Origin of the sequence: Methanovulcanius yangii (assembly GCF_018687785.1) — an archaeon.
GTDB lineage: Archaea > Halobacteriota > Methanomicrobia > Methanomicrobiales > Methanomicrobiaceae > Methanovulcanius > Methanovulcanius yangii.
The window spans coordinates 1,604,877-1,661,870 of record NZ_LTBL01000001.1 but is presented as its reverse complement, the minus strand read 5'-3'; the positions used below and the strand labels follow the sequence as shown (position 1 = coordinate 1,661,870).

General features: G+C 58.2%; 55 protein-coding genes and 1 tRNA gene (2 of these 56 running past the window's edge). 15 read left to right on the top strand and 41 right to left on the bottom strand.

The features are described 5' to 3' along the window. The 3 genes from AZH53_RS08425 to AZH53_RS08415 form a co-directional block, all read right to left on the bottom strand. On the bottom strand, window positions 1-615 hold the beginning of the coding sequence (locus AZH53_RS08425) for an HAD family hydrolase (RefSeq protein ID WP_319643070.1). The gene continues 792 nt to the left of window position 1, outside the view; the window shows 615 of its 1,407 coding nt (coding positions 1-615); it begins with the start codon at window positions 613-615; its stop codon lies beyond the left edge, outside the window. A gap of 69 nt (window positions 616-684) precedes the next feature. Then, the gene (locus AZH53_RS08420; protein WP_319643069.1) at window positions 685-3,984 is read right to left on the bottom strand and encodes an AAA family ATPase; all 3,300 of its coding nucleotides are present in this window, start codon (window positions 3,982-3,984) and stop codon (window positions 685-687) included. Further along, complete coding sequence (locus AZH53_RS08415; protein WP_319643068.1) at window positions 3,981-5,219, bottom strand: exonuclease SbcCD subunit D C-terminal domain-containing protein; 1,239 nt, start codon at window positions 5,217-5,219, stop codon at window positions 3,981-3,983. The genes AZH53_RS08420 and AZH53_RS08415 overlap by 4 nt, the downstream gene beginning before the upstream one ends. Before the next feature lie 369 nt (window positions 5,220-5,588). Here AZH53_RS08415 and arsM point away from each other — a divergent pair, with 369 nt between their 5' ends. Next, the gene (gene arsM / locus AZH53_RS08410) at window positions 5,589-6,428 is read left to right on the top strand and encodes an arsenite methyltransferase (protein ID WP_319643067.1); all 840 of its coding nucleotides are present in this window, start codon (window positions 5,589-5,591) and stop codon (window positions 6,426-6,428) included. 75 nt (window positions 6,429-6,503) lie between these two features. Here arsM and AZH53_RS08405 read toward each other — a convergent pair whose 3' ends face one another. The 4 genes from AZH53_RS08405 to AZH53_RS08390 form a co-directional block, all read right to left on the bottom strand. After that, a complete protein-coding gene (locus AZH53_RS08405; RefSeq protein WP_319643066.1) occupies window positions 6,504-6,728 on the bottom strand; it encodes a helix-turn-helix transcriptional regulator in 225 nt (74 codons plus the stop codon). Between the two features lie 23 nt (window positions 6,729-6,751). Next, complete coding sequence (locus tag AZH53_RS08400) at window positions 6,752-7,144, bottom strand: hypothetical protein (RefSeq protein WP_319643065.1); 393 nt, start codon at window positions 7,142-7,144, stop codon at window positions 6,752-6,754. 218 nt (window positions 7,145-7,362) lie between these two features. After that, window positions 7,363-8,772, bottom strand: coding sequence for an MFS transporter (locus AZH53_RS08395; RefSeq protein ID WP_319643064.1), 1,410 nt, complete (start codon window positions 8,770-8,772; stop codon window positions 7,363-7,365). Between the two features lie 47 nt (window positions 8,773-8,819). Continuing rightward, complete coding sequence (locus tag AZH53_RS08390) at window positions 8,820-8,954, bottom strand: hypothetical protein (protein ID WP_319643063.1); 135 nt, start codon at window positions 8,952-8,954, stop codon at window positions 8,820-8,822. 237 nt (window positions 8,955-9,191) lie between these two features. On the opposite strand from AZH53_RS08390, the gene AZH53_RS08385 reads away from it, so the two are divergent. Next, window positions 9,192-11,447, top strand: coding sequence for an efflux RND transporter permease subunit (locus tag AZH53_RS08385; RefSeq protein WP_319643062.1), 2,256 nt, complete (start codon window positions 9,192-9,194; stop codon window positions 11,445-11,447). Window positions 11,448-11,724: 277 nt separating this feature from the next. Here the strand turns inward: AZH53_RS08385 and AZH53_RS08380 are convergent, their stop codons facing one another. Both AZH53_RS08380 and AZH53_RS08375 read right to left on the bottom strand, forming a co-directional pair. Beyond that, complete coding sequence (locus AZH53_RS08380) at window positions 11,725-12,903, bottom strand: hypothetical protein (RefSeq protein ID WP_319643061.1); 1,179 nt, start codon at window positions 12,901-12,903, stop codon at window positions 11,725-11,727. Between the two features lie 115 nt (window positions 12,904-13,018). After that, window positions 13,019-16,240, bottom strand: a complete 3,222-nt coding sequence (locus AZH53_RS08375; protein WP_319643060.1) for a vWA domain-containing protein — start codon at window positions 16,238-16,240, stop codon at window positions 13,019-13,021. Between the two features lie 474 nt (window positions 16,241-16,714). Between AZH53_RS08375 and AZH53_RS08370 the strand changes: the two genes are divergently transcribed. Then, window positions 16,715-16,936, top strand: coding sequence for a YwbE family protein (locus AZH53_RS08370; RefSeq protein ID WP_319643059.1), 222 nt, complete (start codon window positions 16,715-16,717; stop codon window positions 16,934-16,936). A 91-nt stretch (window positions 16,937-17,027) separates the two neighbouring features. Here the strand turns inward: AZH53_RS08370 and AZH53_RS08365 are convergent, their stop codons facing one another. The 12 genes from AZH53_RS08365 to AZH53_RS08310 form a co-directional block, all read right to left on the bottom strand. Further along, entirely contained in the window at window positions 17,028-20,204 is a 3,177-nt protein-coding gene (locus AZH53_RS08365) for a vWA domain-containing protein (RefSeq protein WP_319643058.1), read from the bottom strand. A gap of 173 nt (window positions 20,205-20,377) precedes the next feature. After that, window positions 20,378-20,650 (bottom strand): hypothetical protein, encoded by a 273-nt coding sequence (locus AZH53_RS08360; protein WP_319643057.1) that lies wholly within the window; start codon window positions 20,648-20,650, stop codon window positions 20,378-20,380. Between the two features lie 140 nt (window positions 20,651-20,790). Further along, on the bottom strand, window positions 20,791-23,979 hold the full coding sequence (locus AZH53_RS08355) for a hypothetical protein (RefSeq protein WP_319643056.1): 3,189 nt from the start codon (window positions 23,977-23,979) through the stop codon (window positions 20,791-20,793). 356 nt (window positions 23,980-24,335) lie between these two features. Continuing rightward, window positions 24,336-24,944 (bottom strand): flavodoxin family protein, encoded by a 609-nt coding sequence (locus AZH53_RS08350; RefSeq protein ID WP_319643055.1) that lies wholly within the window; start codon window positions 24,942-24,944, stop codon window positions 24,336-24,338. Further along, entirely contained in the window at window positions 24,941-25,579 is a 639-nt protein-coding gene (locus AZH53_RS08345; RefSeq protein ID WP_319643054.1) for a flavodoxin family protein, read from the bottom strand. The genes AZH53_RS08350 and AZH53_RS08345 overlap by 4 nt, the downstream gene beginning before the upstream one ends. Window positions 25,580-25,883: 304 nt before the next feature. After that, complete coding sequence (locus AZH53_RS08340; RefSeq protein ID WP_319643053.1) at window positions 25,884-26,147, bottom strand: MarR family transcriptional regulator; 264 nt, start codon at window positions 26,145-26,147, stop codon at window positions 25,884-25,886. A gap of 651 nt (window positions 26,148-26,798) precedes the next feature. Further along, entirely contained in the window at window positions 26,799-27,062 is a 264-nt protein-coding gene (locus tag AZH53_RS08335) for a hypothetical protein (RefSeq protein ID WP_319643052.1), read from the bottom strand. Further along, window positions 27,043-27,633, bottom strand: coding sequence for a DUF1670 domain-containing protein (locus AZH53_RS08330; protein ID WP_319643051.1), 591 nt, complete (start codon window positions 27,631-27,633; stop codon window positions 27,043-27,045). The genes AZH53_RS08335 and AZH53_RS08330 overlap by 20 nt, the downstream gene beginning before the upstream one ends. Before the next feature lie 114 nt (window positions 27,634-27,747). Further along, entirely contained in the window at window positions 27,748-28,416 is a 669-nt protein-coding gene (locus tag AZH53_RS08325; RefSeq protein ID WP_319643050.1) for a peroxiredoxin, read from the bottom strand. Between the two features lie 173 nt (window positions 28,417-28,589). Further along, window positions 28,590-28,931, bottom strand: coding sequence for a carboxymuconolactone decarboxylase family protein (locus AZH53_RS08320; protein WP_319643049.1), 342 nt, complete (start codon window positions 28,929-28,931; stop codon window positions 28,590-28,592). A gap of 5 nt (window positions 28,932-28,936) precedes the next feature. Next, entirely contained in the window at window positions 28,937-29,062 is a 126-nt protein-coding gene (locus tag AZH53_RS08315; RefSeq protein ID WP_319643048.1) for a desulfoferrodoxin FeS4 iron-binding domain-containing protein, read from the bottom strand. 70 nt (window positions 29,063-29,132) lie between these two features. Next, on the bottom strand, window positions 29,133-29,351 hold the full coding sequence (locus tag AZH53_RS08310; RefSeq protein WP_319643047.1) for a zinc ribbon-containing protein: 219 nt from the start codon (window positions 29,349-29,351) through the stop codon (window positions 29,133-29,135). A 182-nt stretch (window positions 29,352-29,533) separates the two neighbouring features. On the opposite strand from AZH53_RS08310, the gene AZH53_RS08305 reads away from it, so the two are divergent. Continuing rightward, a complete protein-coding gene (locus AZH53_RS08305) occupies window positions 29,534-30,142 on the top strand; it encodes a flavodoxin family protein (RefSeq protein ID WP_319643046.1) in 609 nt (202 codons plus the stop codon). A 204-nt stretch (window positions 30,143-30,346) separates the two neighbouring features. On the opposite strand, the gene AZH53_RS08300 is transcribed toward AZH53_RS08305, so the two are convergent. Beyond that, on the bottom strand, window positions 30,347-30,808 hold the full coding sequence (locus AZH53_RS08300) for a hypothetical protein (RefSeq protein WP_319643045.1): 462 nt from the start codon (window positions 30,806-30,808) through the stop codon (window positions 30,347-30,349). A gap of 84 nt (window positions 30,809-30,892) precedes the next feature. Between AZH53_RS08300 and AZH53_RS08295 the strand changes: the two genes are divergently transcribed. After that, window positions 30,893-31,672 carry a TrmB family transcriptional regulator gene (locus AZH53_RS08295; protein WP_319643044.1) on the top strand — a complete coding sequence of 260 codons (780 nt, stop codon included), beginning with the start codon at window positions 30,893-30,895 and terminating at the stop codon, window positions 31,670-31,672. A 55-nt stretch (window positions 31,673-31,727) separates the two neighbouring features. Here AZH53_RS08295 and radC read toward each other — a convergent pair whose 3' ends face one another. After that, window positions 31,728-32,393: a RadC family protein gene (gene radC, locus AZH53_RS08290; protein WP_319643043.1), complete on the bottom strand. Its 666-nt coding sequence runs from the start codon at window positions 32,391-32,393 to the stop codon at window positions 31,728-31,730. A gap of 140 nt (window positions 32,394-32,533) precedes the next feature. Here radC and AZH53_RS08285 point away from each other — a divergent pair, with 140 nt between their 5' ends. From AZH53_RS08285 to AZH53_RS08275, 3 genes are all read left to right on the top strand, one after another. Then, window positions 32,534-33,034: a rubrerythrin family protein gene (locus tag AZH53_RS08285; protein WP_319643042.1), complete on the top strand. Its 501-nt coding sequence runs from the start codon at window positions 32,534-32,536 to the stop codon at window positions 33,032-33,034. A gap of 62 nt (window positions 33,035-33,096) precedes the next feature. After that, complete coding sequence (locus tag AZH53_RS08280) at window positions 33,097-34,254, top strand: FAD-dependent oxidoreductase (RefSeq protein ID WP_319643041.1); 1,158 nt, start codon at window positions 33,097-33,099, stop codon at window positions 34,252-34,254. A 146-nt stretch (window positions 34,255-34,400) separates the two neighbouring features. Continuing rightward, window positions 34,401-35,003, top strand: a complete 603-nt coding sequence (locus AZH53_RS08275; protein WP_319643040.1) for a HEAT repeat domain-containing protein — start codon at window positions 34,401-34,403, stop codon at window positions 35,001-35,003. 91 nt (window positions 35,004-35,094) lie between these two features. On the opposite strand, the gene tfrB is transcribed toward AZH53_RS08275, so the two are convergent. After that, complete coding sequence (gene tfrB, locus AZH53_RS08270; RefSeq protein WP_319643039.1) at window positions 35,095-36,558, bottom strand: fumarate reductase (CoM/CoB) subunit TfrB; 1,464 nt, start codon at window positions 36,556-36,558, stop codon at window positions 35,095-35,097. Further along, a complete protein-coding gene (gene tfrA, locus AZH53_RS08265) occupies window positions 36,555-38,183 on the bottom strand; it encodes a fumarate reductase (CoM/CoB) subunit TfrA (RefSeq protein ID WP_319643038.1) in 1,629 nt (542 codons plus the stop codon). The genes tfrB and tfrA overlap by 4 nt, the downstream gene beginning before the upstream one ends. 58 nt (window positions 38,184-38,241) lie before the next feature. On the opposite strand from tfrA, the gene AZH53_RS08260 reads away from it, so the two are divergent. Continuing rightward, window positions 38,242-39,639, top strand: coding sequence for an aspartate kinase (locus tag AZH53_RS08260; protein ID WP_454557336.1), 1,398 nt, complete (start codon window positions 38,242-38,244; stop codon window positions 39,637-39,639). Then, the gene (gene purM / locus AZH53_RS08255) at window positions 39,636-40,637 is read left to right on the top strand and encodes a phosphoribosylformylglycinamidine cyclo-ligase (protein ID WP_319643037.1); all 1,002 of its coding nucleotides are present in this window, start codon (window positions 39,636-39,638) and stop codon (window positions 40,635-40,637) included. Before AZH53_RS08260 ends, purM begins: the two co-directional genes overlap by 4 nt. 273 nt (window positions 40,638-40,910) lie before the next feature. Here purM and AZH53_RS08250 read toward each other — a convergent pair whose 3' ends face one another. The 5 genes from AZH53_RS08250 to AZH53_RS08230 form a co-directional block, all read right to left on the bottom strand. Further along, complete coding sequence (locus AZH53_RS08250) at window positions 40,911-41,117, bottom strand: hypothetical protein (RefSeq protein WP_319643036.1); 207 nt, start codon at window positions 41,115-41,117, stop codon at window positions 40,911-40,913. 301 nt (window positions 41,118-41,418) lie between these two features. Beyond that, a complete protein-coding gene (locus AZH53_RS08245; RefSeq protein ID WP_319643035.1) occupies window positions 41,419-42,129 on the bottom strand; it encodes a 2'-5' RNA ligase family protein in 711 nt (236 codons plus the stop codon). A gap of 73 nt (window positions 42,130-42,202) precedes the next feature. Then, the gene (locus AZH53_RS08240) at window positions 42,203-42,736 is read right to left on the bottom strand and encodes a ZPR1 zinc finger domain-containing protein (RefSeq protein WP_319643034.1); all 534 of its coding nucleotides are present in this window, start codon (window positions 42,734-42,736) and stop codon (window positions 42,203-42,205) included. A 2-nt stretch (window positions 42,737-42,738) separates the two neighbouring features. Further along, entirely contained in the window at window positions 42,739-43,113 is a 375-nt protein-coding gene (locus tag AZH53_RS08235) for a cell division protein SepF (RefSeq protein ID WP_319643033.1), read from the bottom strand. A 61-nt stretch (window positions 43,114-43,174) separates the two neighbouring features. Next, entirely contained in the window at window positions 43,175-43,672 is a 498-nt protein-coding gene (locus AZH53_RS08230; RefSeq protein WP_319643032.1) for an RNA-binding protein, read from the bottom strand. A 130-nt stretch (window positions 43,673-43,802) separates the two neighbouring features. Between AZH53_RS08230 and AZH53_RS08225 the strand changes: the two genes are divergently transcribed. The 3 genes from AZH53_RS08225 to purF are packed head-to-tail and all read left to right on the top strand — an operon-like array spanning window position 43,803 to window position 45,714. Then, window positions 43,803-44,030: an LSM domain-containing protein gene (locus tag AZH53_RS08225; RefSeq protein ID WP_319643031.1), complete on the top strand. Its 228-nt coding sequence runs from the start codon at window positions 43,803-43,805 to the stop codon at window positions 44,028-44,030. 21 nt (window positions 44,031-44,051) lie between these two features. Beyond that, on the top strand, window positions 44,052-44,234 hold the full coding sequence (locus AZH53_RS08220) for a 50S ribosomal protein L37e (protein WP_319643030.1): 183 nt from the start codon (window positions 44,052-44,054) through the stop codon (window positions 44,232-44,234). A 13-nt stretch (window positions 44,235-44,247) separates the two neighbouring features. Beyond that, complete coding sequence (gene purF / locus AZH53_RS08215) at window positions 44,248-45,714, top strand: amidophosphoribosyltransferase (protein ID WP_319643029.1); 1,467 nt, start codon at window positions 44,248-44,250, stop codon at window positions 45,712-45,714. Between the two features lie 216 nt (window positions 45,715-45,930). Here the strand turns inward: purF and AZH53_RS08210 are convergent. Next, window positions 45,931-46,005, bottom strand: a tRNA-Met gene (locus tag AZH53_RS08210). A 135-nt stretch (window positions 46,006-46,140) separates the two neighbouring features. Between AZH53_RS08210 and trxA the strand changes: the two genes are divergently transcribed. Next, window positions 46,141-46,569, top strand: coding sequence for a thioredoxin (trxA, locus tag AZH53_RS08205; RefSeq protein WP_319643028.1), 429 nt, complete (start codon window positions 46,141-46,143; stop codon window positions 46,567-46,569). 573 nt (window positions 46,570-47,142) lie between these two features. Further along, a complete protein-coding gene (locus AZH53_RS08200) occupies window positions 47,143-47,286 on the top strand; it encodes a hypothetical protein (RefSeq protein WP_319643027.1) in 144 nt (47 codons plus the stop codon). Window positions 47,287-47,544: 258 nt separating this feature from the next. Here the strand turns inward: AZH53_RS08200 and AZH53_RS08195 are convergent, their stop codons facing one another. From AZH53_RS08195 to AZH53_RS08150, 10 genes are all read right to left on the bottom strand, one after another. After that, window positions 47,545-48,387, bottom strand: coding sequence for an ABC transporter permease (locus tag AZH53_RS08195; RefSeq protein WP_319643026.1), 843 nt, complete (start codon window positions 48,385-48,387; stop codon window positions 47,545-47,547). After that, window positions 48,384-49,394 (bottom strand): ATP-binding cassette domain-containing protein, encoded by a 1,011-nt coding sequence (locus AZH53_RS08190; protein ID WP_319643025.1) that lies wholly within the window; start codon window positions 49,392-49,394, stop codon window positions 48,384-48,386. Before AZH53_RS08190 ends, AZH53_RS08195 begins: the two co-directional genes overlap by 4 nt. Next, the gene (locus tag AZH53_RS08185; RefSeq protein WP_319643024.1) at window positions 49,391-50,164 is read right to left on the bottom strand and encodes a potassium channel family protein; all 774 of its coding nucleotides are present in this window, start codon (window positions 50,162-50,164) and stop codon (window positions 49,391-49,393) included. The genes AZH53_RS08190 and AZH53_RS08185 overlap by 4 nt, the downstream gene beginning before the upstream one ends. A gap of 106 nt (window positions 50,165-50,270) precedes the next feature. Then, the gene (locus AZH53_RS08180) at window positions 50,271-50,459 is read right to left on the bottom strand and encodes a hypothetical protein (protein ID WP_319643023.1); all 189 of its coding nucleotides are present in this window, start codon (window positions 50,457-50,459) and stop codon (window positions 50,271-50,273) included. Window positions 50,460-50,591: 132 nt separating this feature from the next. Further along, window positions 50,592-51,215, bottom strand: coding sequence for a flavin reductase family protein (locus AZH53_RS08175; protein ID WP_319643022.1), 624 nt, complete (start codon window positions 51,213-51,215; stop codon window positions 50,592-50,594). Between the two features lie 265 nt (window positions 51,216-51,480). After that, window positions 51,481-52,026, bottom strand: coding sequence for a GNAT family N-acetyltransferase (locus tag AZH53_RS08170; protein ID WP_319643021.1), 546 nt, complete (start codon window positions 52,024-52,026; stop codon window positions 51,481-51,483). A gap of 222 nt (window positions 52,027-52,248) precedes the next feature. Then, window positions 52,249-53,415 (bottom strand): ABC transporter substrate-binding protein, encoded by a 1,167-nt coding sequence (locus tag AZH53_RS08165; protein WP_319643020.1) that lies wholly within the window; start codon window positions 53,413-53,415, stop codon window positions 52,249-52,251. Continuing rightward, on the bottom strand, window positions 53,412-55,442 hold the full coding sequence (locus AZH53_RS08160; RefSeq protein WP_319643019.1) for an Nramp family divalent metal transporter: 2,031 nt from the start codon (window positions 55,440-55,442) through the stop codon (window positions 53,412-53,414). Before AZH53_RS08160 ends, AZH53_RS08165 begins: the two co-directional genes overlap by 4 nt. 21 nt (window positions 55,443-55,463) lie before the next feature. Then, complete coding sequence (locus tag AZH53_RS08155) at window positions 55,464-56,546, bottom strand: AI-2E family transporter (protein ID WP_319643018.1); 1,083 nt, start codon at window positions 56,544-56,546, stop codon at window positions 55,464-55,466. Window positions 56,547-56,715: 169 nt separating this feature from the next. After that, window positions 56,716-56,994, bottom strand: partial view of a hypothetical protein gene (locus tag AZH53_RS08150; RefSeq protein WP_319643017.1) — the end only. The gene runs 327 nt beyond the window's last position; the window shows 279 of its 606 coding nt (coding positions 328-606); the start codon falls outside the window, past its right edge — the gene reads right to left on this strand; it ends in the stop codon at window positions 56,716-56,718.

The window sequence follows — 56,994 nt, the reverse complement described above, 5'->3', positions numbered from 1 at the left end:
GGCGACCGCCCTCAGGTTCTCCGGTTCGTTGTCGATCATCGCAAAGACGTGATACCCCTGCCCGGTGAAGAAGTCTATCGCCGCCGCCTTGCTCCGCTGGATCTCCTCCCATCCGCCGGGGTTCATGTGCAGGAGGTCGGAGGAGAACCGGACCTTGTATTCCCTTCCGATGGCGTTCAGGGAGCGAAGGGTCGTCTCCCTGAGCGTCTCGTCCCGTGCGGTGTTGAGGCCCACGAATGTCCGGGGCTGAAGCTGGAACCACCGGATCACTTCGAGAACACCGGTATAGGGGCGGTGGGAGGCGAGGGCGGCTTCCTTTGACCACCGCCGGGCCGAACACCACTCCTGTATGGGAGTGTGAAGAACCTCCGGCACCCCTCGTGCGGCGAGGAGTGCCACCAGGTGATCCTCGGTGACCGTGACGGCATCTGCCGTAAGATCCGCAAAGTAGGCGGTGGCGTGTTCGCGGTCGTAGGCCTGGAGCAGGGTGCGCACGGATTCACGGCTGTCGACGATCGTTCCGTCGATATCGAAGAGGATCAGCTGCCTGCTGTCGGGAAAGCGGAGCATTGCCGCACGATAGTGGCGGGCGAGACGGGTCATCCAGGTCGGCATGGTCGTATCACCGGTCGGTGTATCCTGATACGAAAGGAAGAGGGAAAAAAGATCGTGTGTACCGCCGGCTCATCTCCGGAGAAAAGTGATCCCGGGACCCTCGAGACGGGAGGTGCCGCCGCCGGATCTGCTCACGGTGATTGCCGTCCCGATACGCTCCTTTAAGGCCGGAACATGGGAGATGACCCCGATGAGTTTTCCCTGATCGCGAAGCGTCGTCAGCGTGGCCAGTGCCATCTCGAGGGCGTCCTCGTCGAGGGTGCCGAATCCTTCGTCCAAAAAGAGGGAGTCGACCCTGACCCTCCCCGAGGCCATCGAAGCAAGCCCGAGGGCGAGAGCGAGGCTTACGAGGAAGCTCTCACCGCCGGAGAGGTTGCGGGTCGACCGGATCCTGCCGCCCTGGTCATTGTCGATCACCGAGAGTTCGAGCGGGGTTTCCGGGGAGCGGGTGAGTATGTAGCGTCTGCTCATCTGCATCAGCTGGCGGTTCGCCGCGGCGACCATGCGTTCGAAGGTGAGCCCCTGGGCGTAGTTGCGGAATTTCTTTCCGTCGGCCGAGCCGATGAGATTGTGAAGCCGGTTCCACCGGTCGGTCTCGGCCTTCTGCGCCTCGATGCGGCGCTCCTGCTCGCCGCAGCGGGCCCGTTCCTCATCGTCCCGGCGCAGCTGCTGACGCACCTCCCCGACGGCCGCCGCGTTCTCTTCCTGTGCGGTGTTCAGGGCGGCAAGTTCCTCCTCGAGCGCCTCCGCCTCTGCCGCCGGCCTGCCACGCCGGAGATGGTCGTCCTGTTCTGTGGCGAGTCTCCGTTCCCGGGCATCGAGGCCGGCGGCCCATGTCTCAAGGCGGGAACGTTCGCTCTCGAGCGCCGTCCGCTCCGCGGGTGACAGGAGGGAGGAGACAAACTCCTCCTCACCGCCAAATCCTGCGTCCCGGAGCAGATCGCCAAATGCAGTTTCCGTGTCCGCTATCATCTCTCCGCGTCTGCGCAGGGCATCTTTGAGGGTGCGCACTTCCCCCTCCCTGCCGCTTACCGCCTGAACGGCGGCTGCATGGCGCTCCCGTGCGGCCTCGAGGGACCCTTCGGCCCTCCGGATCTCCCGGGAAAGCCGTTCTTCCTCTGCAGACGGGTCGTCAGGGGCGGGAAGGGAACGTCGTTCGTGTGCAAGCCGTTCACAGACGGCCATGGCGTCGTTGGTACGGGTGACCGATGCGGCCCGTTTCAGGGCGGATGCGGCGGCCTGCCGCCCCCGGAGAATGAGGGTCTCCGTTGCGTCGAGGAGCCGGGTGCAGGATGCAACGCCACGCCCGGTGGCATCCAGGTGCTGCAACCGGTCTTCGATCTTTCGGAGGGCCGCCCTCACCCCCGCTTCGCGGTCGGGGGCACCGGGGTCCAGTCTGCATGCCCTGCATGCATCGGTCCATTTCCTCTCCGCCTCCGCAGCCCGGGCGGCAATCTCCTCCAGCTCCTTTCCGGCGGCGTCGATGACACTCCCGCATCGGGCGATGGCGGACCTGAGTTCCGTCTCCTCATCCCGGAGCGTGCCCAGCGCCTCCTGCTCCTGCAGGATCTCCCTGGTATTCTCCCGGGGGATGGCCTCCCCGCCGATAGCGAGCGGGTGCGACGTTGCACCGCAGAGGGGACACATCTCCCCTTCACGGAGGTGGCGCCGCTCCTCTTCAAAGTTTTTTATGAGCGCGATGGTGCGGGCGTTCTCTTCCATCTGGCGTATCAGCTTTTCCTTGTCTTCCCTGCGGTCCCGGCAGACCTGAAGAGCAGTCTCATGCCGGTCTCTCTCCCTCTGCGCCTCGTCGATGTGGAGGGCAAGGTCCACCTGTCGTTTCCGGTCATCGTCCGCCCGGGCAAGTCCCTCGAGAAGAAGGGTGAGCCGGATGGTCTTTTCCTGTGCGGCGGCCTCCTCCCGGCGGATGGTGGCCGGGTCCCGGAACGACGGGGCTGCTGCAAGGGAGGACAGAAGCGCCGCCTTCCGGCTTTCGGCGGCGTCACAAGCGTCGAAAAGGAGAGTTGCCGGGCCGCCGGGCGTCCCGTCCGGGGAGGCAGGGAGGGCATCCACGGCTATGCAGATGGCGGCATACTCCGCAGCGGGTGCGCCGGTGATGCCACAGGCGGCGAGGAAGGCGCCGGCAGCATCCATGGTATCGTCCGGGATGGTGACGGCACGGGTACGGCGCAGGGCCGACTCCGCCGCATTCCATTCCCGTTCATCCTCCGCAAGGGCATCCCCGAGGTCTTCCAGCCGGCCGGCTGCCGCCTGCAGCCGGAGGTCGAGTTCACGTGCCTCCCGGAGGACAGGTGCCGCTCTCTCGGCCGCAGCCCGTGCTTCTGTGAGGGCGGTCTGCCCTGCTGCAACCGCCCCCCCGGCGAGATCAACGGCCTCCCTCAGGCCGGGAAGGGCGGCGAGATGCCCATCGAGGATCTGGCGGTCATGCTCCTGGGCGCCCCGGCGGGTGACGAGACTCCTGTAGTCCCCCTCCAGCGCCGCAGCCTTCCTGTCTGCTGCGAGGCGGCCGAGTTCCTCCTGCGCCTGTGCGGTCTGTTCGACGAGATCGGCCCGTTCGATCGCGATGGCGCCAACCTCTGCGGCTATCCGCTGCATGGTGCGGTGCCATGCGAGGTCTTCCCTGACTGCGCCGGTTCTGGTCCTGAGGGCCTCGCCGGCGGCGGCAAGCTCCGCCTGTCGGTGACGGAGCGCCTCGCGCTCCTCAGGCGCGAGAAGCCGGATGCCCTCCATCTCCGCCTGAAGAACCCTGAGGGTATCCTGTTCGCTCTTCGTCCTGGCATGGACGGCCCTGGAGATATCCGAGTAGATCTCCGTCCCCGTGATCTGTTCCAGCAGGGGGGAGCGTTCGTCGGGGGAGGCGTTCAGAAACGCCGCAAAGGCCCCCTGAGCAAGCATCACCGAGCGGGTGAAGCGTTCGTAGTCCATCCCGCAGGTCTCCTCGACGAGCTCCTGGACCTCCTTTTTCTTCGTTGCGAGCACATCGCCGGTGCGGCAGTCGGCAATCTCGTGGCGCGGCTGCTGGAGCTTCCCGTCGGTCCTCCGGTACGCCCGTTCCTGTGCCCATGTACACCGGAAGGTGCCAGTCGCGGTCGCGTATTCGACCTCTGCGAGGCATTCGGCCGCCTGCCGGTGCATGATCTCGTTGGTGGTGCTGCTGATCCTGTCCAGCCGGGGCGTCCTCCCGAAGAGGGCGAGGCTGACGGCATCGAGGATGGTGGTCTTCCCCGAGCCCGTGGGGCCGGTGATGGCAAAGATGCCGTCGTCACTGTAGGCCGGGTGGGTGAGATCGATGATCCATGTGCCTGCGAGGGAGTTGAGGTTTTTGAGGGTCACCTTCAGGATCTTCATGCCTCCTCCTCCGTTTCATCAGGGGAGAGGTGGACGGCATCGAGGATCTCTATGAATGCATCCATCAGCACTCCCCGCTGGTCCTCCGGGACGTTTCTGTCGTCCATGCAGCGCAGGAATACCTCCGTTTCGGTCAGCCGGGACAGATCCTCGCAGCCCTCGCCGGCGCGAATCGCCTGCGAAACCAGCCGGGCATCCGTAACCCGGAGCACCTCGATAGTGGATTCGCCGGTCAGTTCGGCGACCCAGGCCATCAGGTCGCCGGGAACCTCGTCGCCGTCGTAGATCACCTCGGCCCAGACGGGAGTTCCCTCCATCTTCAGGGCTGCCAGTCCGTCCGCGATGTCATCCATATCACCCTGGAGGGTGGCGAGCCGCTGGAAGCAGGGGACGGAGACGGGTTCTATGATAGTGGGGGCGCCGGCTGCAACATCGACAATGAGCACCTCCTTCTCCTGTCCGGCCTCGGCGAAGCCGACGGGGACGGGACTGCCGGGATACCGGACGGTTGTGCGGCCTCCGACCGTCTGGGGGACATGGAGGTGCCCGAGCGCGACGTATGCGGCATCCCCGTCAAAGACGTCGGCCCCGACGCGATCGAGGGAGCCTGCGAGCCGGTCACGCACCCCGTCGCCCTCGACGGTGATACCGCCTGCCGCAAAGAGGTGGCCGGTCAGGACGACGGGCACCTCCGTTCCCGTCTCCCGGCGCATCGCCACTGCCGCGTCCCAGACATCCCGGTAATGCTGCTGTATCCCCTCGCGGACCCGTGCAGCCTTGTCGGCGACGGACTCGCCGGGCGCCGACCGCCGGATGTCCCGGTCGCGGAGGTACGGGACGGCGCAGACGAGGAGGCCGGTCTCCCCGCCCTCACTGGGGAGCGGGATGATCCGCATATCGTCCGTTCCGGCAGACCCGACGACATGGATATTGAGCGCTTCGAGGAGGTGGCGGGGAGCCTCGAGAAACGTCGGAGAGTCATGATTTCCGGCGGTGATGATGATATGGCGGCACCCTGCCTCTGCGGCCTCCATCAAAAAGCGGTAATAGAGCCTCTGGGCCCACGTCGGAGGGGTGCCGTTGTCGAAGATATCGCCGGTGACGAGGAGGACGTCGACGTCCGTATCCCTGATCACACCCGCGAGCCATGCAAGAAATTCGGCCGACTCTTTCTCGCGGCGTCTGCCGCACAGCGTCATTCCCAAGTGCCAGTCGGAGGTGTGGAGGATCCTCATTTGTATCCCTCCGGGAGGAAGGGCGGTGTCGTGGCGACAGGGAGGACGGGATTGCCGGAGGGACAACAGGAAAAAAACGAGGGTTCCGTGCTGCCGGCGATAGCCATGCCAGGATGTTTCCGGGACAGGCTGAAGAAGAATTCTCCTGCAGGGTGAAACTGTGTTGTGCGGGTCGGTGTCACCGTGAAGAGGGCAGTGCATTGCATGGGCGTCGTATGTACGATTGTTTGCTGCGTATTATGCCTCTGTCGAAGTGATGCTCCGGGAGAAGACCGTTCGCATCCGGGGTGCTCTTCCGTCATCCTGCATAATATTCTTTGTGTCATGCGCCAATCAAATGCTGGTATATTCGGGGAATGAGGTGCGAAGGTGACCAAACGACCAGCAGATACAGGAATTCCGGAAGACGAAAAGGGGATTAGGGATACGGTGCGGGAGAAATATGCGGCGGTCGCCGGGAATGAATGCGGCTGCTGCTGCGGCGGGCCGGACCTCGACGCCATCGCCGACGCCCTCGGGTACAGCGAGGAGGAGCTCGAAAAGGTCCCCGAAGGCGCCCATCTCGGTCTCGGGTGTGGCAACCCGCTCGCCCTTGCTGCCCTGAAGGGCGGGGAGACGGTCCTCGACCTCGGGTCGGGAGCGGGGTTCGACTGTTTCCTTGCCGCCTACCGGGTCGGACCAAAGGGCCATGTGATAGGGGTTGACATGACCCACGAGATGGTGGCCCGGGCCCGCAAGAATGCGGAGATCGCCGGGTTATCGCAGGTGGAATTCCGGCTCGGAGAGATCGAGCACCTCCCGGTAGAGGACGAATCGATCGACCTCGTCATCTCCAACTGCGTCATCAACCTCTCTCCGGACAAGGAACAGGTCTTCCGCGAGGCCTATCGCGTCCTAAGAAACGGGGCCAGCCTCATGATCTCGGATATCGTCGTGACGGGCGTTCTTCCCGACGAGGTGCGGGGATCGGCGGCGATGTACGCAGGATGCATCGCCGGGGCCGTTGAACAGGAGGAGTACATCCGCCTCCTGGAGAAGGCGGGATTCCATGAGATCGAGATCCTCGAATCCCGGCCGTATCCCCTCGAACAGACCGGCTGCTGTACCCCCGGAGAGGAGCTCATCGAGGGACTGACCCTCACGAAGGAAGAGGTTGCCCGTATCGGCGATGCCATCGCCTCGGTAAAGATACGGGCGGCAAAAAAGTAGTAGGAACCGCCGCAGTGCAGCGGGATCGATCATCTCTTAGGGTTCCGGCTGCCAACCCGGATGCAGATCCCCGCTCTATTCTTTCTTCTGTCCATTCTGCGGGACTTCGTCATCGAAGCTGAAGAGCTCGTCCACCGTCGTCTCCAGTTCGCAAGCAATCTGCCATGCGAGGCGCAGGGAGGGGGTGTAGGTTCCCTTCTCGAGATGGACGATCGTCTCGCGCCGGACCCCCACGCGGTCTGCAAGATCGGCCTGGGTGATGCCGTGCCGGGCACGAAATTCCTTCATTTTTGTCTGCATATCCCTCTGCTCCCGACCACCGGTCAGTACCCGATGTCTCCCTTCCGGTAGAAGTAGACCTGGCAGAGGCGGCCGCTGACCCCCAGAAAGAGCATCAGACCGACGAGGAGGAGGCCGGGGTCCGGATTGATCACCTGTCCGGCAGTGAGGAGATAGAGCACGCACATCAGCATTAGCGTCAGCAGCCATGACCATGAGAGGCCGTGAGCCCCGATCTTCTTCGTCCGCTCGTCCTGGATGTCGGGTTCCTTTCGCCACCTGCGCTGGACGAAGACGATGAAGATGATGGCGGCACCCATACTGAGCAGGATGTTGCCCATCATCGAAAGCGACGATACGAACAGGAGCATGAGAGCGCCGGCAATGATGAGCGCGATGCCCATCCAGTTCTTGAGCATGTAGTTACGTTCTGTCATGGTTCCTCCATATGTGAGGTATTTCCCATATTATGTTATGTAATTATAACACAATGTTATTTATTTCTAACGTCACGTGAGGAGATCGCAGGAAGGATATGCGGGGGAATCGCTCAGCGCCGTCGTGCCAAGGCTGGAGGTCATGAAAAATGCAAAATCCTGATACATCCCGGAGAGCGCGAAAACAGGAAAATATTGATCGGATCGGGTTCTGCTCTTCAGGTCTTCGGCCGGAGATCTCCACGGGCATAGGAGAACCAGATGCCGACCGTACAGAGGCAGCCGAAGACGACGAATGAGGCGGAGATTGCCCGGAGCAGCTGATCCGCCACCTCCGGGGAGATGACGACGGTTCCGATGACGACGGAGAAGGCGGTCATCGCAATTGCCATGGAGGCGATCTGCCCAAGGACCCGCATCGTCCCGGCGGTCGCCGAGGCGATGCCCGCCCGCGAATCCGCCACCGAACTCATGATCGAGTTCATGTTCGGCGAGGAGAAGACGCCATAGCCGAATCCGAGGAAGAGGAGGATGGCCACTACCGCCGCAACCGGGGTGTCCCATCCGACAAAGGCGAGTGCAAAGAGCCCGGCGGCGACGATGGCCATTCCTGCGGTGGCAAGAAGCCGGGGTTCGATGCGGTCCGAGAGGCGGCCGGCAAGCGGGGTGGTGATCGCCATCATCACCGGCTGGGCGACGAGGACGGTGCCGGCGGCCGCTGTCGAAAATCCCTGGATGTGATAGAGGTACATCGAGAGGAGGAACGTGATTGCATACGTGGAAGAGTAGTTGATGAGGGCTGCGACATTCGAGTAGGTGAAGGGGCGGTTTCCCACGAATGTCCGCACGGGAAAGATTGGGTTTGCAGTCCTTCCCTCCCATGCGAGAAAGCCGGCAATGGCTGCCGTTCCTGCAACCACCAGGGCTGCCGCCCAGAGTTCGGGGAGACGCGAGGCACCGATGATGAGCAGGATGAGCCCCGCTGCATAGACGGCTGTTCCGTACCCATCGAAACGAAGGGTCTGTTCGTGCTTCTGCCCGGGATCACGGGGTACGAAGAGTGCGCCCGCTGCAAGGGCGGCGAGCGCCGCCGGGACGGCTGCGATGTAGAGGGCCCGCCATCCGAAGGCGTCGGTAAGGATGCCGCCGATGAACGGACCGGAGGAGAGGCCGATATAGACGACCGCCGTATTGATGCCGATCACCTTGCCACGCTCCCGGAGCGGGTAGTTGGTGGTGAGAAGCGGGACGGATGTTGCAAAGGTCATGGCGCTCCCGAATCCCGCCACCGCCATCCCGAAAAGGATGAACCAGAATCCGGGTGCGAGGCCTGCGATTGCAATGCCTGCCGTCATCGTCGCGGTGCCGCCGAGGAAGATCCTCCGCCGTCCCCAGGTGTCGGCGATCTTCCCGAACGGGAGGAGAAAGATGGCGTACGGGAGGAGAAACGCGGTCGGTACCCACCCGATGAGCGTCGCGCTGACACCATACTCCGCCGCGATGACGGGCAGGGCAATCTGGACACCGGAGGAGATATAGGGGGTGGCAAAGGACGAAAGGCAGGTCGTCAGGAGAAGGGCGGCAAGGCATCTTCTGGAGAGGACGGAAGGGGTGGCGGCGGGTACCATGGACGTTTCTGCTATAGGGTATATTCCGCCACGGGAAGAACATTCGGTCATGCGATGGATGTTGCAGGGTCGAAGTATTCCCGGCGCTGCACAAGGAGTCTGCGGAGACGATAATGGGCTGGAACGTTTTTTCTGCGTTCGATCCACGAATGGCAGATGCGCAGCAGATCCTGCCACAGCACGAAACACCCCTGGATATATGGATGCAACTTTAGGGGTTGTAATAATATTATTACTCCGCCGCGGCAACATTGTCTCCAGCAAGTGTCGGAATATGCCTTTCCACGGGGTGCGTGGGAGACGGCATGGCGTGTCAATGACACGGGACAAATAGAAGCAACCAGCAGCTGCTGACCGGAACACTTCGGAAACGAGTTCACAGCATAACCAGAATACAAAGAATTATTGGAGACACTATCTTGAAATCCATATTTGCAGCCCTCGCCGATACCATCAACAACCATCCGAAGACCGTTGCGGCGACCATCGTGGTAATCATGGTCTTCGGCCTTTACGGGGCGACCATGGTGACGATGGCGACCGGAACAGAGACCTACATCGATATCACCACTCCCGAAGGGTCGCTCATCTACCAGTACGAAAACACCTACGGGAGCGATATGATCTTCCTCATGGTCGAGGGGGAGAACCTCTACGATCCGGAGGTACTCGCGTATCTTGATACCGTCACGGCGGATATCTCAAATGAACAGCATATCACGTCGGTATACAGCGTCGCCGATGTGGTGAAGGCGGCAAACGGTGGAACCATTCCCGGCAGTGCAGCGGAGATTCAGGCAATCGTCGAAGAACAGCCGAATATGCTGACCGCGAACGGGCAGACCGGGATGATGACACTTGTGGGGGCGGATCTTGAAGCGGGACTTTCGGAGGAGGTCCAGTCCGCCGTCCTGCAGAATATCAAGGTCATCATCGACGCGATTCCCCAGCCACCGGGAGTAACGGTTACCGTCACGGGCTCCCCGGCCTTTGCCGAGGAGATGCAGGAGGAGATGGGCACCTCCACCGGTATGCTGATAGGGCTTGCCCTTCTCCTCATGGTCGTTGCGATGGGGCTTCTCTTCGGCAACGTCCGGTACCGGTTCCTCCCTGTCGCGATCGTCGTGATGGGCGTCATCCTCAGTTTCGGGGTGATGGGCTGGAGTAAAACCCCGCTCTCGATGGTCGTGATGGCCGCCTTCCCGGTGATGATCGGTATCGGGATCGACTACGCCATCCAGTTCCAGACGCGTTTTGACGAGGAGGTCAGAAAAGGGTCCATCAGGGATGCGGTCACCACCACGATCACCCAGTCGGGTCCTGCGGTGATGGTTGCGCTGGGTGCCACGTGTCTTGGATTCTTTGCGCTGAGTATAGCTCCCTTTCCCATGGTTGTTGATTTCGGCGTTATATGTATCATCGGTGTCGCCTGCTGCTACCTCTCCGCCCTTGTGGTCATTCCGACCTTCGGAACGCTGGTCCAGTACCGCCCACTGGAATCACGTGAGGTGCGCTCGAAAGGGAAGAAGTCGGGCCCCGGCATGATGGAGCGCTACGATATGGCGCTCGGAAGCGTTGCCGGGAAGATCGCGAACAACCCGGTTCCCATTCTCCTCCTGCTCGGGTGCGTTGCGGTGCTCGGCATCCCGCTCGACAGCGAGGTGATCATCAGCACCGACGAGGAGTCGATGGTGCCGCAGGATATGCCCGCGATGGTGAGCATGTCAAAACTTGGGGATGTCGTCGGGTCGACCTCGTCCCTCCCGCTTATCGTCCGTTCTAATGATGTCCTCGCCCCCGATGTCCTTCAATGGATGGATGAGTTCGGGAACTATGCGACGGACCACAATGACGAAATCACCGGAGCAACGAGTATTGCAACCCTTCTGACGGCGGCAAACGGAGGAACGCTCCCGACGGACAAGGTCGCAATCGAGGAGGCGCTTGCCCTCATTCCCGAAGACACGCGGGAGGGATACCTGACCGGCGGCACCGAGGCGGTGATACAGTTTTCGATGATCGATATCTCGATGTCCGAAGCCGACGGGGTGGTAAGCAAGCTCGAAAGCGACCTTGACTGGAGAGAACCGCCTGCAGGCGTAACAGCGGTCTTCAGCGGGCAGATCGTGATGTTCACCGGTATGATCAGTGATATCACCGAGTCCAAGGCCGGGATGAACATCCTTGGGTTCATCCTCATAACAGGCTTTTTGATCCTGGTCTACCGGCGTGTCGCGGCCATCACGCCGATGATTCCCATCATCATGATCATCGGGTGGAACACGGTCATCATGTATGTCCTCGGCCTCCAGTACAACCTCCTGACGGCGACTCTCGGGGCGATGTCCATCGGTATCGCCTCCGAGTATACGATCCTCATCATGGAACGGTATGATGAGGAACGGGAACGGGGTTGCGGGTGCACTGAGGCCATTCAGACGGCCATCCAGAAGATAGGAACGGCGATCACCATCTCAGGGCTGACGACGGTCTTCGGCTTCTCGGCGCTCACGCTCTCGGATTTCCCCATCATGTCCAACTTCGGGCTGGTGACGGTGCTCACCGTGGGCTTCTCGCTCATAGGAGCAATCCTCGTGATGCCTGCGGTGCTCTCGCTCACCTGCAGGTACCGGGATCACCATGCGAAGAACGAGAATGCAGCTGTAGGGCATTGAGAGAAATAGGGTTGAATATCGAATAGAATCCGATCTCTCTGTAAAAATCATTCCCTTTTTATTGCATCGTTGCCTGGGTTATTTTCTCCAGAAAATCCCCTCCCCCTGACTCCTCCCGGAGCGGGAGGGGGAATTGCGAAAAGCCCCTTTGGAAGAAGTGTGCACTACGTAATTACTCTGGGAGGTGGCAAAAAATTGAAATTTCCGGATATTTCCCGGAAAGGACTTTGAAGTGATTTCGTCGTGAACCCATTACGTGGCGAAGTATTTGCCTTGCTCAGTCCTCTTCTGCGGCGTCTTCGATCTCGCGTTCCAGTTCGGCGTCGATGGCGGGTTTGGATTCTTCGTAGGTGTCCGTACCGGTATCCGTGGTGGTATCGGTTGGACCTGCGGCCGTTGCACCTTCTGTTTCTGTTCCCTTTTTGGCATCCCTGCGCTGGTTGTACTCCTCATAGCATATCTGGAGGATGGCGCCGAATCCGGTGAGAACCGTAATGCACTGGATGATGATGCCGATGCCCCACGGAAGGAGGAAGAGGATGGTGAGGATGACGTAGCCGACGGTGAAGGGAACGTACATCGGGCGGGTGCCCTTTTCCGGGACCTCGTCTCCGGCAAGGGTCATCACCCACCGGCCCGTGCACCATGCGGCGACGGGGACGGCGGCAAGAAGGGCGAGGATGAGGAGGCAGGAGAGGAGGATCGCGATCGGAATCCCGAATACCGTGAGGGCAAGGAGGAAGAGGAGCAAGCCTGCGACGATGGCCCCTGCAAGGCCCGTCACAAAGGAGAGCAGCGCACCTCCGGGGGTGGACATCGGCGTCGCCGCAGCACGGACATGGTCACCGGCGACGGCGATGAGGACGAGGCCGAGGAGGAAGATGCCGATGAGGCAGAGGATCCTGATGACGAGGAAGAGAAATCCCATCATCGCGGCGAAGAGGGTGAAGTCGAACGGGTCCTGCCGGTCGAACGAAGTGGTCCCCAGGACCGTGCCCTGTTCATCGTAGGACTCGGCGGAGACCATCATGTCATGGCTGATGACAGCCTCGGGCCCGAGGGTGACTGTGGAGGCGGTTACCATCACATTGGTGGCATTGCCGCCAAACACCGTTGTATCGGCGATGATCATCGCCTTGCCGCCGATATCATCCTCTGTGGTGAGTCGGCCTGCGGCGACCATGATGTCCGCCCCGACGGGTGCATTGAGGGTGACGGTTTCTCCCGCTGCAATGATGTTCGTCTCGACGGGAGCGTTGACGATAAGTGTCGTCCCCGCCCAGGTGACGCTCTTTACAGGAGCGTTGATGATAAGGGTGTTGGCCCCGGAGAGGATGTCGTCATCGGTCGTGGTGTTGATGACGATGGTGTTCCCGGAGGTGATGTTCATTCCTGCCGCAGGGGTGGCTGCGATGCAGCAGAGGAGCAGCAGCAGGAGGGGGAGGATGTGTTTCATAATAGCACTCATTCATGCCTTGCTGAAATATAAGGATAGCCACCGGGGGGAGTTGTAAGGTCAGATATTGATGATGCGTGGTGTGAGTTTGTTATCCAAAAAAAAAGAGGGGATATCAGGTCAGCAGAATGTAGTAGTCTTCAAGGGTATAGCCAACAGGGAACATTTCTACTGCTTCATCATATCCCGCATCAGCAGATGAGACCTTGATACGTGCCTCATACAACCCTTTTTCGAGATCTGCAGTGTACAGCGACAGCGTGTCACCGGTACAGGTCATAGGCACGGTCAACGACCCGATATTTTTCCAGTTGGTATCTTCGCCGTCTATTCTCCTGATATAGAACTGTTCATCCAATGGGAATGAGCCGGTGTAATTGATTGGCCACTCGAAGTAGGCAAAGGATGCATCCCAATCTGTGAGATTAAGATGATCCACATCAATCGTTGCATCGAACAGCGTTTGTGGGGTAAGGCCGGGCATGACGGTCACGATAACCGCAGGGATGATTTCCGTGATGACATCCTCACCGCTCTCAAACTCGACCATAGACCCCGGCGCAAAGAGGGTGAAGTTAATCGGTTCGGTGATGGATGCATTGATCATGAGGGAGAATTGTGTCATCCAGGTCTGCTTGACCGAGACGTTCCCTACTTCAAACTGAAGAGTTCCTGGCTCATTTCCGGCGTAATCTCCTGTCGCTTCCCACATGTCCGTCTGGTCCACCACATACGCGAAGCCGGGGAGGCGGTCTTCCTGAGACGCTGCCGCATAGGGGTATGTTGTCCAGTTGAAGAAGTCTACATTGGTATACGGTTCATACGAGAGCAGATCCGTTGCCGTGTAGGTGACATCATCCGGCAGTTCGGCAAAGGTGAGGTCAACGCTGGTATGGATACCGGCCTCACGGAGCAAAGCGAGACTGATTTCGTGGAAAGCCTCTTCGAGCGCCGCCTCGTCTCCTGCGAAGAAGTATTCTCCGCCGGTCTCTTCGGCAAGTCGCTTTGGCACCGCCTCATCGCTGACGGAACCACCGCTGGGGTAATATATCGCGTATATTTTTATGCCATTGGCTTTGGCATACTCGACCATATTCTGGGGCGGTACTGTTGCGCCGTTGTCGAGGTATTCATCATTGGGTAAAAATTGGTAATACGGGGCACCGCCCTTTGCGAGGGTATTTGAATCCGGAAGCACCGTCATCACCGGTCCTTCGGCAAACGGGTCGCCGAAGTAGCGGTAATTGTTCTGCATGAGAAGCACGATTGCCTTTACCGCTTCAGGGTTTCCGGAGTTCTCCTCTATGTATTGAATGGATTTTGCAAGGCCGAGCCTGAGGGGTGCACTTGCCTGGCCCGAGTCGTCCTTTTTGATGGGAACAACCTTCCAAAGCACATCATGGAGGTTGATCCAGTTTGCTCCAGCTTCTGAACCGAACTCGAAGTCTACGGTCGCATAACTATTGTATATCGTGTTGCCGTTTCCAGAATAATTCCCGATATATTCTTCGTCATCATTCTTGTTTCCATCCTTTCCGACATTCTTTTTCCAGTTGAAAGTGCCGGGTACCGTTAGAATATCGGCAACACCTAACGGGAATACAATATCATCTGTCGTCGTCGGGTCGCTGTAGGTGATAAGTGCGACCCTGTCATTATCGGGATCAAAGCTGATACCATTGTTGCCTCCTGTCACCAGGATCATTGCTGCTTCACGTGCAATCTCCATCCGGTCTTTCAGGCCTTCAGAAATGAGCATGTCCTCGCCACGGTCGAGGCAGATGACCACATCGATTGGGCCATGATCCTGGTAGTTGTTCCCATCGCCAATGAGGTGGATGGTGACATCCAGGGTATCGCCGGGTGCCACGACATCAGCGGATACACTCGTCTCGACACGGAGGTAGGGGTAATTACGCCACGTGATGTTACCTGTGTTCTTAGTCTTGCCATTCCAGGAGACATCGACGATGCAGCTGCCCAGGGCATACGGGTCAAAACCCTCTTCGCCTTGCTCGGGGAAGGCACCGGCATGAAGGTACACGGTCGCATATCCCTCCTCATCAGTGGTAACGGTCAGTATTTCCGGTCCAGTTGCGTCGTCCCGTGCGTAAGTAAGCACCGGATCTGTCATGATGGTTGAGTTTGTGATGGTTCCGGTTTTGATTTTAAAATTGACGGTTTCCCCGGCAACACCAGTTCCGACAATGTTGTTGACTCGTGCACTGATGGATGAAACCACCGACGCATCAGTATCTGCACTGGGGATATTCGAGGGGTTGACGATTATTTCGAATCCCTCTGCCGTACCTCCGGTGAAGCGAAGGATTAGATCTTCTGCGTCAATGCCGCCGGCGGTTGCCATCATGGTCACCGTCCCTATCGCGGTTCTGGGCCCGTAATTCATCATGGCGTAGCCCGATGCAGCTGTGTAAATGGTTACCGACTCACCCATGTTGGTCGAGACGTCGACCGGGTAGTCCTCGATACCATTACCGAATCGGTCGGTGACGAGGTAATTGACCCTGAAATAACTCTCCCCGTCCGCAAGACATTGGAAGGGTATCGGGTATGCTGGCACCGTAACAACCGACGCGGTGAGGGCCACGGGTACCCGTTCACCCACAACATCGATGGTAATTAGTCGTTCAAGAGTGGCACCATAACCCGGATCAATCCGGATAATGACTGGCACCGCCTTCTCCGGGGCCTGGAAGGTGACCGTACAGTTGCCTGAAGCACTGAAAGGCACGGCAACATGCTGTGCAGTAATGCTTTCGTACTGGAACTCAGCACCGTCAACGGAAACCCAGAAATCGACGGTATCCCCGGTTTCATCATTGATCACGTTACCGTAGCGGTCTTTCATCCGAACAGTGATGGGGGTGCTTCCCCCGGCGGGGACGATTCCTTCACGGGTGATGGCGATGTACTGGTACGGGGCATCGGGGATCACCCGAATATGATCGTACTCCTTTTCTATCGGAGTCTGTACCTCGTCTCCCACCCGGTAATGGACGGTTACTTTTATAGAGGCGTCACCGGCTTTGGTTGACGAAAAGACGGTCTGATAAGGGCCGGGATTTGCCGAATCGGTAACACTCAGCTTCCCGGATGGATCACTACTCGCGTTCAGGTACGTAAAGGTGACCCGATCGACGGTCACCGCGCCATCATTGATCTCAACGCCGATCATCCCTCCGCCGTCTCCGGCCGTTATTGTTAGCTCGCCAGGGGATATGTCGATCTCTTCCGCTGTGAGTGCCGCCGCTCCCACAACAGCAACACACAGGAAGAGAAGGAGTGCCCCCCCGGCACGCCAGGATAATCTTCCCATGGTACGCATTAATGGAAACATACTATATATAATTAAGCTATCCTCACAATTCAGGAAATATCCTGTCATTCTGATTTGATAACAGAAAATTCCTGTAATCCAAAAAAAACCGGTATATACCTCCAGAACAGCTGTTTGGCTGATGGGAGAAATCATTAATATTACTTTTGGTCGTGCCGTTCTGCGGAGGCTTGGTGAGGCCGATGGCATCGGGGTGGAAACCGGTACGGAGTCTGTGCATTTTCGCGGTTTCGAGGAATCTGCATGCGCTCTCACATAATATGGTCCGCCCGGCAGGTCGTACCCGTGCCTACCGACGGTATTTTGCTGGTTATTTATGGTAATCGGCGGTGGTGCCCGGTTCATGATCTTCATCAGGTGTCCGGTGCAATATATGAAGACAGACCGGAGGGCCCACAGCGGATGCCATACCAGGCCCGCCGCAGACGGCACTCCACCGGAGATACGAGAAGCATGCAGAACGAGGCAGGGGCGGATCCAAAACAGAGAAAGAACATACGGCAGGGGGCTGCCGTGAGCATCGTCATGAAACAGGACCAGCGGACCGGGAAGCTGACCGAAGGGACTGTCAGGGAGATTCTCACCAACTCTTCGTTTCACCCGCACGGGATCAAGGTGCGCCTTGCCGACGGCAGGGTTGGGAGGGTGCAGAAGATCCATGTGGACGATGAATAGGGAACTTCGCCTGATTTTCAGAAAAACCCTAAAATCTATTTTCGATCGTTATCCCGGCATTCCGGCGACGAAGTAAAAAAGAATTGGGGGATCACGTCAACAGGATAAAAGGGGCGGCGGCGGGGTCGCCAATGGTAAAGGTGGTGTAGGCATCGTCAAATCCCGCATCCTCTGTGGAAACCCGTACCCATGCCTCGTACTCCCCGGGGGGGAGATCTGCAATGTACATCGGCAGTGAGTCACTGTCCCCATCGTAGGGGAGCATCTTTGTTCCTATCTTTTTCCAGTTGGTGTCTCCGGTATCGCGGAAGTAGACGATCTCGTCCATGTCGTAGTCACCATTGTAGACGATGTTCCACCCGAAGTCGAGGAAGCTGGGGTCCTGGCCGATCACAGTGAAGTCCGTCACCGCTACGGTGGCATTGATCAACCCTTCCGGAGTAAGCCCGGGGATCACTGAGATAATCGTCTTGGGGAGCTGTTCAACGGTGAAGCTGCCTTCCTGGTTCTGGAATGAGACGGATGAAGGTTCGGCAAAGAGGCTGAAGTTGAGGGGTTTTATCACAGAATCATTGATACGAAGGGTGAATTGTGTCTCCCATGTCTGTTTGATGGTGATGTTGCCGACATCGAAGTGGAGGGATGCAGGGGCACTACCGTCCTCCCCTGTCCACATCTCCATCTGGTCAATGTCGAGCGCGTATCCCGGGAGGTGATCAGTGACGATATGCGGGTCTGTCGACCAATTGTAAAAGTCGATCGTTGTCGGGGGAACGTAGGCGAGGAGTTCGCTTGCCGTGTAGTCGACCCCCTCGGAAAGTTCACCGGCAAAGCTCAGGTCGACGACGGTTGAGACACCCGCCTCGCGGAGCAGTTCGTCCCTGATCTTCTGGAATGCCAGTTTGAGCTGTTCCTCGTCACCGGCATAGTAGAATTGTCCGCCGGTCTCTTCTGCCAGGCGCTGGGGGACGAGATAATCGCTCGAACTGCTCTGGGGATAATAAATGGTAAAGATCTGGATGTCGTTTGCGAGGGCATAATTCACCATGTTCTGGTTCTCCTCGGAGAGGTCGGCGAATTCATAGTAATTCACAGACCCCGGACTCAGGGTATTGTCATCCGGGTCGACCGTCATCACGGCTCCCTCTGCAAAGGGATCCCCAAAGTACCGGTAGTTGTTCTGCATCAGCACTACAATAGCCCTGACCGAGCTGGCGGTAGCATTATTCTCGAGATACTGTATGGACTCCTTGAGTCCGAGCCTGAGGGGTGCGCTTGCCTGGCCGCTGTCATCCTTTTTGACGGGGACGGTGTTCCACAGGGCATTGTGCAGGCCGTTCCAGTTGGTTTCCGGGGTATAGGTGAATCCATAGTCAAGGGTTGAAAAATCATCATATACGGTGATGCCGTTTCCCGGATAGTGTGCGTCGGTGTAGTCCTCATCATCATTTCCATTCCCGTCCTTGCCTACATTTTTCTTCCAGTTGAAGGTGATGGGGAGATCGAGCAGATCGGCGGTGCCGGACGGGAAGACGGATGTATCCGTTGTCATATCGCTATAGCTGAGAAGGGCCACCCTGTCAAGGCCCGGGGTAAACCCGATCTCTTCGTTTGCACTCCCTCCAACCAGAAACATTGCCGCTTCCCTGGCCGCTTCCATGCGGTCCCTGTTGGACTTGCCTTCGTCCAGGAGCATATCTTCGCCCCTGTCCAGACAGAGGACAACATCGATGGGGAGGTGGTGAAGCAGTTCATTGCCATCCCCGATGAGGCGGATGGTCACGTTGAGTTCATCGCCGGGGGCGACTGCATAGTCGGAGACTTCGGTCTCGACCCTGAGGTAGGGATAGTTTCTCCACGTGACCACAGAAGATTTCTGAGTCTCATCGTTCCACATCACTGTTACCGTTGTATTGCCGCGGGCAAAGGGATCGAAGTCTTCTTCGCCGTGGACGGGGAATGTGCCTCCCTTGAAGTAGACCGTCGCAATACCATCCTCATCCGTGGTTGCGGTGATCGCAGACTGCGTCCACCCGCTGTTGCCCGTGAGGGAAAGGGCGGGATCTGCGGTCATGGGCGATGAACTCCAGGTATCTCCGCTTGTTACCCAGAAGGAGACCGTCTCACCGGCAACACCGATCCCGGCCAGGTTGAAGACCCTCCCCTGGACAGCGATGGTCGCTGACGGATCCACATCGGCGCTTGGGAGGTTGATCGGATTGACGGTGATGGCAAAGGAGGCCCCCTCCCCCCCGATGAAGGTGAGGAGCTGTGACGTGTTCACATCTCCTGCTGTTGCAGTAAGGGTGGTATTGCCGATTCCTGTCTTCGGGCCGTAGGTCATGTGCGCCAATCCGTTGATGTTCGTTACAATGGTGGTGGTCTCGTTGAGGGTGGTGGTGGCCACCACCTTGTAATTGCCGATGGGGTTGCCGAACCGGTCGGTCACAAGATAGCGGATATCGAAGAAGCTGCTGCCATCCGCGAGACATTCATATGGTACCGGGTAAGAGGGGACCGTTACGATGTACGGCGTAATGGCGGCAGGATTTTTTTCTCCGATAATGGTGAGGGTGATGAACTTCTGGAGCGTTGAACCAATACCGGGGTCTACCCGTACGGTAACAGATCCTGCGGTCTCCGGTGCCTGGAAGGTAGCCACACACTTCCCGTCCGCCCCGAAGGGAACGGTAATATAGTCCACCGTTGCGCCGCCGTCGACGAATCCTGCCCCTTCGGCAGCCACCTGGAACTCAACCGTTGCACCGGTCTCGTCGTTGATTGTGTTGCCATAGACATCCTTCATCACGACGGTGATAGGGGTGGTGGAGGCAGCCTGTATACCCGCTGCGAAGCTGATGGGCGAGGCATAGGCATAGGGATCCGACGGGATCACCCGCACGGTGCTGGTCCTGGTCAACGCATCATGCTGTGCGCCGGCACTATACTCGACCGTGACGGCTATGGTGGCATCACCCGCATGGGTCGAAGTGAAGACCGTCTGGTACGTGGCGGTCGTGGTCGATGTGACACTGAGGTGTCCCGATGGGTCCTCGGTCTGACCCAGGTAGGTGAAGGTCACTCGCTCTACATTGACGGTTGCATTGGTAACCGTCGCCTGGATGAGTACTCCCTCATCACCGGCAGTAATTGTTGCGCTTTCGGGGAGTATTGAGATCTCGTCTTCGGTCAGTGCCGCCGCTCCACTCGCGACAACACATAGAAGAACAAGGAGTGCCCCCCCGGCACGCCAGCAAGATCTGTGCATGATCATCAGTTTTGGATGATAGTATATAATTGTAATGCATATTTGCATATCGTGAACGATAGGCATATATAGGGACGTTCCGGGAGCATGGATCTGCGATGAAATGGGCATATCCCATATAAATGCTTGTGATATTCTGGCCAATTATTATAAGCAGAAATCCTATTTTGGGCTCAATATGGCCTCTTTGTGTGTGTTGTTGATGAGTGATGGGGATTTGCCAAGAAGGGGAAAGGATATTTCCCTGCATGAAAACTTTTAGGATGTATATAATATTTTGCCTGATTTTTTGGGTATTTTTTGAGCTGTTTCTCCTCTGTCTGAGCGGGAATGGTACCTTTATCATAGGGAAATGGGCACATTCTCCCTCTCCTCAGTAACGTGCCGCAATGCCTGCAGGGGGGTTCCTGATGCTTTGGGGCATCTCTTTCTCCTTCCGGTGCCATCTGACGGGAGACAACACCGGGGTGATGGATGATGTGGTAGGTGTCGGTGATGGGCCTGCCGGGCTCCCGGATTCATGGAGCGGTAAGGGCAGAGAGAGAAAAGGGAAACAACCGAAAAAAGAAATAAAAAAAATGGGGTTTCAGGTCAGTCGGATATACACATCGTCATTGACATCGCCGACCGCAAACGTGAGGTAGGCATCGTCGGTTCCTGCATCCTCCGTTGCCACGTGAATGCGTGCCTGGTACTCGCCAATCGGAAGGTCGGCGATATAGATGGCGGATGAATCCGTGGCGCCTTCAGGCGGCAGGGTGGAGATGCCCACGGTCTTCCATGTCGGGCCGGGTTCGTTTTTGTCCTTGATGGCGAGCTCCTCTGTCATGGGATAGTCGCCGTTGTAGGAGATCTCCCATCCGAGGTTCACGAAGTTCGGATCCTGATCGGTCACCTCGAAGCTGGTGATCGCAACCGTCGCATTGATGAGCCCCTCGGGCGTAAGGCCCGGGATTACCGTGATGATGGTGGATGGGAGCAGTTCCAGGGTACGGCCGCCGTCCTGGTTTTCGAACTCCACATACGACCCGTCGGCAAAGAGGCTGAAATTGACCGGCTGGTTGATGGATTCGTTGATGCTGAGTGTAAACTCAGTCATCCAGGTCTGCTTGACGGTGACGTTGCCGACGGTAAAGGTGAGGGAGGTGGGATCGCTTCCGTCAGCACCTGTCCACATGTCCGTCTGGTTGATGGAGAGCGGGTAGCCCGCAAGGTGTGTGGTCGGCGTGTATCCATCTACCGACCAGTTATAGAAGTCGACAGCCGTTGGCGGTACGTAGCCGAGGAGTTCGCTTGCGGTGTAGGTGAAGTTCTCGGGAAGGCCGGCGAAGTTCAGGTTGACTTGGGTGTTGACACCGGCATCACGAAGGAGGTTGTCACGGATCTCCCGGAATGCCTCGATCAGCGCTGCCTGGTCTGCCGCAAAGTAGTATTCGCCACCGGTTTCGTTGGCAAGTCTCTGCGGGACCGCTTCGTCGCTGACGGATGCACCGGTGGGATAGTAGATGGCGTAGATTTTGATACCGTTATCTGCGGCGTACCGGGCCATGTTCTGCTGTTCTGCTGAAAGCCCGGCGAAGGGATAATAGTCCGATCCGCCCTTCGGGAGCGTATTGGAGTCCGGTGCGACTGTCATGACCGAGCCGTCGGCAAACGGGTCGCCGAAGTAGCGGTAGTTATTCTGCATGAGAAGCACGATTGCCTTTACGGAGCTGGAAGATCCCTGCGTCTCGAGATACTCGACGGAGTCTTTCAGCCCGCGTCTGAGCGGTGCGCTTGCCTGTCCCGTATCGTCCTTCTTGATGGGAACAACGTCGTTGAGAACGTCTTCAAGGGCACTCCAGTCCGTTGCATTGCCATAGCTGAAGCCATAGTCCAGGGTTGCGTAATCGCTGTATGCGGTGATGGCGTTGCCGTAATAATGGGCGTTGGTATAGGTTTCATCATCGCCCGGATTTCCATCCTTTCCGACGTTCTTCTTCCAGTTGAAGGTCGTGGGGACCGTGAGTATGTTGGCCGTTCCTGCTGGGAACACCGAAGTGTCGTTGGTTGTGGGATCGCTGTATGAGATGAGCGCCACGCGGTCCATGCCGGGTGTCAGGCCGATTTCACCGGTCGTTCCGCCGCCGACGAGGTACATGGCAGCCTCCCGTGCCAACTCCATCCTGTCCCTCCCGGTTTTGTCTTCAGTAATGAGCATATCCTCGCCACGGTCGAGGCAGAGGACCACATCGATGGGGTTGTGGCTGAGGAGTTCATTGCCGTCTCCTATCAGGCGGATGCTCACATTGAGGGTATCACCCGGGGCGACCTGGACCTCTGAGACCTCGGTCTCCACCCTGAGGTACGGGTAGTTTCTCCAAGTGATCAAGGGTGAAACCTTGGACTCGCTGTTCCACATCGCAGTGATGGTGCAGCTTCCGCGGCAGAAGGGATCAAAGTCTTCCTCTCCCCTGACCGGGAACGAGCCGCCTTTGAAGTAGACGGTCGCATACCCATTGACATCGGTCGTCGCGGTCAGCACGGAGGTGTGCGTCCACCCGCTCTCGCCCGTAAGGGAGATGCCGGGATCTGTGGTCATGTTGTTTGAACTCCAGATGGTTCCGCTGTTGATCCAGAATGTGACGGTCTCCCCTGCGACACCGGTCCCGTAATCATTGAAGACCCTGGCCTGTACGGCAATCCGGGCCGAGGGGTCAACATCGCCGCTCGGGAGATTGTTCGGGTTGGTGGAGACGGCGAAATCCGTCCCCATCCCTGCGGTGAAGATGAGCTCCTGCTCGTGGGTGATGGTGCCTGCGACAGCTGTTGCCGTTACGTTCCCCAGTGCGATCCTGCGGCCATATTCCAGTCGTCCAAGGCCATTGTCATTGGTGAAGATGGTCTTGGTCTCCCCGAGGGTCGTCGAGAAGTCCACCTGGTAGTCGCTGATGGGATTGCCGTATTGATCGCGTACCAGATAGCTCATATCGAAGTAACTGCTTCCGTCCGCCGGACATTCATAGAGCACCGGATAGTGGGGTACCGTGACGATATATGCAGTGATATCTGACGCGATTCGCTCCGCCACCATATCGATGACGACGAGGCGCTTAAGGTATGAACCCTGTCCCGGGTCAACCAGTATGATTGCAGGACCTGCAATGGTTGATGACTGAAAGGTCACAATGCACTCCCCATCTGCGCTGAACGGCACATTTACATGCTGGGATATCGTCGCCCCGTCGACGAACCCCGTGCCTTCTGTGGAGACCCAGAAATCGACGGTATCTCCGGTCTCATTATTGATGGTATTGCCGTACATGTCCTCCATCAGGACGGTGATCGGCAGCGTCTGGGTCACCTGCACCTCGTCGGCAAAACTTATGGGAACGGTATAGGCATAGGGGTCGGACGGGATGACCCGGATGCGGCATGTTTTTTCCGTTGACCGGAGAATGCCGCCATCGAGATACGTCACGGCAACCCTGATATCCGCGTCACCGGCGAGGGTTGATGTAAATCTGCTCTGATACGGTGCCGAGGTGTCGGTTGCCACACTCAGGGTACCCGATGGGTCGCCCGCCGCACCAAGGTAGCTGAAGGTGACCCGGTCGATGGTGGCCGAGGCATTCTCTATTGATACAGTGATGAGGGCGCCCTCATCGCCGGCGGTGATTATTGTGGTATCCGGGAGGACAGAGATCTCATCCTCCGTCAGTGCCGCTGCGCCGGTAACAGCGACCAGGAGGAAGACAAGGAGTGCCCCCACTACACACCTGAAAGATCCATACATGATTTATGATCTTTCCCAGATGGGTATATAACGGTATTGCACATTTGCCTATCGGAACAGATATGCAATGCATGTAAAAATGGCGCTTTCTTCTTCCATTTTTGAAAAGATGCTCATTTAGACATATAAGTATTTTCTGCGCAGATAGAAATATTTAAATATAATAAATGCCTGTGTGGGGGTGTCGGACCCGTATGCGCGGGGTTTTTTCCGGCGGCCGCCGGGATAGATGGCGGCGATATATCTGGGCTGCGACGGGAACAAAAAATGGTGCCATACATAGGTTTGTCGGCGCCCGGGTTCTTCCCTGTTGGTGCCTCATGAGAGGTTGTCCCGGACCCGCGGATTTCAGGACGTTAATCTTCTTTTTTCAGGCGCCCGACTGCAGCCTTGCCTGCCTCAAACGCCTCTGCAAGGGCGGTCGGATGGCCCCTGATGCCGCCGTACCTGTCCATGGCACCGGCGGTGATATTGTTGTCCGGGGGGTAGGAGAGTCCGTAGCCGTTGAAGAAGGCGGTGATCACCGGTTTGGCATAATCGAAGATGTCGGCCCTGTCCATCCCTGCTGTGCCGATGAAAAAGCCGAGATGGGACGCCCGGTGTTCCTTACTATATGTGACCTTCTTGAGCTTCTCCTTCAGTGCCCACATGGTGTGGGCCCGGTCGATGAAGGACTTGAGTTCGGAAGTGATGGACATCGAATAGATGGGGGAGGCAAGAGCGACGATGTCGGCCTCCGGCACCTTCTGGGTAAGGAGGGGGATGAAGTCGTCCTTGATGACGCAGACTCCTGTCTTGTGGCAGGCGTTGCATCCCTGGCAGGAACGGTAGGTGAGCGTGCTGATGACGACTTTTTCCACCTTCGCCCCCGCCTCCTCCGCTCCGGCGAGGAAACTGTCCAGCAGCTGTTCCGTATTGCCCCTGCGGTGCGGGCTTCCCGAGATCCCGAGTACGCGTACAATCATTCCTTCTCTCCTGTATATTCCTGTGCCAGCCTTCCCTTTATTTCCCGGATGACGGTGCGGCCGAGCTCTCGTGCCTCATCGGGTGCTGTCGGGTGGGCGCGGAGCTCTCCCTTATGATCGACATTGTTGATCATGAGGTACGAGATGTCTTTGTTTTTAATGTCCATGACATGGAAGAAACACTTCACGGACGGGATGAGGGCGTCAAAGACATAGTCCCAGTCCTGACCGGCCGTTGCAAGAAAGACGCCCAGACGTTTGCCGTGACGTTCAGGGGGGACGACCGGCAGCCGGAGGACGTATTTTCTGGATCGGAGCACCTGCATGCGGTCGACGAGAGCCTTTGCCTGGGCGCAGAGTCCCATGCAGTAGACGGGGGAGGCCATCACCACGACGTCCGCATCGATGATCTTCTCCAGTATCCAGTTGAGATCATCGTCCTCGATGATGCAGCGGTTCAGCTTCTCGCATGCGTTACACCCCCTGCAGGGGCGGATCTCGATCTCGTCGAGTGCATGTTTCTCGATGGCCACGTCGCCCTCGCTTTCCATTCCCTCAAGGAGGAAATCGAGCAGATCCTCGGAGTTCCCGTGTCGGCGGGGACTGGTTGCGAAGGCGAGCACCTTTACTCCCATTGGCGGATTGTTCGCCGGAATGTTACTTTAGGGTTTCCAAGAGTTTGTGGGGGCGGTCCTCGTCCTGGCGACAGCCATTCTATGCGGCATCGGGGGGATACGCTCGTCAGCGCAACATATCGCGGTTGCTGCCGGGTAGGAATGCATCAGAAAAGGGGTGATACGCTCCCCGGGGCCCTTGTGGGGTATGAAACATCGGGGGGGAGTTCATCACATCCCGGGAGCATGTCGTTGATAAGGGAATTGGGGGTGAGGGCACCGCCTGCGGGCTGCCGTGCGACGATCGTCTTCGTCTGTGCACGGTTTATGTCCGCATGTAGTAGACCTGGCGGGCGTCCTGGAAATTGAATTTCCTGACGACCAGTCCCTCGTCGATGAGTCTGCGAAGTGCATTTCTCACCGTCCGGGGGGCCCAGTTCACCCGGTCGGAGATGTCCGAGAAGGTTCTCGGTTCATGGTCCTCGAGAATGTCGAGAACCGACTTTGCCGAGCTCGGGAGTTTGGTGTCCATCCCTGCTGTCTGGGTAATCGCTGCCAATACTTCATCTGCGTTGGTAATTGCTGCCATGGTACATCACTTCGATACACTTGATTGGTGTTCGTGTCGTCGTCGGTCAGCTCTGTGGGTCTCTGGCCCTCGCCGCACCCTTCGGGGGTTCGCGGTGGCGGCTGTTCACTGTAGAATATTTTGTCTTACAGTCTGAGATCACTTAAGCTTTTCTGCAAATTCGCGCATGAGAGCGGGATTCCCCCAATGTTCAAAATCTCGCAGAACCTTCCATTTACCTCGATTGAATTGGAATGATTCCGGGAATTCGAACGAAGGTCCCGATTTGGTAAGCGATAATGTGTCGGGAATTGCATACTGTTTGCCTTCCCAGTCCGTCCTGCTTTCGGGACACAGTTCCACCCTTTCTCCCGCCGCAGCGGGTCCGGTGCCGGGTATCCGGCATGATGTAGGGGACATTTCCCGCGTGCATCTCCCACCGGTGTGCCGGTTTCAACCGGGATGGGAGTGACACGACATTTGTCATCCTATACTTGTTCTACCCAGTATATAATGGTTGCCTGAATGTTCGTATGACTACGAATGAAGATATCTGATAATCTGGCGGAGAATCGTAAAAATACAAAATAATCTTTGAATTATACCAATTGGTCAGTACAGGGTATAATTCAGGCTCCAATGGGGGGACGGGGAATGCCGCATCCGTTTTCTTTATGCCATATGTCGTTCAGGTGCGCGCTCCACGCGGACAGGGCGCTGGGTGATGCCGGGGGTATAGGAAGAGAACAGTTCGTCCAGGCGACTGCCCTTGCCGCGGCCGAATGTTTCGTACAGGATGAGGAATTCCCCGGCAACCCTCGGGGGCAGACCGGTAATATCGAGGATCTGGTCCGAATTATAGCCCCGGGCATAGAGGACGATGGTGTCTGCGAAGAGACGATACGCTTTTTTGACATTATGTTCGGCAGTTTCCAATCCGTATTGCAACCTCGGAGGGTCCGTCCCCCTCCAGATAACAGCGGATGCAGCGGGTATACAGCGTCGGCATGTGACCCATCTCCTGCACCCATCCACGGGTGGGGACGAATATGCCGGAACGGCGCATCTCCTTCACATCGCGCTGGATGGTGCGCAGGGAAGTGGTCAGGAGGAGGGCAATATCGGCCTGGGTGAGAAGTCCTCCCTGGTCATATGACTCGTTTGCGAGGCGAAGGAGTTTATATCGGCGAAGGCCGCTGAGTCCCTCTTCCCTCAGTACATCCGCATCGTCGGGGTGGGAGACGGTCAGTTTCACCGGAATGGTTGCGAGGTCATCCATCGTTCTGCCGGACGATTCCCGTAGATCCACGGCCTGATAGATGATCTGCTGATCCCCCCGCTGCCACCCGTAGTACTCCTCGGCAAATTCGTGCATCAGGTGCACCAGCGACCGGCAGACCGGACGGTCAAAACCGTACTCCTCCTCAAGCAGGCGGAGCAACTGATGTTCCTTGGTCTTCAGCCACGCATTCTTCAGCGCACTGAAGTCATTGGTCAATGGTGGCATACTCCCCGCATTACTGAGGTGATTGGATGCATGAGACGATAAACCCCACGACATATGTCGTGTCAATAATACGGTGCCGGGGTGCGGGCAAACCGGGAAAAAAAGGGTGTCGGGTCAGGGCTCCCGGAAGCAGAGATACCAGTCCCTGCATTCAAACCCTTCTTTGAGTCGTTTTTCCGCCGCTTCCTGGGTAGCCGGCGGCGGAACGACGACTTTGTCGCCCGGCTGCCAGTTGGCGGGGGTGGCGACGCCCTTCTCGTCGGTCATCTGCAGCGCCCGGACCAGCCGGACGATCTCGGGGATGTAGCGGCCATTGGAGAGCGGATAATAGATCATCGCCCTCATGATTCCCTCGGGGTCGATGAAGAATACCGCCCGAACGGCCGCGGTCGTACTCTGGCCGGGATGAATCATTCCGTACATCCGTGCCACGTTCATATCGAGATCGGCGATCACCGGGAACGGAATTCGTACCCCAAACTTCTCCTCGATATTGCGCACCCATGCGATATGGGAGTGCACGGAGTCGATGGAGAGTCCGATAAGCTGTGCATTGAGCGATTTCAGTTCGTCAAAGGCCCCTGCAAAAGCCATAAATTCCGTCGTGCAGACTGGGGTAAAGTCTGCGGGATGGGAAAAGAGGACGACCCACTGCCCCCGGTAATCCTCCAGTTTTTTTGGCCCGTGCGTCGTGACGGCCTCAAAGGCAGGTGCCTCCTCTCCAAGGATCGGAAGGCTCCTCTGCTCATAATAGTCCTCATACATTTCTTCGTCGTCGCACATGGTTCCTCCTTTGATATGGATTTCCAGTCTTCTGTGAAATATTTGGTAATATCTGCTGCCCGGCAAGGGGCTGTTTTCTCACCACGCCCGGGACATCGTTGAATGCTCCGCTCGACGGGTGCGGATCATCGAAAAATCACCTCCCCTCCCCCACAAAAGGTGGAAGAGGTGGATTATTTCATGAAGTCGTCGATTGCGGTCCTGCCGTAGGTGTAGGCAGGCATTCCAGCAAGGAGAAAGGTAACCCTGAGTGCCTCCTCGACCTCGTCATAGTTGACGCCGAGGGCGGATGCACCTGCTGCCTGGGCACGGACGGCATGACGGTCGCGCATGGCGGCTGCCACACAGATGGCGATGATCTTTTTGGTCTGCTTGGATAGGGCGCCGTCACCCCATACCCCCTTGTCGAGGGCAAGGACGAACTTCTCCATCTCGGGGTCTTCTTCGGCCCATTTCTTGAGGATCATCGGCACCTTACCGATATTCTCCTCAAGGTCTCTGAGTTGCTTGTCCATTTTTCCTACTCCTGCAGTGACATCGGTTCGCCGCAGCAGACGAGTTCCCCGCCGCCGACGGTGACAACCTTCACCACATTACCACAGATCTCACATTCGTATACCTGTCCTTCTTCCGAAACATTTACCATACATACCACCTCTCTTCGGATTGGTTATTCCTGTCTCCCCCTCTTCGGGGGAGGCACCTGTTCTGTCCCTTCAGCGCTTCGGCGGGTGCCGGGCGTCTTCCGGTGTCTTGACATCCTCCCGGATGTGTGTCATCGGGAAGCAGTCATACATCTCGCAGGCGCATGACGGGCATGGCCTGAGATCCTTGTCGGCTTCGTCGACGGCAAACTCAAGACCACAATCAACACACACGTACTTGCCGGGACCCACCTTCTCGCCGGCTTTCACTCTCTTGGGGCTTTCTGTCATAGTCGATTCCCTCAGTCCCCTAATTACAGAGATACCTATATATTTCTTTGGTCGGGCCGGGTTTGGGTTTATTTGCACCTCCTCTGTACACGGGGGAAAGGCTGTCGCCAATAGTGGCGGTATGAAGGGAATGGAGGAGAAATGGGTATATCTATAATTATTTCATCGGCCAATACCCTCTCATGGCACCGAAGATTATCGCGCTGATGGGCAGCCCCCGGCCGAAGGGAAATACCGGCAAACTTCTCGCCGAAGCCGTCAGGGGAGCACAGGACGCAGGATGCGAGGTGGAGGTCGTCGATGTACCTCACCTGAAGTTCAAACCCTGCATGGAAATTCTCTACTGCCAGGACCATGAGACCTGCGCCATCGAGGATGATGTGACGCCTTATTTTGATACGTTCCGGACCATCGACGGGATGATCGTCGCAACGCCGGTAATGACGATGGGCGTTCCCGGCGCCCTGAAATCGTTCATGGACCGCTTTCAGGTCTATTTCATGGCCAAATATTTCAGAAAGGAGCCGCTCGCCGACCCGGCAAGGAAGAAGCACCGGAGGGCTCTTCTCCTTTCGATTGGAGGGCAGAATATCGACCATGACTTCGACGGCCTGCGGACGACGGTGCAATGCTTCTGCGATATCCTCGATATCAAATACTGGGGGGAGGTGCTCCAGAACAATATGGATGAGATCATCGATATCACGACAAAACCCGAGGTGATGCGCGATGCCTATACCAAATCGTACGAGATGTGCACGCTGATTCGAAGCGATATGGAAAAAAAGTAGCTTAATCGACGACGGAGAGGGGGTATGGTGCTGGACCGTTCCCCGTCATCGAAAATCAAATTTTTGCCCGGAAGGCTCTCCCTATGTCATGTGTGGAGGTGGACGACAGGGAGGGCCTCATGACGGGGTGCCCTGCCCCGGTTTTGGTGTGAATGAAACAGGTTCCGGGCGTATCTGTCAGTTTTCACCCTTTCGGTGAATGATTTATGATGTGATTCCTGATGGGTTGGTATTACGTTCGGACGGAATGGTGTATCGGCCCGAAGAGCGGAGTAACTTCTGACCTTCTTCGAAGGGAACGGGCGGGATCAGGTCATGGATATCAGATAGTTGAACGCCATAATCGCCCAAGATGATCCCTGTGATTCGGAGAGCAATCTCGTGGTTCGAACAGCCCGACACGTCGATCCCGCAGAGGCGTGCATAGGTGAGCATCCGGTCCCGGTCCCGGACACGGAATCCGGGCAATGATGCTGCCATCTGAACGATATCATACATGCCGAAAAGCGCTGCAGGGTGCAGGTCCGCTTCCGGTTCCTTCATCGCGTGCCGGTGGAGGCACTCGACGGCGAGAAGCCAGGCGGGCTCGGGTACAATCCCTGATTCTTCCCAGATTTGCCATGTATCGATAAATGGCGCTGTTTTCAGATCTTTGGTTTGGTCCATGGTCTTCTTGGATTCCTGTACGGTTATGGCAGGTACGTATTCGGAAGGCAAGGTATTAAATTAATTACAACTAACACAGTTGTAATGCAAAAAGGGGTCATTGAATCTCTGGTCATGCTCGGGTTCACCGAGTACGAGGCGAAGGCGTATACCTCCCTTGTGGGCCTAGGCATGGGAACGGCACGGGAAGTCCATGATATCTCCGGCGTGCCGCACGGCCGAATCTACTCCGTTCTAAAGGCCCTTTCGGAGAAGGGGTACGTGACGGTGCAGAAGGGATCGCCCACGTACTACCGGGCGGAGGATCCGGACCTCGTAGTCGGAACCCTGAAGGCGAAACTGAATGAGAGGGTGGACGGCTCCCTTGCCTACCTGAAATCACTGAGAATCGAGACCGGACACCCGCTTCCTTTCTGGTCAATTCACAGCGAATGGGGCATCAACCGGCGTATCCGGTCGATGGTGGAGAATGCAAAAAAAGAGGTCATCATCTTCTTTTTAGACTCTTCCACCCTCTTTCCCTTCATGAAGGAGATACAGGCAGCGGAGAAGCGGATTCGCGTCTCCGTCGTCTCTCTCAGTGAAGAGGACCGTGGAGAGGGGCTTCCGTTGGAGGTGCATGTCCCGAACGAGAGGCTCCGGCAATACTTCGCCAAGATGAAAAGGACTCATATTTCACGGGCCAACCATCTCTCCCGTCCGGGCTTTCTCCTCTTTGCGGACGGCAAGGAAGCCCTCATCCTCGAACAGGCGAGTGGCGGGGATGTTGCGACGGTCATCATGGCCCCCGAACTCGCGTTCATGATGCGGTCGTTTATTGTCGCCTTTGACCCGGAGATCGGGTGCGGGGAAGATATTTTCTGATAAGGGTACGATGGGGGACCGAATCTCGCCTTATCCCCCTACGTTTCCCTACCCTTCAAAGCAGCCCCCGCTCCTTCAGCGAGACAAAGTCCTTGCTGGTTACGATGACATGATCGAGGACCTCGATTCCGAGGAGATCACCTGCCTCCTTCAGCATCCGGGTGATCTCGATGTCTGCGGATGAGGGTTCGGGGTTGCCCGACGGGTGATTATGGACGAGGATTATCGATGCAGCCCGTTCTTCGATAGCCGGCGCGAAGACCTCCCGTGGATGGACAGGGCTGTGGTTGAGAATACCTTTGGTGATTGGGTGGCGATCGATGACCTGTCCCGCGCCGTCGAGCGTGAAGGTTTCGAAGTGTTCCTGTTGTTTTTTTGCGATATCCCTCGTCATGAGAGCGACATCGGCGGGGGTGGTGATCCGCCTGCCCTCCTGGTCGAAATATCGCCGGGCAAGTTCGAAGGCGGCGAGGATCTGGGCTGCCTTCGTCTCCCCAACTCCTGGTATTTCCATAAGCTCGTCATGGGACACTTTCGCGCCTCTCTTCTCCAGAAGGTGGTAGATATCAGTCGCAATTGCATTGACATCATGTCCGGGGACCCCCCGTCCGATGATGGCAGCGATGAGATCCCGTTCCTTGAGAGCACTGATTTTCCCGGATTTGATCCTCTCTCTTGGCTTGTCTATGTCGTGAAAATCGCGCAATGGTTTTATTCTCACAATAATATCCACCTGAATATCTGATAGTAGGCAAAACGGGACGATAAAGGAATAGGGATGGCAGAATGAATTCTTCTGATCCGAACGGAGGCTTTAATAATATTACCTCCTTTATACGGGACTATAGGAGTTGACAGACCATGACAACCGAAGAGAATGCATGGGCGGCGTTTGCCGGAGAATCACAGGCGAACCGGAAGTATGCGAACTTTGCACAGCAGGCGGATTCCGAAGGCTTCCCTCTTGTGGCGCGGATCTTCCGTGCGGCCTCCGAGGCGGAGGCCATCCACGCACGCAGGCTTCTCATCGCTCTCAAGGCGATCGGGACGACGGAGGAGAACCTCTCTGCCGCGGTGAGCGGGGAGACCGAGGAGTACGAGGCGATGTATCCCGGCTTCATCAAGGAGGCAGAGGAGGAGGGTGTCACGGCCCCTATCGACATCTTCACCCATGCGATGAAGGCGGAGAAGGTCCACGCGGGTATCTATGCTGCGGCGCTTGCTGCCGTGAAGGAAGGAAAGGACCTTGATGGAAAGGAGGTCTATGTCTGCCCGTACTGTGGGAATGTCGTTCTGGACGAACCCCCCGAACACTGCCCGATCTGCGGGGTGCCGGGTCCGAAGTTCATCCTCATAAAGTAGGGCGGGTATTTCCGTCTCCCTTTTGACGACATTGACAGAGCAGATGTGCAGGAGAAAAGAGCATGCCAAAGGTCACAATCTATACGACGGCAAACTGCCAGTACTGCCGCCTCACAAAGGCGTTTTTCCAGAAACATGGCGTGGAGTATGAGGAGATCGATGTCGGTACGGACACTGCTGCGGCCGCCGAGATGGTGGAGAAGTCAGGGCAGTATGGCGTGCCGGTGACCATTGTTGACGGTGAGGTGATCGTCGGGTTCGATGCGGCGCGATTCAACGAGATTTTTGGCGAAGGAGGGCGCCGGGACGTGTATGATCTCCTCATCATCGGCGGCGGACCGGCTGGCCTGACGGCGGCGATGTACGGGGCACGCAAGATGCTCTCGGTTCTCGTGGTGACCGAGAATATCGGGGGGCAGGCGCTGGAGTCGTGGTCCATCGAGAACTATATGGGATTCCGGCTGGTGACCGGGGCCGAGCTGATGGACCGGTTCGAGGAGAAGGTCCGGGAGGAAGGCATCGCAATCGAGCTCGATTCGGTATCCTCGGTCCAAAAACGCGATGACGGGACCTTTGCGGTGAAGACCGCCTCGGACCAGGAGTTTGCAGGCCGGGCACTTGTCATCACCTCGGGCGCGAAACCCCGCTGGCTCGGCCTGCCGGACGAGCAGAAGTATATCGGCAGAGGCGAGAGTGTCTGTTCGACCTGCGACGGACCGCTCTTCCGCGGGAAGGACGTCGCTATTGTCGGAGGGGGGAACTATGCCCTCACCACGGCGATCGAGATGAGCCCGATTGCCCGGTCCGTCTTCCTTATCGTTCGATCGAAGATACGGGCCGACGAGGTCTATACCTCGCAGCTGAAGGGGCTGAAGAATCTCACCATCCTCCAGAACTATGTGGTCACGGGGCTTTCCGGGGAGAGCCTCCTGAAGGGCATCACGGTGACGGAGCGCGATACGGGGGAGGAGCAGACGCTCCCCGTCGAGGGTCTCTTCCTTGCCATCGGCCACGAGCCGAACAATGCGTTTCTGGACGGGTTCGTGGACCTGACCGACCATGGCGAGATCGTGGTCGATATCAACTGCCACACGTCGCAGGAGGGGGTCTTTGCGGCGGGAGACGTCACGGCGGTGAAGGCCAAGCAGATCATCGTAGCATCCGGTGAGGGGGCAAAGGCGGCGCTCGAGGCCTACGAGTACCTGGGACGCCTCGGGTAGGCGCTCCTCTTTTTTCTCTCCTGTTTTCCCCACCGATGTCCATCGTCGGTCCACCGGTTTCTCCCGCCTCACGCTCATCGCGGTGACGGGGCTTCGTATCGGACCGCGTCATCTTTTTTGGTCTGCCGGGCCAATCATTCTGGTATATGAAGAGCACCACACACGGCTATCTGCTCCTTACGGCCGCCCTCTGTCTGGCGGTATGCATCGCCGGGTGCACAGGCACTCCCGAAGAGGATGCCGAGATCACCGGGGCGATCGCAGACCTCTCCTCCGGGGACCAGGAGAAGGAGCTTGCCGCCATCAATACGCTCACCGCCATTGGTGAACCGGCGGTGCAGCCTATCATCGCCTCCTTTGCTTCGGGCGACAACAAGACCCGCATCTACGGCGCCTTTATCCTCACCCAGATAGGGGAACCGGCGGCGGCCCCGCTGGTGGACGCCCTTGACAATCCCGATGAGGATACGGTTCTCGTCGCAAAGGGAACGCTCGTGGGGATGGGCACGGTTGCCCTTCCTGCCGTCTGGGACGGCGTGATGGAGGGCAACGCAGCGACAAAGACCGGCGCAAAAGAGGTCATCGTACGGATGGGCGAGACGGCCGTCCCCTTCCTCGAGGGGAGACTCATCAGCGGTGATGCGGACGATAAGGCCGAGGCCGATGCGCTTCTTCTCTCGCTGCAGTATACGGCCCAGCTGCAAAGTGGCGGGATCAATGTGACGAGCGGGGAGGAAGGGGCGGACTAGGCCCCCGGCTGCGGGACAGCACCCTCTCCTGCTTCCCTGATTTTTTTCGTATTTATGCCCTTGTCCCTACGCGGTACATTGAGGGCCCGGCTCATTCTTTTTTGCCCTTCTCCTCGTCCTTCTTCGCATATCCCTTCCTGAGAAGGGTCGTGATATTGATCACCGGTTTGTCGGTGTGCTCGGCGATATGGAACTCGCAGAACGGGCAGGAGGTGACGACCATCTCGGCGCCGGTCTTTGCAATTGCCTCGCCACGCTCACGGCCGAGATCGGCCGCCTCGTCGGGGAGACCGGACCGGACACCGCCGCCCGCTCCGCAGCACCGGGCCGGCATCTCTATGAATTCTTTCACGAGCTTCCTGAGTATCTCGCGAGGGGGGTCGTGGACGGCCTGGCCGCGGTAGAGGTGGCAGGGATCGTGGTAGGTGACGCGGAGGGGGAGTGACTCCGGCGCCTCGAATCCGTCCTCGGTGAGGAGCTCGTTGACGTCCTTGACCGTGAAGGGCGTCACGTAATCGTTCTTGAGGGTTGAGCCGCACCCGGCGCACATCGTCATCACCACATCGCAGCCGGTCTTCTCGAACGCCAGGATGTTCGTGTGCTTCAACTCGTCGAGAATCCACGTCTGGCCCGTTCTAATCAGGGGCGATCCGCAGCAGACCTGGTCTTTCGGGATGTGGATGCGGTAGCCGTTTCGCCGCATCACCTCGATCATGTCGAGGGCCGTCTCGGGAAGCCGGCCGTTGTACATGCACCCCACAAAGAAGGCGACCTCTCTTTTTACCTCGCCCTCCGGTTCGATGACATCGGGGACCTGCTCCATGAAGGTCGGCTTGATGCGCTCCACCGACCTCCCGGTCCGCTGGACGAGGAGGGCGACCTCCTGGTGCTTCGGGAGGGTGAGGCCTTCCCGGTTCGCGAATTCCCGCAGCTTTTCGATGGCCTTCCCGGGGATTTTGATGTCCTTCGGGCAGACCTGCACGCAGCGCTGGCAGGTCGTGCAGGTGAAGAGTCCGTCGGCAACGTTTCGCTCGACGCGGTCGCGGTCATCGCGGGGGTCAAGGGCGATGCGCATCTCCTGTCGCATCGCCGTCGGCCCGGTAAACTCAGCCACCTGCAGGGCGGGGCACTCCGAGACACAGGCGAGGCACTCGATACAGTCCCGCAGGGGTTTGAGGGCCTCGTTCTCGGCACGGGTCAGGAGGCGCGTCTCATCCGTGGGAACAAGACCCTCCATCTCGAGAAGGTAGCTTGTCATCTCCACCTTCAGGTCGCGTTCAAGGGGGAGGTTGAGCGCCTCGACGACCATGCCGTCCGTCGCCTCCTCCATACAGGCGAGGACCGGTTCGCCGTCGACGCGGACCGCACAGCTCCCGCACTGCCCCGACCCGCAGCAGTAGCGGTAGGCAAGCGTCGGGTCGATCGTATCCCGGACCGCATGCAGGGCGTGCAGGATGCGGGCGCCGTCGTTCACCTCCACGGTGTACTCCTCGAAGCGGGGGGTGTCGTCGGCGGACGGATCGAATCTCGCAATGGTGAAGGTGAGCGTCTTCATGCGGCACCTCCCTTCCTCTCGATAAGGCAGGTATCTCCTCTCAGAACGGTATGACCGAAGGGGGAGGTCTCGGGGGTCCAGTCCTGCGTGATGTCCTTTCGCACATGGGCGCCGCGGGACTCCTCGCGGATGAGGGCACCGCGGATGATGAGCGAGGCAAGGCAGAGCATGTTCTCTACCGTGCAGCACTCGAGGTATCCCTGCGGGCCGTAGGCACGTGGAACAAGGGTCCTGAGGCGAACAACTTCCTCCTGTGCGGCAAGCAGTCTCTCTTTTGTCCGGAAGATGCCGACGCCGTTCCACATCGTCCGTTTCAGGGCCGAGACGATCTCGTGCGGCGGGGTGGTTCCCTCGGCAAATCGCGAGAGCCGCTTCTCCTGACCGGCCAGCTGGGCGGCATAGTCCGCCTTCTCCCGGACGGGGGACTTCCCTGCACCTTCGCCGGCCCGTTTTCCGAATACCTGTGTATCGGCGAGCGCGTTGCCGCCGAGACGGTTTGCGCCGTGGACGCCCCCGGTCACCTCGCCGCAGGCATAGAGGTACGGGATGGTTGTCTCACATGCAGGGGTGATGCGCAGGCCGCCCATGATGTGGTGAGCCGTGGGGGCGACCTCCATCGGTTCGGTCCGGATGTCCACACCGAATTTGAGGTACTGTTCGAGCATGATGGGGAGGCGCTCCTCGATCAAAGCGGCCGGCAGGTGCGAGACATCGAGGTAGACGCCACCGTGCGGACTGCCCCGCCCCTCGAGAATCTCGGTTTCAATGGACCGTGAGACCACATCGCGGGTGGATAGTTCCATTCTCTCGGGATCGTAGCGGGCCATGAACCGCTCGCCATCCCTGTTTTTCAGCACGCCGCCTTCCCCGCGTACTGCCTCGGTGATCAGTCGCCCCCGTGCATCGGGGGGATAGACCGCACCCGTCGGGTGGAACTGGACCATCTCCATGTCGATGAGCTCGGCGCCGGCCCGCCATCCGATGGCAAAGCCGTCTCCCGTTCCGGCGGCACAGTTCGTGGAGATGTCGTAGACCTGCGTTCCGCCGCCGGTGGCAAGCACCACCGCATCGGCCCGGATGACGTTCGGGGTACCGGTGGTATCAAGGGTGAACGCCCCTGCGGCTCTTCCGTCCTCCATCAGGAGTTCTATTGCGGCTTCTTCCTGGATCTGGATGATGTCGGAGTTTCGCACCTGTTCGACGAGCGTTGCCATGATCTCGTGCCCGGAACGGTCGCTTGCATAACAGGTCCGGTTGAACCGCTGGCCGCCGAAGGGCCGCTGGGCGGCGACGAAGTCCTCGGCGACGTCGAAGACGGACCCCCACCGGGCAAGGTCGAAGAAGCGGTCCGGCGATTCGGTCACCAGCACGTCGGCAAGCTCTGGGTCGTTGAGGTATGCCCCGCCCCGGAGCGTATCCTCAAAATGGAGCAGGCATGAATCGTTTTCGTTGAGGACGGCGTTGTACCCGCCCTCGGCCATTATTGTACATCCTCCCTTGCCGGTCAGCGTCCGGGAGAGAAGCACGGTTTCTCCGTACTGTTGTGCCTCCAGTGCCGCACGGCATCCTGCGCCGCCCGAGCCTATGACCAGCACATGGCAGTCCACCACATCATCTCCAGGCATGATATTATCCATTATGCGGTAGACTTACATAAAGAAATAGCTGGGTGTGTGAGCCAGAATGAGGCTTTTGATGAAATTCGGCGGCACTTCTGTCGCCGATGAGGACTGCATCGGCCGTGTTGTGAAGATTCTTTCGCATTACCGGTCAACCGGCAACGAACTGGTGGTGGTAGTGTCAGCGATGTCCGGCGTCACTGATCAGCTCCACGCCATTGCAGCAGAGGTGGAAACAGCGCGGGACGAACCGCCGATCGAGACCTTTATCGCCTCGATGCGGTCCCGCCATGAAAAGGTACTGCGGGGAGTTGCGCCCGGGGAATTCGGGAGCGTGATGCCGGAGATCGACAGCCGTCTCGACAACCTGCGGACCATTCTCACCTCCGTCTACAACCTGCGTGAGCTCACCGCCCGCTCACGCGATTATATCATCTCCTTCGGAGAGCGCCTCTCGGCGGTCATCGTCTCCGCTGCGCTGCGTGAAGCGGGCATCGCCTCCCGGCCGATGAACGGCTGTGAGGCGGGGATTCTCACCAACGGCCAGCACGGCTGCGCACAGGTCCTCCCGGAGAGCGAGAACAAGATAAAAAGCCGCATCGTTCCGCTTCTCTCGGAATATGTTCCGGTCGTCATGGGATACATGGGGTGCACCGCCGACGGCATCGTGACAACCCTCGGCCGGAGCGGATCCGACTACTCGGCGGCGATCGTCGGGGCCGCCGTCGAGGCGGACGAGATCTGGATCTGGACCGACGTCGACGGCGTGATGACCTCGGACCCGCGGATCATCGATGATGCCCGCGTCCTCCCCGACGTCTCCTACCTCGAGGCGATGGAGCTCTCCTACTTCGGGGCAAAGGTCCTGCACCCGCGCTCAATCGAACCCGCCATGGTCAAGGGCATCCCCATCAGGGTGAAGAACACCTTCTCCCCGGCAGGTCCCGGCAGCTGCGTCGTCGATACCGAGTATCACGACCGCCGGGTCGTCAAGGCGATCACCTACATCGAGAAGGTCTCCTTGATCAACATCACCGGTGCGCAGATGATCGGCCGCCCCGGCGTGGCACGGGCGATCTTTACCGCCCTTGCCGAGTACGACGTCAATATCATGATGATCTCGCAGGGGTCGAGCGAGGCGAACATCTCCCTCATCGTCGATGACGAGCACCTGAAGGTCGCCCTCGTCGCCCTGAACGATGTGATGGAGAAGGGATACATCCAGGACGTCACCCACGACCGTGATGTGGTCGCGGTTGCCGTCGTCGGGGTCGGGATGGCGGGGACCCCCGGCATCTCGGGCCGGATCTTCACCGCCCTTGGAAATGCCTGCATCAACCTCATGATGATCTCGCAGGGGTCGAGCGAGGTGAACATCTCCTTCGTCGTCAAGCAGAACGACGGCCCGCGTGCCGTTCGCGTGCTGCACGATGAGTTCGGCCTCTCGGAGGAGGACGAATGACGGCTCCCGCGGGCCACACCTACCGCGATGCGGGCGTTGATATCGACCTCGAGGCGGAGGCGGTCCGGGCGCTCGTCTCCCGTCTCACCTACCGGCGCGAAGGGGACTTTGCCCCGGCATCCGAGTCCGGGCATTTTGCAGGGCTCATCGAGTTCGGGGATATGGTTCTCGCCCTTGCGGTCGACGGCGTGGGGACGAAGATGCTCGTCGCCGACCGGATGGAGGACTGGTCCACCATCGGGATCGACTGCATCGCGATGAACGTAAACGACCTCTACGTAATGAACATGGAGCCGGTCGCCTTCGTCGACTACGTGGCGACCGACGCACTCGACGTGGAGAAGATGAAGCAGGTCGGTGCCGGGCTCAATGAGGGGGCACGGCTCGCGAACATGACGATCATCGGTGGCGAGACGGCGACCCTGAAGGGCATGGTGACCGGCCTCGACGTCGCCGGCACCTGCCTCGGGGTGCAGAAGAGGGAGCGGATCATCACCGGTGCCGCGATCGCACCGGGAGACGTGATCATCGGCGTCCCCTCGACGGGTATTCATTCGAACGGCTACACCCTCGCCCGCAAACTCGTCGAGACGTATGGTGACTTCGATCAGGAGATGCCGTGGGGCCGGACCCTCGGCGAGGAGCTTCTCACCCCGACCCGCATCTACGCCGAGGTCCTGAAGGTCACGGCCGCCTGTGAGGTGCACGGTATGTGCCACATCACCGGCGGCGGCCTCCTGAACCTGCGCCGTCTCGGTCCATGGGGATACGAGATCACCGACCCGCTGCCACCCCTGCCCATCTTCGAGTGGATGGCGACCGTCGGAAACGTGTCAGAGAACGAGATGTACCGGACCTTCAATATGGGAATGGGTTACTGTTTCATCGTTCCCGAAGCGAGTGTTGCGGCTGTCCTTGACCTTGTTCCGGAGGCACGGGTCGTCGGACAAATCACGGAGAAGCCCGGGGTGCGCCTCCGCGGCGAAGAGATCTCCTGATCTCTTCATCCCGATAATCAGACAACGACATCAGGTGGAGGCCTTCCGTATCTCCTGACGCGTGTTTCGTCTACCGGCCCGTCTCCGAAGACGACAGGGTCTCTTTCGGCAAATCATTCCAAAAAGGGGGAACCATTTCCGGAGCCTGGGTGGCGACTCCGGAGGCAATGGTCTCATCAAGGTGATTGGTGTGTCTGTCCACCGATATGAGGCGTGGTCCCCAGTATGTGTTATTGCGGGTGTGGAATTATTATTTGGTCTTCCCATCGGGGATTATTCTTCGAAATACTTGAGTGCAGCGGGTGCGTGCTGCCGGACTTCTTCAAAGAAATATTTCCCATAATCGGCGTCTGAGTCCTTAATTGACTGGTTTATCGTTTTTGAAAGCCATCCGGGAATACTGCCGTCCTTTTCCAGAGAGTTCATCAATACGACGACAGCCTCATCCACATCTATCCTGTTGTTCCATCGGTAACCCATTTGTTTGCTACCACCTCCTGTTGGTGATTGACCGGGAATCCGCATAGGAGGATATATATCTACCGGAGGGGTCGGCGCTACCGGGCGCCTGAACTGATGGATACAGGCGCAAAACAACAAAATGGAATCCTTACGGCGTTCTTTGGTAGTATATCACTGCCATGTCGATGATTGGCTGTCGGTATCCATTCTAAAAGTATAATAGCGGTTCTTTTCTCAAACCATTGGAAATTCAGAATTTTTAGTGGAGGGGGGAGAAATATCGGGACGGGAACCCGGTCCCGCCGGGAACCTCCGTTCGTCAGCGGCCCTGGTATTCCTCGAGGGTTCTTCTCCAGAGCGGACGATTCAGGGCTTCATCACGGGAGAGGGTGCGGTGATGAACCAGGTCGTAGGCCCGGACGATCCGAAAGCCCCTCATCAGGGTGACCCGGAGAACGGCGCTTGTTGTCCTGAGGGGCTGGACAGGGAGACTGGTCGTCCGCGGGCGGCTCAGGACGCGGTAGAGGATGAAGCGCCACAGGCGCCGGTGAAGGGCATTTTGTTTCTCCGCATTGCGCAGGTATCGCCAGATCCGGTTGCACTCCTCGCCGGAGAGGTTGCGGGCAAGGGTACAGTGAAACCAGACCTCCTCGCCGCGTCCGGGTCTGCCGGGGACGTCACGCCCGTATTCCGGGACGGTGAACGGCTCGAGTGCCCGCAAAAGCCGCTTTCTGATTGCAACAAGCCTCCGGGAGGGTTTAATCCGGAAGGCAATGGCCCACGTCCCTCCGGTCTGCCGCCGTTCCCAGCCGTCGAAGGTATATCTGGGCGGGCGTTCAGTGGCGAGGGCCCCGGCGATGGCGGCCGTCACCTGCTGCTCATCGGCACCCTCGCGGAGATCGAACGTGCCATAGAGGGTGACATGGGGGACCCGGTGGTACTGGGCCGGTGCGAGGGAGAAGATCATGGCGATGCGCTGAATGGCCTGGACGAGGTCCGCATGCTCGGGTATGGGGTGTGCCTCAATCACATACCGCCGGGGGGCGGAACACTCATATCTATTCATTATCGCGGGTGAAAAAAACAGGGGATGGTGGTGGGTTTTAGCACTCGTCTTCGGTCATCTTGACGGGTTCGCATTTCACTGCAGCCGGATGGATGATGGCACTGTTGCCGTCCTCATCCTGTACAATCAGCGTGAAGGGGACCCCGCCGTCCCTCGCCTCCCGTATCTTCTCTTTCAGCGCAACTGCAGTGTCGTGTTCCTGCCCCTCGGCCCAGGTGAGGATCCTGTCCATCACCTCTTCGAGGCGCTGGAGGACGCCTTCGACATTGGTGATGAATCCTTCGCATGCAGGCCCCGGTTCGACCAGGATTCCCAGTTCGGGAATCTGGAGGAGCCCGGTGGTGCTGCGAACCACCCGCGCCTCCAGATCCTTTGGCTCTGAAACGGAGAATTCGTACCGGACTGGTTCACCCTCCCCGAGGACCATCACATCAACCGAGCGAAAGCCACAGCTGGGACAGATGGCAGTCGTCAGGAGAATATCCGAAAAATATGGAATTTCTTCCGTTTGGTATAAGTATTCTATTTCAGTGGAGCAGAACGGGCACGGGGCGACGATGACCCGGCGCACCCTCAGGCCCCTCCGACGATCTTCTCACGGGAGATCTTGATCGACATCGGGGTGATGATCACGTATTTCTGGTCGCCAAGGCCGACAATGTCGCCGTTGATGTCATTTGCAACGGCAGAGAGGTCCTTGAGAACGCGTTCGTAGGTGATCTTATCCATCTTCAGTCGGGAAATGTCGACGATGACGATGTTTCCGTTATAGACCTCGTCTTTTACTTTTGGTGTGTCCTTCAGGTCATTGATTGCGGCGATCTTGACGTACATCGAGGCCGGCCGGTCACCCGATACGGTCTCGAAGGATGCAAGATCGAGATCCATATAATCGGACTCGATTCCCTGAGAGGGGCCCTTGCCGAGGATTTTGTCCAGGACTGACATGAAAATACATTATCGAATGAATTTATTTAAGGATATCTTTCCCGTGGTATTGCGGGGCTCTTTAGATCTCCATATTCCATAGATCGTCACCCACATGGTGGATGGTTTTGATGACTTTTCCCGTCTCACAGAGCTCCATCTCTTCTGCGTCATAAAGGGCGATTCCCACGGCCAGCGGCTTTCCGTATCGTTCCTCTATGATGAGGACCGGGTGATCCTTTTTGACATCGGGGGAGATCTTCACGATGCCGGGGCGCATCACGTCCGCACCTTTTGCCATGAATGCGATGGCGCCCGCATCGACGGTAATATTCTTTTCAGGAAACGGGCGCTCCACTGCCCCGCGCAGGGTGGGAAAGACTATCTCGCCCATCTCCATGATCACGGGGTGTCTGTCGACCAGGAAGACCGTCGTCTCGCCGGTCGTTTCGACCATCTCGATGCTCTTTCCTGTGTAGGCCTCTGCGCTCTCCCCTATCTCCTCGCGTAACGCCGCGAAGATTTTCGACTGTTTTGACTTTCGGATGGTGTGCCTCTTTTTCGGTGATATTTTTGCCATTTGTTCTTTCGACCTCATTCTGGAGATTTTTTACCCGGAGGGCCTCCGGTTGCGGGGTGTATTGTCGCTATATTTATCTATCTTCCTTGCGCAATTATACTAATCCTCATCGATTAGAGAAGGGAGTCGAATGACCAGAAGACCATTGGAAATTTTAGATAAGGCTCTGAACCAGAAACCGGTTATCGTCAGCCTCAAAGGGGGCAGGGAGCTACGGGGTATCCTTCAGGGATACGATGTCCATATGAACCTCGTCCTCGACAATGCAGAGGAGGAAATTGACGGAGTGACCGAGAAACGCGGGACTCTAATCGTACGCGGGGACAATGTACTTTATATCTCCCCGTCAGTGGAATAAATTTCATACAGGTGACAAGAAATGAGCAAAGGCACACCCTCAATGGGAAAACGGCAGAAACACACGCATATTGCATGCAGACGCTGTGGAAAGATCTCCTTCCACGCACGCCATAAAGTCTGCTCCTCCTGCGGCTTTGGTAAGAGCCCACGGCTGCGCAAATACCGCTGGATGAGCAAGAAACCGAAGACTCCAACTCACTAATACCGGATTAGTCATGTGTGGAATCGTTGGCATCGTGGATGCTGGCGGAGCATCATTCCCGCTGTATTATGCTCTCTATGCACTGCAGCATCGCGGGCAGGAGAGCGCGGGAATATCTACTTTTGACGGGCGTCTGCTTTACAAGCATAAGGAGCAGGGGCTCGTGTCAGAGGTCTTCAATAAGGAGGTACTCCGCTCGCTTGCAGGGACCGTCGGTATCGGCCACGTCCGGTACCCGACCACCGGGTCGAAGATACCGGAGAATGTTCAGCCATTCAATTTTACCTTCAGGAACCATAAGGTCGCCATTGCCCATAACGGCAATCTGGTCAATTCACAACAGCTGAGGGACGAGTTTGAGGCACGCGGGCAGATCTTCTGCACGACATGCGATACCGAGGTCATTGGGAATATCATCGCAGATGAGTTCAGAAAGTCGGAGGATGTCCTCGAAGCGGTTCAGATCTGTATGCAGAAGCTGAAGGGGTCCTATTCCGTCGTGATGATGCTGGACAGTGATGTCTGGGCTTTCCGCGACCCCCTCGGCATACGCCCGCTCTGCCTTGGCAAGACGGATCACGGGCATGTCGTCTGTTCGGAGTCGGTCGCCATCGATGCGCTCGGCGGAACGTTCCTGCGGGACGTGCGCCCCGGGGAACTCGTACGCATCACATCGGAGGGCATCGAGTCTTTGATGGTCGCAGAGGCCTCCCACAAGGCGCACTGCATCTTCGAGTATGTCTATTTTGCCCGTGCCGATTCGGTGATCGACGGCCGGCTGGTGTATGACGTCCGGCGCAGGATAGGAAAGGCGCTCTTTGAGGAGGCCCCGGTTGCGGCCGACCAGGTCTCGCCGGTGCCGGATTCCGGGACCGCCCATGCGGCAGGCTACGCCGAGGCGTCGGGGATCCGGTTCCTCGAATCGCTGATGAAGAACAGGTACATGGGCAGGACGTTCATCATGCCGACCCAGAAGGACCGGGAAGCGGCGGTCAGGATGAAGCTCAACCCTATCCGGAACCATCTCAGGGACCGCTCTGTGGTGCTCATCGACGATTCGATTGTTCGCGGGACCACGTCGCGGCGTATCATCAATATTATCCGGGAGGCGGGAGTGCGCGAGGTGCATATGCGCATCGGGTCGCCTGCCATCAAGGCACCGTGCTATCTGGGTGTCGATATGCCCACGCGTGCGGAACTGATCGCGTCCGATCTCAACAACGAGGAGGTCAGATCATCCATCGGGGCAACCTCGCTGCATCACATCACGCTCGATGCGCTCATCGATGCAGTGGGCATCCCGGGTGAGGATCTCTGCACCGGGTGCCTGACCGGTGAATATCCGATTCCCATAGGAACCGAGTGCTGCTGTCCGCGGTTGATGCGGTGTGTCGCACGTACCTATCAGTCGGGGCTTGATACCTTCTCGAAGGATGCATCTCCGGTGGAGAAGTCCCCTTCGGATACGTCCCGGATATAACCGGATATTTTTTTCACCGGGATTCCGGTGATTTTTCTTTTTGGTATCTCATGCCGGGCAGATCATGCGCCGGAGGAAGGGGCGGTGTGATGCAGGCATGATGTGTCGTACATGGGAAACCGGTGCAGCAAAAAAAATTCAGGCAGATGGGCATCCCTGCGGGGAAATGGCCTGATGTCAGCAAATTAACAAATAAAACAGAAATAATTGCAAAAATAGCGAGGGATGGATTTGAACCATCGGTCTACGGGTTATGAGCCCGTCGGGATTTCCTGACTACCCCACCTCGCTTCCGAGAACTGTGCCATACTACTATGGTTCGTCTACTGATATAACTTTTCATTGTCCCTTTGCGGCCGTATTTCCGAAAATTTGTGCGGTGGAGGCATTTTGCAGTCATCAATATATTGGAGGGGGACGTACCGGATGAGTATGACCGAAGGGTTCGGCGATGATGAGCTCGAAAGGCTGCGCGAAAAGCGCCGCCTGGAACTGGAAGCGGTGATGGGCAGGGAAGGCGAGGCAACCGGGGTGGTGGAGGTCACCGACCTGAATTTTCCTGCGATCGTCCGTGACAATGAGTGTGTTCTCGTTGACTGCTGGGCGGAGTGGTGCGGGCCGTGCCGGACGGTGGGGCCGGTGATTGACGAACTGGCGGTTGAGTTTGCCGGTATCGTGACGGTGGCAAAATGCGATGCGGATGCCAACCCCGGTGTGCTTCGTTCGTACCAGATAAGTGCGATTCCCACGCTCCTGTTCTTCAGGAACGGCCAGATGGTCGGCCGCCTCACCGGCGCCTATCCGAAGGAAATCATTCGAAAGCACATGGTCTCGGCATTTGATCTCCTTCCGTGACCGGGTTTTGACTTCGACAACTGTTGAAAGAATGTCGGGGATTTCGCCTATCAAAAGGTGCCCAAAGTCCGCCTGAAACCGTCTCACGGCATCCCGGGGACAGCGAAGGCCGGAAGATTACTTCCCCCTTCCCCGAGGTGCCTGGATAAGGATACATTCATATGCGGATGGTGGATCATCAGGCCCGTGACATGGGTCTGCTATAAATATTTCTGCGGCACCCCCCGTATTTGTCATGATTTTTAGTCGTGAGAATATGCGCGGCCGGTGAATTTCGTGGGGATGTTTTTCCTCCGGAATATGGTGATCCGGAGTATTTGCCGCTTAAATCGGAAAATAATGCCTTAAAGTTATTTTTTGAAAAAAAATACCTTTAAAAATCAAAATTTTGCCCCATATGGCTGTATTTCTTAATCGAATGGATATCTGGACGTATCTAAGGTCTGTTTTGCCAATCGGGGTTCAAATATTGGGTTGGCGACGCCGAAACCTTTATATGTGAGCCTGCAAGAGGCTTCAATGTAGATAAAAATGGAGTTTGGTTTCATACCCGGCTTTGGAGCCTTAAAGCCCATGAGGATCTATGACATGGAGGAACGCGATGAGTATGTTCCCGAGAGGTACTCGGACATATCGAGCCTGGACTATGCGTCCGAATGGCACATCGAGGATCGCGAAACTCTGTCCATGGTATCCGAACGGGATGAGGTTGACTAGAAAGAGACATTGAATTTCGGTCACCCCGCCCTCCCTCCAATGTTCCATCGCCGTTGCAGGATCCACGTCCCGGGACACGGGCCGTTCCCGGGGCATTTTCCCCCAACTTTTGTCCATTCCTGCGTACGCACCGATACAATAAGGAGATAAACCGTATGTGGGTTTATGGAGATATTCATCTCCATTCTGCTGGTATCATCGCTTTTTGTGCCAGTCGCTGTCCGAGTTCGATTCGAGAGGCTTCCCTGTTTTTTTCGCTCAGGTGATGACGGCCCGTTCGACGGTCCGCCATGCAAGGGCAAAGGTCGCTGCAGAGAAGAGAAGGAGAGCCCCGAATGCAATGAGGATGTCCCCCGTCGTCGTCAGGTACTCCACGCCGATGGCGGTGAAGTGATCCCCGATGGCGAAGTGCCGGATGCCGGTGACGAGGTAGGTGAGGGGATTGACCGCCACCAGCCACTGGAGGGCTTCGGGAAACGCGTCGGTCGGATAGAGGGCATTCGAGGCGAAGAAGAGGGGCATCGTAAGGAGCGTCGTCACCCCCTGGAATCCCTCCGGCGACTCGGTGACGAGAGCGATGGCGGTGGAGAGCGAAAGGAATCCGATGGCAAAGACCGCGATGAAGGCGAATATTCCGCAGAGGGACCATGCCACCTCCGCGGGTGTCTTCCCTCCAAAGAAGCTGACGCCGAGAAGGAGGCCGATGACGATGATCACCGCCGCCTGAATGCAGGACTTCGTCACCCCCGACAGGCAGAGGCCGAAGATGATGTCACGGCGGGGCATCGGGGAGGCGAGCATCTCGCGCATCAGTCCCCAGTTCTTGTCGAAGAGGAGAATGAAGCCCCCGAAGAGGTTGGTGAAGAGGACATTCATCGCAATCACTCCTGCCGCCATGAAGGTGATGTACCCGACGCCGGGAACCCCCGGCAGCCCCCCGGTATCGCCCATCATGATCCTGTCGAAGTTCGCCGCCATCGCGATGCCGAAGAATGCGAGCCAGAGGGCGGGCTGGAGGAGTGAGGAGAAGAGCTGCGTCCTGAACCGGAAGTACCGCAGCATGTCCCGCCAGTAGACGGTGAAGAAGCCGAAGATTCTCATTCCCTCTCCTCCCGGGCGGTGGCGTCCCGGAGCTCGCGGCCGGTGAAGTGGACAAAGACGTCGTCCATGGAGGGTTTCTTCAGGTTGACGGAGATCACGCCGATGCCCGCCTCTTCCAGCCGGTGCATCACCCTCGGAAGGATGTGGGTGCCGTCGCCGTCGACGAGGAGGGTGAGGCCGGCGGTGGTCTCCTGTATCCGGGCCACCCCGTCCATCCCGGTGATGGCCTCCTTTGCGCCCTGGTCGTCACCGGTGCAGAGCATGATGATGTCCTCCCCGAGGGCGTTTTTCAGCGAGAGCGGCGTCCCTTCGGCGATGATTTTTCCATGGTCGATGATGGCGATGCGGTCGGAGAGCCGGTCGGCCTCGTCCATGTAATGGGTGGTGAGAAAGATTGTCGTACCCTCGCGGTTCACTGCCTGCAGGTAGTCCCACATCTTCAGGCGGGTCTGGGGGTCGAGACCGATGGTGGGCTCGTCGAGGAAGAGGACGGCCGGGCGGGTCATGAGGCCGCGGGCAATCTCGAGGCGGCGTTTCATACCGCCTGAGAGGCGTTTGGTGCGGACTTTTGCCCAGGCGGTCAGTTCGACGAGGTCGAGGAGTGCCTCGATTCGTCTCCGCCGTTCCGTCCGTGGGAGGCCATAGAGCATGCCGTGAAATTCCAGCGTCTCCGCCACCGTCAGATCCCGATCGAGGGTGACCTCCTGGAATACGATGCCGATGTCTTCCCGGACGCGGCGGGGGTCGCGGGCGAGGTCGTGGCCGGCAATCGTCACCGTCCCCTCCTGGATGCGCAGGAGCGTGGTCAGGACGTTGATGGCGGTGCTCTTTCCGGCGCCGTTGGGGCCGAGAAAGGAGAAGATCTCCCCTTTGCGGATGGCAAAGGAGACGCCGTCCACCGCCGCGAAATCGCCGTAACGGTGGCGAAGGCCGTCGACTCTGATGATCACGTCATCAAAAGCCGGGGCAGCTGCGACGTCACCGGCCTCCTTCTTTGCCGGTATCATCTCTCCTCCTCTTCCTCCTCGTCTTTTCGGGAGGAGCCCGTATCCCCCATCTTTTCGTCCGTGGGGGAAAGGCTGCCGGTCCCGGCAAGGGCCACCAGGCGGGCGACGAAGGTTGCAACGAAGAGGACGCCCGTTGCGGCCTCGAGCATCGCAAGCGACCTGCTCACATTGCCGACAGGGATGATATCTCCGTAGCCGAGTGTGGCTATCGTAACAAAGCTGAAGTACATGGCTTCACCGAACCCGATGGTGGGGAGCACCGCGGTATCGGGGTAGAATGTTGCAAAGGAGCCCGGCACTGTGAGGGCGGTGAAGAGATAGAGGGCGCCCCAGAGATAGGCGAAGAGAAAATAGACGCAGATGGCTCCGTAGATGGTGTCTTTCGTGACGATGCGGGTGGTGAGGATGCGGTGGAGTATGATGAGGGTGACAAAGAGGAAGAATGCCATGTTGGTGAGGAGGGCAAAGGTGCTGATGAAGGCCGTCTCCTGTCCAAGGTATTCGGCCCACGACATGACGACGGTCGGAATGAGGAGGAGTACGGCGATGATGAAGTGGCGCTTTACGTCGAGAAGGGCGTAGACGCTGAGGATGATAATGGCCGTCGTCAGCACCCTGAGGATGAGGCCTCCCGTATCGAACGATTCGGCGAAGGGATAGACAAAAATGATGAGTATGAGGCTTGCAAGGAGGAAGAGGAATCGATTCTCCGTCCGGCCATACCACCGTCCGAGCACCTTTCTTTGGCATCCTGTGTTCTTCTCTCCCATGATACTCTCCGTTATGGCGTCTCCTGTTCTGTACGCCATATGTCAGGGTACTCTACCGCACCGGCGGCTCCCTGCCCCCGTATGCCGTCTTTAGCAGGCGGAAGATTCAGAGGAAGTCGTCATCATCCCCGTCGTAGAGGCCATAGGCTGTCATATCGTCGTCATCGTCTTCCGAATACGGGAGATCGATGATGACGGATCCGTCTTCCAGCACGTCACCGATGGTAAGATACGCACGGGGGGGGACTTCCTTTTCCACAATCTCCCCGTCGGGTCGTTCAACCTTAACCCACATGTATGCATTCACCCTGGAATGGGGCCCTGCGGTCCCATATCTGAATACTCTCGTGCACGGTATTTGAGTTTTCTCCCCCGGGAGGGCTCCGGAAGAGACAAAAGGGGGTTTTGTCCCCATCCTGTGCAGGATTCAGGCCCTGCCTTTGTAGCCTTGGGCAAGGGTCCATGCCTTCCCGGCATACTCGCCCATGGTCCAGTACGAATTGTCGGGCATGGTCAGAAGAATGGGGTTGACTTTCCGGACATCCGGTACTCCGTTCCTGAAATAGTCGTCCGACGAATAGGCGGCGACGATCTCGCCTATGAAGAGGTAGTCGGTGGGGAGATCGATCATCTCCACGAGGGCGCATTCCGCACTCATCGGGCAGTTTTCGATCATCGGAACGTTTCCGAGTTCGCCGTAGAACGTATCGAACAGTCCGGACTTGTCGTTGGTCGTTGCGGAGACGAGGCCGCAGTAGTCGGTCTCGATGAGCAGATCCTGGTTCGGGTAGTTGACGCTGAAGGCCTGTTCGTCCAGGATGGATGCGGGGGTGATGCGCGATTTTGCGATGGCGACCCCGAGCATCGGAGGGGCGGTATTGACCCGGGTGACCCAGCCGGCGGAGACGAAATTGGGTTTGGAGCCGTTCATGGTCCCGACGATGGTGACAGGCATCGGGCAGAGAAAAAGATTGGTGCCCACTTTTCTCTTCGATGCCCTTTTGGCAACCGCCGTCCCGGACGCTGTATGGTTGTCTGTATTTTGCTGCATCTGGAAACCTCCCGAGGCAGCCCGATTCCCTGATTCCGGCTGCCCCTGCGATACTGGTCCCCACGCGTGTGGGGATACCGAGAGGTGGATTTCTGATCGTAAAAAACTATAGAATAAGGAATATCCGCTTGATTTCGCGAATATTCTTTGGTTTTTGCGGTAATTTCATGGATAAATTATGGATAAATTGCTGAAAAATGATTATTTGGTGTATTTCAGTTGTTTTGGCGGGAAAATGCAATTTTATCCGTGGAAAATGTGTATATCAGGGTGATCTGTCACTCTCCATGACGGCATGGAGGATGCAGTCGTAATAGGTGCCGTTATGGAGGAAATACTCCTCGAGTACCCCTTTCTGCCGCATACCCAGCCGTTTCATGAGTTTTGCAGAGAGCTGATTGTCCTGAAGCCGGATCGCATAGATCTGATGAAGCCCGAGAGTATCAAACCCATATCTGATGCTCTCCTCCGCGGCCTCGGTACCGTACCCGCTGCACCGGTGATCGGGCGCGATCCAGAGGCTGAGCATAGCATTGCGGTGTTCGGGGTTGATGTTCATCAGGGTGCTGGTTCCGATGAGGCTGCCGGTCTCCGCAATACCGACCGCAAAGGTTACCGAAGAACCGTCCCAGGCCCAGCCGCGGTTGAACGCCAGGCGGTCTTCAATGATATCGATGCTCTCATTCACCGCCACATCTTCCTGCCGGGCGGGGTTGTACGCCCTGTCAACGAGGCCGGCAATGGAACGGGCGTCGTCGGGGGTAAACGGCCTGAGGAGCAGCCGTTCTGTTGTCAGGGTAGGATGTGCCATTCATTGTCTCCTTACAATCTGGTATGCAATTCAAATTCTTGAGATGTATTAGGGAATTCATATCTACGGAAGGAATGGGGCCCTTCATGCATCTCTGTTTTCAGGTAGTTTGGCACAATCTAATATAAATTTATGCTATGCAATGGGTTCATTTATATGCTGTGTATGATTAACATTTGGAAGCTGTATTTATACCTATCTCATATCTGTCGTATTTTGGCTTCAATGCTGACGGACTTCGCTCGCTTCCGCGAGTTCGGTCCAGGGGACGCGGGTCCATCTCCCGTCCCGGATCCGCATCACATCGAATGCAGGGGGAATATCCCCGTTTTCGTCGAAGACCTTCGGCCCGCAGATGCCCAGGTAGCGGATGACATCAAGATGGTTGCGGATGCCGTCCGCCGTATATCCTCCGTGTTCGATCGCTTCGGCGATGATCATCATCGTATCGTAGGCATAGGCCGCCTGCCAGTTGACGGAGGTGGCATTCGTCCGGCGGCAGTATTCGGTGATGAAGGAAGGGGACTGCACCTGGTTTGCCTGGATCGTCGCGACGATCCCCTCCGTCGCGGGCCCTGCCGCGGCGATGAACTCCGCGGTGACGATGGCGTCCGAGGCTATCCAGGGCCCCCCCAGCTCCTGCCGGGCCGCCTCCCGGAAGATGGCCTTCGCCTCCGGAAGGTAGCTGATCAGGGCAACGGCGTCGGCATCCGAATCGCGGACGGCTGCGATGACCGCGCTAAAATCGGTGCGGCCGTTCTCAAAGGGGATTTCGCAGACGACCGTCCCCCCCTGTGTGGTCCATGCAGCGGTGAAGGATTCCCTGAGGCCGGCGCCGTAGGTGTTTTCGATATAGAGCACCGCGACGCTGTTGACCTCCGGGTGGAGACTCCGGAGGACCGTTGCCATGCCCCGGCCCTGGTAGGTATCCGAGGAGATCGTCCGGTAGACATACCGGCCCGCCCCGGAAAGGAGGGGGGTCGTGGCGGTCGGGGATATCATGACGATCTGCTTCTTCTCGGCGATGGGGGCAACCGAAATCGCACTGCTGCTGGTTACCGGCCCGATGACGACCGGGACGCCCTGATCCGCCAGGTCCTCCATCATCGCGGCGGCCCGGTCCGGGTCACCTCCGGTGTCCCTGCAGATGATGCGGACATCCTTTCCCCCGATGCCGCCTCCTTCATTGATCTCATCGACGGCTATATTGATGCCCTCCAGCACATCGCCGCCGTAGACCGCAAGATCCCCCGTGAGGGGAACAAGGACTCCCACATCTATCGTCACGTTCTCACCAGAATACGGGACGGCGATTAGTATCCCGGCAGAGGTCGCACCGATGAGGCAGACGGCGAGGATATACGGGAAGATCTCGAGAACTCTCGTCACTGCTCATCGCCTCCTTCCGGCGCTCCTGGCAGGCATTCCGTCTCCACGGTGCAGGATTCCGTGGTTTTCCCGTCATCCCCGTCTCCCTGCGTTTTTTTCCCCTTTTCGGGGCCGGGACGCGCGGCAAACCGCTCCTTCAGGGAGAGCCCCTCGTCGGCGAGAATGAAGAGGTAGATGACCACGCCGAGCGACTGGGCGGCGACCATCGGAAGGAAGGTGACCCGAACGATCTCGACGAAAGCGGCAAAGGAGGGAATGTCGGAGAAGAGCGGCACGAGTACGAAGATATGCACGGCTTCGATGATCGCAACAAGGAGACACGCCCTCAGCACGGTGATGTCGCCGCGGTACATCTTCGTGTAGAGGCCCGCGATGATGCCCGCCGCAACCGTCGCGACGGCGCAGGCGGTGGCGGTGCTTCCCCCGAGGGGGTAGCGGTACAGGGCTCCGATGAGCCCTGCCCCCGCCCCGATGACAGGTCCGCCGGCCATCCCTGCAATGATGGGTCCCAGGTCACGGAAGTTGATGATGAGATCTCCGTAGGGAATTCCGCGGAATGTCCCGTACACCGAGAGGGCGCCGAAGACGAAGACGGCCCAGAGCCGGTCCCACCGCCCGGCCGTCCCGGCAATGAGCGATCGGAAGAGCTTCGTCCGGGCAAAGAGGAAGAGGACGAAGGCAACGACGATGAGCCGTTCTGCAAGCGGGAGACCGAAGGCGAGAACGGCCTCCTCCATGAAGAGCGCCATCAGGAGAAAGACGGTGCTGCCCGCGCCTATGACGAGCAGCCAGAGGCGGGAACCACGCGCCTCCTCCGGCAGATGCACGTCCAGATACATCAGCACGAATCCCATCAGGGCAAAGGCGATGGCGGCCACGGCCGAAACCATGTGCACGATGGCAAGCGGTTCGCCTGCGAAGACCGCAATGAGGATCATGAGGGAGAAGAGCATCAGGAGGAGGCGGTAGAGGTCGTGCTCGGTCGACCGCACGCCGACCTCCCCCCGGAGAAACGTGGCGATCGCCCGTGCGCGACCGTCCATCCCGGTCAGGACGGCACCGAACATGACGAAATACCCGAAGACGAGGAAGATCGGGACCCCGTGCGGGATATACGCGATCACATAGAGGACCTGGGCGATGAGGGCGTCGAGGGATATCGCCTCGCCGTGCTGAAGATAGGAGACGGCAAACCCGGTGACTCCCAGCGAGATGAAGAGGACGGTGATCACGCCGATGAAGAGGAAGGCGAGAGCGAGGTCGAGGTTGATGGCGGGCATCCAGCGCCGGAAATAGGTGATGCCGTGGGCCCCTCCGGTCTTCTCCTTCAGCCAGATGGAGTAGAGGAGGAGGTTGAGGCCGGATCCCACGGCTCCCATCAGGGCCATGATGGCAAGGAGCGAGCCCTCGGGGATTGCCGGGGCAAGGCCGGTCCCGACCGCCCCGAGTGCGAGGGGGAACTCCATGAGGGAGAATCCGATGCCGAAGAAGAGGAGGAGGGCGATGGCGAGGATCACCTTCTCGAGGCGTTCATAGGACTCCTTCCAGAGGAGCAGGATGGAGGCGGTGATGGTCACGACCGCAATGATCTCCGGCGAGAATATGCCGGGGAGGAGGTAGTCCATGAAGATGGCGCCGAGAAGGAGCATGCCCCCGAAGGCGAACATCTCGAGGAGATAGATGGCCATCACGAGCCAGTTGGCCCAGTGCCGGGGACCGGGGATGCGCCCGAGCCCCTCGAAGATCGTCTCTCCGGTGACGAGCGTGTAGCGGGCGATGCCGTTTGCAAAGGCGAACTTGAATGCGAGGGTGAGGATGATCACCCAGATGAGGGCATAGCCGAAGTGTGCCCCGATCTCGATTGCCTCGGCAATACCGCTCTCTCCTGCTGCCGCAATGGCAAGGAGCAGGCCGGGACCGATGAACCGGAGTGAATCGGCAAAGCGGCCGTCACCGTCCTTTCGTCCGGTGGTTCCGGATGGAGGTTGGGGTGGCCGGAAGGGGTGGATGGTGCCGCTGCGTTTCATTGCCGTCTCCCTGGGGGATGATTATCCGATCCGTTTGCGTATTCTGCGAAAGATCGTCTCAGACGGTTCTTCGTCCGGTGATCCGGTCTCCGTGATGAGTGTCGAAAGCCACCGTGTCTCCTCCTGTGAGGCAAGGATGAATGCGACGACGATGGCAAGCGGAAGCGAGAGGAACATGCCTGCAGGCCCGAGGATCAGTTCCCAGACGAGAAGGGAGACGAGGATATAGAGCGCCGTCAGGCTGAGGTGGCGCGAGGCAATCCGGGGGAAATAGATCGTCTCGACGACGAAGTTGATCACCGCGATGCCGACGAGTGCGATCAGGGCGCCGGGGATCCCGAACTGGAGCCATGCGAGGACGATGGCCGGAATACAGGCGAGGATGAGGCCGATATAGGGGATGTAGCTGAGGATGATGGCGAGCACGCCCCACATGATGGCAAGGTCGACGCCGAGCGCCCAGAAGAAGGCGCCGATGGCGGCACCGAGGACGATGTTCGTCTTGGTCCGGACGATCATCACGTCGATGACGCTCCGGATGAAGCGGTTCACCTTTGCAGGGATGTCGTCGTGGGCAGGAAATCCCTTCTGGAGGCGCTCGGGGAAGGTGGGGAGTTCGAGAAGGACGAATCCGGCAATGACAAGTACAAAGAACGCATCCGCAGCGACGACGGTCAGGTTGGAGAGGATGGTCACCGCTGGTTTGACGAGGGTGGACAGGTCGGGATGGAGGAACGTCTCCTCCGTAAACCCGCTGAACCCGTACTGCTGCAGGAGTACGGTGATCGCCGACAGGTTCGCATTCAGCTGGGCCTGGTACGTTGGGAGATCCTCGATCAGGAGGCCGAACGAGAGGGCGAACACCCCGAAGAATGATGCGAGGACGATGAAGAGAAGGCCGAGGACGATGGCGACGGCGAGGGGCAGCGGGACCCGGTGTTCCTGCAGCCACGCAGAGAAGGGAGCGCCGAGCAGCGCGAAGAAGAAGCCGAAGAATATGATATTGAGGACGTCGGCGGTCATCATCATCCCGATGATGAGAAGGGCGAGCGCCCCGCCGGTGATGATATATTGTTGCCACTGGGCAAAATTCCGTGCGGCCATGGGGATATCTCCGTTTAATGTATGTTCATGTTGCCTGCCGGATACATCAGCATTTCCATAATTTTTTCGAAATCCGGGATTAAAACAACGATTTTCTCTCATGAAAGTAGCAGGGTGCAGGAGAGAGGGGAATCGGCCGGGGTTCTGCCGGAAACGCCGGTGCGGCGGTTCAGGGCGGTGCTTCGATTCCTGCGGCCGAAGCCTCCGCCGTGACCCCGAGATGCCGTATCCAGGTCCTGAGATCCCGCCGGCAGAGCTGATCTTCGAGGAGGGTATGGAGATACACGGCGTCCCCCGAAGTCCCGCAGTGTGCTCCCGGCATGAGTATGGAGGGGATCAGAATCTCCGGGGGCGTGATGAAGAGGCGGTGCGGGCCGAACCGGAGATGGCGGCGGTGGAGGTAGGCGTACTCCTCGGCGTCATGATGGATGCAGCGGACGAGTGCGTT

What these genes read in the sequence shown, in the direction of transcription:
- AZH53_RS08420 (WP_319643069.1), bottom strand. Translation starts at nt 3,984, where the DNA reads ATGAAGATCCTGAAGGTGACCCTCAAAAACCTCAACTCCCTCGCAGGC.
- AZH53_RS08415 (WP_319643068.1), bottom strand. Translation starts at nt 5,219, where the DNA reads ATGAGGATCCTCCACACCTCCGACTGGCACTTGGGAATGACGCTGTGC.
- AZH53_RS08405 (WP_319643066.1), bottom strand. Translation starts at nt 6,728, where the DNA reads ATGCAGACAAAAATGAAGGAATTTCGTGCCCGGCACGGCATCACCCAG.
- AZH53_RS08400 (WP_319643065.1), bottom strand. Translation starts at nt 7,144, where the DNA reads ATGACAGAACGTAACTACATGCTCAAGAACTGGATGGGCATCGCGCTC.
- AZH53_RS08395 (WP_319643064.1), bottom strand. Translation starts at nt 8,772, where the DNA reads ATGGTACCCGCCGCCACCCCTTCCGTCCTCTCCAGAAGATGCCTTGCC.
- AZH53_RS08380 (WP_319643061.1), bottom strand. Translation starts at nt 12,903, where the DNA reads ATGAAACACATCCTCCCCCTCCTGCTGCTGCTCCTCTGCTGCATCGCA.
- AZH53_RS08375 (WP_319643060.1), bottom strand. Translation starts at nt 16,240, where the DNA reads ATGGGAAGATTATCCTGGCGTGCCGGGGGGGCACTCCTTCTCTTCCTG.
- AZH53_RS08370 (WP_319643059.1), top strand. Translation starts at nt 16,715, where the DNA reads ATGCAGAACGAGGCAGGGGCGGATCCAAAACAGAGAAAGAACATACGG.
- AZH53_RS08365 (WP_319643058.1), bottom strand. Translation starts at nt 20,204, where the DNA reads ATGCACAGATCTTGCTGGCGTGCCGGGGGGGCACTCCTTGTTCTTCTA.
- AZH53_RS08360 (WP_319643057.1), bottom strand. Translation starts at nt 20,650, where the DNA reads ATGGCACCGGAAGGAGAAAGAGATGCCCCAAAGCATCAGGAACCCCCC.
- AZH53_RS08355 (WP_319643056.1), bottom strand. Translation starts at nt 23,979, where the DNA reads ATGTATGGATCTTTCAGGTGTGTAGTGGGGGCACTCCTTGTCTTCCTC.
- AZH53_RS08350 (WP_319643055.1), bottom strand. Translation starts at nt 24,944, where the DNA reads ATGATTGTACGCGTACTCGGGATCTCGGGAAGCCCGCACCGCAGGGGC.
- AZH53_RS08345 (WP_319643054.1), bottom strand. Translation starts at nt 25,579, where the DNA reads ATGGGAGTAAAGGTGCTCGCCTTCGCAACCAGTCCCCGCCGACACGGG.
- AZH53_RS08340 (WP_319643053.1), bottom strand. Translation starts at nt 26,147, where the DNA reads ATGGCAGCAATTACCAACGCAGATGAAGTATTGGCAGCGATTACCCAG.
- AZH53_RS08330 (WP_319643051.1), bottom strand. Translation starts at nt 27,633, where the DNA reads ATGCCACCATTGACCAATGACTTCAGTGCGCTGAAGAATGCGTGGCTG.
- AZH53_RS08325 (WP_319643050.1), bottom strand. Translation starts at nt 28,416, where the DNA reads ATGTGCGACGACGAAGAAATGTATGAGGACTATTATGAGCAGAGGAGC.
- AZH53_RS08320 (WP_319643049.1), bottom strand. Translation starts at nt 28,931, where the DNA reads ATGGACAAGCAACTCAGAGACCTTGAGGAGAATATCGGTAAGGTGCCG.
- AZH53_RS08315 (WP_319643048.1), bottom strand. Translation starts at nt 29,062, where the DNA reads ATGGTAAATGTTTCGGAAGAAGGACAGGTATACGAATGTGAGATCTGT.
- AZH53_RS08310 (WP_319643047.1), bottom strand. Translation starts at nt 29,351, where the DNA reads ATGACAGAAAGCCCCAAGAGAGTGAAAGCCGGCGAGAAGGTGGGTCCC.
- AZH53_RS08305 (WP_319643046.1), top strand. Translation starts at nt 29,534, where the DNA reads ATGGCACCGAAGATTATCGCGCTGATGGGCAGCCCCCGGCCGAAGGGA.
- AZH53_RS08300 (WP_319643045.1), bottom strand. Translation starts at nt 30,808, where the DNA reads ATGGACCAAACCAAAGATCTGAAAACAGCGCCATTTATCGATACATGG.
- AZH53_RS08295 (WP_319643044.1), top strand. Translation starts at nt 30,893, where the DNA reads ATGCAAAAAGGGGTCATTGAATCTCTGGTCATGCTCGGGTTCACCGAG.
- AZH53_RS08285 (WP_319643042.1), top strand. Translation starts at nt 32,534, where the DNA reads ATGACAACCGAAGAGAATGCATGGGCGGCGTTTGCCGGAGAATCACAG.
- AZH53_RS08280 (WP_319643041.1), top strand. Translation starts at nt 33,097, where the DNA reads ATGCCAAAGGTCACAATCTATACGACGGCAAACTGCCAGTACTGCCGC.
- AZH53_RS08275 (WP_319643040.1), top strand. Translation starts at nt 34,401, where the DNA reads ATGAAGAGCACCACACACGGCTATCTGCTCCTTACGGCCGCCCTCTGT.
- tfrB (WP_319643039.1), bottom strand. Translation starts at nt 36,558, where the DNA reads ATGAAGACGCTCACCTTCACCATTGCGAGATTCGATCCGTCCGCCGAC.
- tfrA (WP_319643038.1), bottom strand. Translation starts at nt 38,183, where the DNA reads ATGCCTGGAGATGATGTGGTGGACTGCCATGTGCTGGTCATAGGCTCG.
- AZH53_RS08260 (WP_454557336.1), top strand. Translation starts at nt 38,242, where the DNA reads ATGAGGCTTTTGATGAAATTCGGCGGCACTTCTGTCGCCGATGAGGAC.
- purM (WP_319643037.1), top strand. Translation starts at nt 39,636, where the DNA reads ATGACGGCTCCCGCGGGCCACACCTACCGCGATGCGGGCGTTGATATC.
- AZH53_RS08250 (WP_319643036.1), bottom strand. Translation starts at nt 41,117, where the DNA reads ATGGGTTACCGATGGAACAACAGGATAGATGTGGATGAGGCTGTCGTC.
- AZH53_RS08235 (WP_319643033.1), bottom strand. Translation starts at nt 43,113, where the DNA reads ATGTCAGTCCTGGACAAAATCCTCGGCAAGGGCCCCTCTCAGGGAATC.
- AZH53_RS08230 (WP_319643032.1), bottom strand. Translation starts at nt 43,672, where the DNA reads ATGGCAAAAATATCACCGAAAAAGAGGCACACCATCCGAAAGTCAAAA.
- AZH53_RS08225 (WP_319643031.1), top strand. Translation starts at nt 43,803, where the DNA reads ATGACCAGAAGACCATTGGAAATTTTAGATAAGGCTCTGAACCAGAAA.
- AZH53_RS08220 (WP_319643030.1), top strand. Translation starts at nt 44,052, where the DNA reads ATGAGCAAAGGCACACCCTCAATGGGAAAACGGCAGAAACACACGCAT.
- purF (WP_319643029.1), top strand. Translation starts at nt 44,248, where the DNA reads ATGTGTGGAATCGTTGGCATCGTGGATGCTGGCGGAGCATCATTCCCG.
- trxA (WP_319643028.1), top strand. Translation starts at nt 46,141, where the DNA reads ATGAGTATGACCGAAGGGTTCGGCGATGATGAGCTCGAAAGGCTGCGC.
- AZH53_RS08200 (WP_319643027.1), top strand. Translation starts at nt 47,143, where the DNA reads ATGAGGATCTATGACATGGAGGAACGCGATGAGTATGTTCCCGAGAGG.
- AZH53_RS08195 (WP_319643026.1), bottom strand. Translation starts at nt 48,387, where the DNA reads ATGAGAATCTTCGGCTTCTTCACCGTCTACTGGCGGGACATGCTGCGG.
- AZH53_RS08190 (WP_319643025.1), bottom strand. Translation starts at nt 49,394, where the DNA reads ATGATACCGGCAAAGAAGGAGGCCGGTGACGTCGCAGCTGCCCCGGCT.
- AZH53_RS08185 (WP_319643024.1), bottom strand. Translation starts at nt 50,164, where the DNA reads ATGGGAGAGAAGAACACAGGATGCCAAAGAAAGGTGCTCGGACGGTGG.
- AZH53_RS08180 (WP_319643023.1), bottom strand. Translation starts at nt 50,459, where the DNA reads ATGTGGGTTAAGGTTGAACGACCCGACGGGGAGATTGTGGAAAAGGAA.
- AZH53_RS08175 (WP_319643022.1), bottom strand. Translation starts at nt 51,215, where the DNA reads ATGCAGCAAAATACAGACAACCATACAGCGTCCGGGACGGCGGTTGCC.
- AZH53_RS08170 (WP_319643021.1), bottom strand. Translation starts at nt 52,026, where the DNA reads ATGGCACATCCTACCCTGACAACAGAACGGCTGCTCCTCAGGCCGTTT.
- AZH53_RS08160 (WP_319643019.1), bottom strand. Translation starts at nt 55,442, where the DNA reads ATGAAACGCAGCGGCACCATCCACCCCTTCCGGCCACCCCAACCTCCA.
- AZH53_RS08155 (WP_319643018.1), bottom strand. Translation starts at nt 56,546, where the DNA reads ATGGCCGCACGGAATTTTGCCCAGTGGCAACAATATATCATCACCGGC.